Origin of the sequence: Pantoea sp. CTOTU46764 (assembly GCF_031974595.1) — a bacterium.
In the GTDB taxonomy this organism is placed as follows: domain Bacteria; phylum Pseudomonadota; class Gammaproteobacteria; order Enterobacterales; family Enterobacteriaceae; genus Pantoea; species Pantoea trifolii.
Genome location: NZ_DALYOQ010000015.1, coordinates 1 through 57,671 on the forward strand (window position 1 = coordinate 1; position 57,671 = coordinate 57,671).

General features: G+C 53.8%; 54 protein-coding genes, 1 tRNA gene and 1 pseudogene (1 of these 56 running past the window's edge). 23 read left to right on the forward strand and 33 right to left on the reverse strand.

Annotation, left to right across the window (positions count from 1 at the left end; genetic code table 11):
- The 3 genes from RTM06_RS07595 to RTM06_RS07605 all read left to right on the forward strand — a co-directional run.
- On the forward strand, positions 1-204 hold a 204-nt coding region (locus tag RTM06_RS07595), incomplete at its 5' end, for a hypothetical protein (RefSeq protein WP_312181116.1).
- Positions 156-950 (forward strand): siderophore-iron reductase FhuF, encoded by a 795-nt coding sequence (gene fhuF, locus RTM06_RS07600; protein WP_312181118.1) that lies wholly within the window; start codon positions 156-158, stop codon positions 948-950. The genes RTM06_RS07595 and fhuF, both read left to right, overlap by 49 nt.
- 95 nt (positions 951-1,045) lie before the next feature.
- Entirely contained in the window at positions 1,046-1,510 is a 465-nt protein-coding gene (locus RTM06_RS07605) for a YbaK/EbsC family protein (RefSeq protein WP_312181120.1), read from the forward strand.
- On the opposite strand, the gene RTM06_RS07610 is transcribed toward RTM06_RS07605, so the two are convergent.
- From RTM06_RS07610 to RTM06_RS07625, 4 genes are all read right to left on the reverse strand, one after another.
- Positions 1,507-2,727 (reverse strand): MFS transporter, encoded by a 1,221-nt coding sequence (locus tag RTM06_RS07610; RefSeq protein ID WP_312181122.1) that lies wholly within the window; start codon positions 2,725-2,727, stop codon positions 1,507-1,509. The genes RTM06_RS07605 and RTM06_RS07610 overlap by 4 nt on opposite strands.
- A 222-nt stretch (positions 2,728-2,949) precedes the next feature.
- Positions 2,950-3,927, reverse strand: a complete 978-nt coding sequence (locus tag RTM06_RS07615; protein ID WP_312181124.1) for a nucleoside hydrolase — start codon at positions 3,925-3,927, stop codon at positions 2,950-2,952.
- A gap of 12 nt (positions 3,928-3,939) precedes the next feature.
- On the reverse strand, positions 3,940-4,962 hold the full coding sequence (locus RTM06_RS07620; protein ID WP_312181126.1) for a LacI family DNA-binding transcriptional regulator: 1,023 nt from the start codon (positions 4,960-4,962) through the stop codon (positions 3,940-3,942).
- A gap of 75 nt (positions 4,963-5,037) precedes the next feature.
- Positions 5,038-6,420: an MFS transporter gene (locus RTM06_RS07625; protein ID WP_312181128.1), complete on the reverse strand. Its 1,383-nt coding sequence runs from the start codon at positions 6,418-6,420 to the stop codon at positions 5,038-5,040.
- A gap of 581 nt (positions 6,421-7,001) precedes the next feature.
- Here RTM06_RS07625 and RTM06_RS07630 point away from each other — a divergent pair.
- Entirely contained in the window at positions 7,002-7,556 is a 555-nt protein-coding gene (locus RTM06_RS07630; RefSeq protein WP_154193074.1) for a histidine phosphatase family protein, read from the forward strand.
- Here RTM06_RS07630 and RTM06_RS07635 read toward each other — a convergent pair.
- Complete coding sequence (locus tag RTM06_RS07635) at positions 7,549-8,499, reverse strand: WD40 repeat domain-containing protein (RefSeq protein ID WP_312181131.1); 951 nt, start codon at positions 8,497-8,499, stop codon at positions 7,549-7,551. The two genes, RTM06_RS07630 and RTM06_RS07635, sit on opposite strands and share 8 nt — an antisense overlap.
- Positions 8,500-8,913: 414 nt before the next feature.
- Here RTM06_RS07635 and RTM06_RS07640 point away from each other — a divergent pair, with 414 nt between their 5' ends.
- Positions 8,914-9,927, forward strand: a complete 1,014-nt coding sequence (locus RTM06_RS07640; RefSeq protein ID WP_312181133.1) for a capsular polysaccharide synthesis protein — start codon at positions 8,914-8,916, stop codon at positions 9,925-9,927.
- On the opposite strand, the gene RTM06_RS07645 is transcribed toward RTM06_RS07640, so the two are convergent.
- Complete coding sequence (locus RTM06_RS07645; protein ID WP_312181135.1) at positions 9,901-10,824, reverse strand: LysR family transcriptional regulator; 924 nt, start codon at positions 10,822-10,824, stop codon at positions 9,901-9,903. The two genes, RTM06_RS07640 and RTM06_RS07645, sit on opposite strands and share 27 nt — an antisense overlap.
- A 120-nt stretch (positions 10,825-10,944) precedes the next feature.
- Between RTM06_RS07645 and RTM06_RS07650 the strand changes: the two genes are divergently transcribed.
- Together RTM06_RS07650 and opgB are read left to right on the forward strand one after the other, a co-directional pair.
- Positions 10,945-11,334 (forward strand): tautomerase family protein, encoded by a 390-nt coding sequence (locus tag RTM06_RS07650; RefSeq protein WP_312181137.1) that lies wholly within the window; start codon positions 10,945-10,947, stop codon positions 11,332-11,334.
- A gap of 214 nt (positions 11,335-11,548) precedes the next feature.
- Positions 11,549-13,840, forward strand: coding sequence for a phosphatidylglycerol--membrane-oligosaccharide glycerophosphotransferase (opgB, locus tag RTM06_RS07655; RefSeq protein WP_312181139.1), 2,292 nt, complete (start codon positions 11,549-11,551; stop codon positions 13,838-13,840).
- Between the two features lie 46 nt (positions 13,841-13,886).
- Here opgB and RTM06_RS07660 read toward each other — a convergent pair whose 3' ends face one another.
- The gene (locus tag RTM06_RS07660; RefSeq protein WP_312181141.1) at positions 13,887-14,594 is read right to left on the reverse strand and encodes a GNAT family protein; all 708 of its coding nucleotides are present in this window, start codon (positions 14,592-14,594) and stop codon (positions 13,887-13,889) included.
- Between the two features lie 107 nt (positions 14,595-14,701).
- Here RTM06_RS07660 and RTM06_RS07665 point away from each other — a divergent pair.
- Positions 14,702-16,150 (forward strand): annotated as a pseudogene (locus tag RTM06_RS07665) (PLP-dependent aminotransferase family protein).
- On the opposite strand, the gene RTM06_RS07675 reads toward RTM06_RS07665, so the two are convergent.
- The 4 genes from RTM06_RS07675 to RTM06_RS07690 form a co-directional block, all read right to left on the reverse strand.
- The gene (locus RTM06_RS07675; RefSeq protein ID WP_154193090.1) at positions 16,147-16,659 is read right to left on the reverse strand and encodes an RcnB family protein; all 513 of its coding nucleotides are present in this window, start codon (positions 16,657-16,659) and stop codon (positions 16,147-16,149) included. The pseudogene RTM06_RS07665 and the gene RTM06_RS07675 sit on opposite strands and share 4 nt — an antisense overlap.
- A 156-nt stretch (positions 16,660-16,815) precedes the next feature.
- Positions 16,816-17,961, reverse strand: coding sequence for a serine hydrolase domain-containing protein (locus RTM06_RS07680; RefSeq protein ID WP_312181147.1), 1,146 nt, complete (start codon positions 17,959-17,961; stop codon positions 16,816-16,818).
- Between the two features lie 183 nt (positions 17,962-18,144).
- Entirely contained in the window at positions 18,145-18,927 is a 783-nt protein-coding gene (locus RTM06_RS07685; RefSeq protein ID WP_312181149.1) for a MetQ/NlpA family ABC transporter substrate-binding protein, read from the reverse strand.
- 17 nt (positions 18,928-18,944) lie between these two features.
- On the reverse strand, positions 18,945-19,964 hold the full coding sequence (locus RTM06_RS07690) for an isopenicillin N synthase family oxygenase (RefSeq protein ID WP_312181232.1): 1,020 nt from the start codon (positions 19,962-19,964) through the stop codon (positions 18,945-18,947).
- A gap of 210 nt (positions 19,965-20,174) precedes the next feature.
- Here RTM06_RS07690 and RTM06_RS07695 point away from each other — a divergent pair, with 210 nt between their 5' ends.
- Positions 20,175-20,852 (forward strand): YecA family protein, encoded by a 678-nt coding sequence (locus tag RTM06_RS07695; RefSeq protein WP_265301026.1) that lies wholly within the window; start codon positions 20,175-20,177, stop codon positions 20,850-20,852.
- 64 nt (positions 20,853-20,916) lie between these two features.
- Here RTM06_RS07695 and RTM06_RS07700 read toward each other — a convergent pair whose 3' ends face one another.
- Both RTM06_RS07700 and RTM06_RS07705 read right to left on the reverse strand, forming a co-directional pair.
- Entirely contained in the window at positions 20,917-21,972 is a 1,056-nt protein-coding gene (locus tag RTM06_RS07700; protein ID WP_312181151.1) for a DUF1176 domain-containing protein, read from the reverse strand.
- Positions 21,973-22,055: 83 nt separating this feature from the next.
- Positions 22,056-22,946, reverse strand: a complete 891-nt coding sequence (locus RTM06_RS07705; protein ID WP_312181153.1) for a LysR family transcriptional regulator — start codon at positions 22,944-22,946, stop codon at positions 22,056-22,058.
- Positions 22,947-23,037: 91 nt separating this feature from the next.
- Here RTM06_RS07705 and RTM06_RS07710 point away from each other — a divergent pair, with 91 nt between their 5' ends.
- A complete protein-coding gene (locus RTM06_RS07710; RefSeq protein ID WP_312181155.1) occupies positions 23,038-23,817 on the forward strand; it encodes an NAD(P)H-dependent oxidoreductase in 780 nt (259 codons plus the stop codon).
- A gap of 30 nt (positions 23,818-23,847) precedes the next feature.
- Here RTM06_RS07710 and RTM06_RS07715 read toward each other — a convergent pair whose 3' ends face one another.
- The gene (locus RTM06_RS07715) at positions 23,848-24,177 is read right to left on the reverse strand and encodes a DUF1493 family protein (protein ID WP_008107769.1); all 330 of its coding nucleotides are present in this window, start codon (positions 24,175-24,177) and stop codon (positions 23,848-23,850) included.
- 126 nt (positions 24,178-24,303) lie between these two features.
- On the reverse strand, positions 24,304-24,690 hold the full coding sequence (locus RTM06_RS07720) for a DUF1090 domain-containing protein (protein WP_312181158.1): 387 nt from the start codon (positions 24,688-24,690) through the stop codon (positions 24,304-24,306).
- 317 nt (positions 24,691-25,007) lie between these two features.
- Between RTM06_RS07720 and RTM06_RS07725 the strand changes: the two genes are divergently transcribed.
- The 3 genes from RTM06_RS07725 to RTM06_RS07735 all read left to right on the forward strand — a co-directional run bounded on the left by RTM06_RS07725 (position 25,008) and on the right by RTM06_RS07735 (position 27,474).
- Positions 25,008-26,231 (forward strand): site-specific integrase, encoded by a 1,224-nt coding sequence (locus RTM06_RS07725; protein WP_312181160.1) that lies wholly within the window; start codon positions 25,008-25,010, stop codon positions 26,229-26,231.
- Between the two features lie 109 nt (positions 26,232-26,340).
- Positions 26,341-26,718: a hypothetical protein gene (locus RTM06_RS07730; protein WP_312181162.1), complete on the forward strand. Its 378-nt coding sequence runs from the start codon at positions 26,341-26,343 to the stop codon at positions 26,716-26,718.
- A 507-nt stretch (positions 26,719-27,225) separates the two neighbouring features.
- A complete protein-coding gene (locus RTM06_RS07735; protein ID WP_312181164.1) occupies positions 27,226-27,474 on the forward strand; it encodes a transcription factor in 249 nt (82 codons plus the stop codon).
- Between the two features lie 42 nt (positions 27,475-27,516).
- On the opposite strand, the gene RTM06_RS07740 is transcribed toward RTM06_RS07735, so the two are convergent.
- From RTM06_RS07740 to RTM06_RS07795, 12 genes are all read right to left on the reverse strand, one after another.
- Positions 27,517-27,726, reverse strand: coding sequence for a hypothetical protein (locus RTM06_RS07740; protein ID WP_312181166.1), 210 nt, complete (start codon positions 27,724-27,726; stop codon positions 27,517-27,519).
- Between the two features lie 117 nt (positions 27,727-27,843).
- Positions 27,844-28,872, reverse strand: coding sequence for a major capsid protein (locus tag RTM06_RS07745; protein ID WP_312181168.1), 1,029 nt, complete (start codon positions 28,870-28,872; stop codon positions 27,844-27,846).
- A 19-nt stretch (positions 28,873-28,891) separates the two neighbouring features.
- Positions 28,892-29,236 carry a hypothetical protein gene (locus tag RTM06_RS07750; RefSeq protein ID WP_312181170.1) on the reverse strand — a complete coding sequence of 115 codons (345 nt, stop codon included), beginning with the start codon at positions 29,234-29,236 and terminating at the stop codon, positions 28,892-28,894.
- 710 nt (positions 29,237-29,946) lie between these two features.
- Positions 29,947-30,450: a hypothetical protein gene (locus RTM06_RS07755; RefSeq protein WP_312181172.1), complete on the reverse strand. Its 504-nt coding sequence runs from the start codon at positions 30,448-30,450 to the stop codon at positions 29,947-29,949.
- A 144-nt stretch (positions 30,451-30,594) separates the two neighbouring features.
- Positions 30,595-31,083, reverse strand: a complete 489-nt coding sequence (locus RTM06_RS07760; RefSeq protein WP_312181174.1) for a hypothetical protein — start codon at positions 31,081-31,083, stop codon at positions 30,595-30,597.
- Between the two features lie 47 nt (positions 31,084-31,130).
- Positions 31,131-31,835: a hypothetical protein gene (locus RTM06_RS07765; RefSeq protein WP_312181176.1), complete on the reverse strand. Its 705-nt coding sequence runs from the start codon at positions 31,833-31,835 to the stop codon at positions 31,131-31,133.
- Between the two features lie 188 nt (positions 31,836-32,023).
- Entirely contained in the window at positions 32,024-32,488 is a 465-nt protein-coding gene (locus tag RTM06_RS07770) for a hypothetical protein (RefSeq protein ID WP_312181177.1), read from the reverse strand.
- Positions 32,489-34,497: 2,009 nt separating this feature from the next.
- Positions 34,498-35,175 (reverse strand): DNA N-6-adenine-methyltransferase, encoded by a 678-nt coding sequence (locus RTM06_RS07775; protein WP_312181234.1) that lies wholly within the window; start codon positions 35,173-35,175, stop codon positions 34,498-34,500.
- A gap of 87 nt (positions 35,176-35,262) precedes the next feature.
- A complete protein-coding gene (locus RTM06_RS07780; protein WP_312181179.1) occupies positions 35,263-35,697 on the reverse strand; it encodes a hypothetical protein in 435 nt (144 codons plus the stop codon).
- Positions 35,697-36,107, reverse strand: a complete 411-nt coding sequence (locus RTM06_RS07785) for a DUF4145 domain-containing protein (RefSeq protein WP_312181182.1) — start codon at positions 36,105-36,107, stop codon at positions 35,697-35,699. Before RTM06_RS07785 ends, RTM06_RS07780 begins: the two co-directional genes overlap by 1 nt.
- 631 nt (positions 36,108-36,738) lie before the next feature.
- Entirely contained in the window at positions 36,739-36,912 is a 174-nt protein-coding gene (locus RTM06_RS07790) for a hypothetical protein (protein WP_312181184.1), read from the reverse strand.
- A gap of 545 nt (positions 36,913-37,457) precedes the next feature.
- Positions 37,458-37,542, reverse strand: a tRNA-Leu gene (locus RTM06_RS07795).
- A gap of 273 nt (positions 37,543-37,815) precedes the next feature.
- Here RTM06_RS07795 and RTM06_RS07800 point away from each other — a divergent pair.
- Positions 37,816-38,325: a DUF2501 domain-containing protein gene (locus tag RTM06_RS07800; RefSeq protein ID WP_265300939.1), complete on the forward strand. Its 510-nt coding sequence runs from the start codon at positions 37,816-37,818 to the stop codon at positions 38,323-38,325.
- A 45-nt stretch (positions 38,326-38,370) separates the two neighbouring features.
- Here the strand turns inward: RTM06_RS07800 and RTM06_RS07805 are convergent, their stop codons facing one another.
- Positions 38,371-39,747, reverse strand: coding sequence for a PLP-dependent aminotransferase family protein (locus RTM06_RS07805; RefSeq protein WP_312181186.1), 1,377 nt, complete (start codon positions 39,745-39,747; stop codon positions 38,371-38,373).
- A 110-nt stretch (positions 39,748-39,857) separates the two neighbouring features.
- On the opposite strand from RTM06_RS07805, the gene RTM06_RS07810 reads away from it, so the two are divergent.
- From RTM06_RS07810 to RTM06_RS07820, 3 genes are all read left to right on the forward strand, one after another.
- Entirely contained in the window at positions 39,858-40,337 is a 480-nt protein-coding gene (locus RTM06_RS07810) for a carboxymuconolactone decarboxylase family protein (RefSeq protein ID WP_265300937.1), read from the forward strand.
- Between the two features lie 95 nt (positions 40,338-40,432).
- A complete protein-coding gene (locus RTM06_RS07815; RefSeq protein WP_256698312.1) occupies positions 40,433-41,068 on the forward strand; it encodes a hypothetical protein in 636 nt (211 codons plus the stop codon).
- A 116-nt stretch (positions 41,069-41,184) separates the two neighbouring features.
- A complete protein-coding gene (locus RTM06_RS07820) occupies positions 41,185-41,862 on the forward strand; it encodes a MarC family NAAT transporter (RefSeq protein WP_312181189.1) in 678 nt (225 codons plus the stop codon).
- Between the two features lie 46 nt (positions 41,863-41,908).
- Here RTM06_RS07820 and RTM06_RS07825 read toward each other — a convergent pair whose 3' ends face one another.
- The 3 genes from RTM06_RS07825 to RTM06_RS07835 are packed head-to-tail and all read right to left on the reverse strand — an operon-like array spanning position 41,909 to position 45,702.
- Complete coding sequence (locus RTM06_RS07825; protein WP_008104225.1) at positions 41,909-43,159, reverse strand: c-type cytochrome; 1,251 nt, start codon at positions 43,157-43,159, stop codon at positions 41,909-41,911.
- Between the two features lie 4 nt (positions 43,160-43,163).
- Positions 43,164-44,933, reverse strand: coding sequence for a GMC family oxidoreductase (locus RTM06_RS07830; protein ID WP_008104227.1), 1,770 nt, complete (start codon positions 44,931-44,933; stop codon positions 43,164-43,166).
- Between the two features lie 37 nt (positions 44,934-44,970).
- Complete coding sequence (locus RTM06_RS07835) at positions 44,971-45,702, reverse strand: gluconate 2-dehydrogenase subunit 3 family protein (protein ID WP_256698309.1); 732 nt, start codon at positions 45,700-45,702, stop codon at positions 44,971-44,973.
- 532 nt (positions 45,703-46,234) lie between these two features.
- Between RTM06_RS07835 and RTM06_RS07840 the strand changes: the two genes are divergently transcribed.
- From RTM06_RS07840 to RTM06_RS07850, 3 genes are all read left to right on the forward strand, one after another.
- Positions 46,235-47,803, forward strand: coding sequence for an ABC transporter substrate-binding protein (locus tag RTM06_RS07840; RefSeq protein WP_312181194.1), 1,569 nt, complete (start codon positions 46,235-46,237; stop codon positions 47,801-47,803).
- A 173-nt stretch (positions 47,804-47,976) separates the two neighbouring features.
- A complete protein-coding gene (locus tag RTM06_RS07845) occupies positions 47,977-49,479 on the forward strand; it encodes a helicase HerA-like C-terminal domain-containing protein (RefSeq protein ID WP_179451911.1) in 1,503 nt (500 codons plus the stop codon).
- Positions 49,480-49,559: 80 nt separating this feature from the next.
- On the forward strand, positions 49,560-50,837 hold the full coding sequence (locus RTM06_RS07850) for a DUF445 domain-containing protein (protein WP_312181197.1): 1,278 nt from the start codon (positions 49,560-49,562) through the stop codon (positions 50,835-50,837).
- Between the two features lie 75 nt (positions 50,838-50,912).
- On the opposite strand, the gene lptG is transcribed toward RTM06_RS07850, so the two are convergent.
- Together lptG and lptF are read right to left on the reverse strand one after the other, a co-directional pair.
- A complete protein-coding gene (lptG, locus tag RTM06_RS07855) occupies positions 50,913-51,989 on the reverse strand; it encodes an LPS export ABC transporter permease LptG (protein WP_008104239.1) in 1,077 nt (358 codons plus the stop codon).
- Entirely contained in the window at positions 51,989-53,089 is a 1,101-nt protein-coding gene (gene lptF, locus RTM06_RS07860; protein WP_256698305.1) for an LPS export ABC transporter permease LptF, read from the reverse strand. Before lptF ends, lptG begins: the two co-directional genes overlap by 1 nt.
- 269 nt (positions 53,090-53,358) lie before the next feature.
- Between lptF and pepA the strand changes: the two genes are divergently transcribed.
- The 3 genes from pepA to RTM06_RS07875 form a co-directional block, all read left to right on the forward strand.
- On the forward strand, positions 53,359-54,870 hold the full coding sequence (gene pepA, locus RTM06_RS07865) for a leucyl aminopeptidase (protein WP_256698304.1): 1,512 nt from the start codon (positions 53,359-53,361) through the stop codon (positions 54,868-54,870).
- A 175-nt stretch (positions 54,871-55,045) separates the two neighbouring features.
- Positions 55,046-55,507, forward strand: coding sequence for a DNA polymerase III subunit chi (locus RTM06_RS07870; protein ID WP_008104246.1), 462 nt, complete (start codon positions 55,046-55,048; stop codon positions 55,505-55,507).
- A 2-nt stretch (positions 55,508-55,509) separates the two neighbouring features.
- Positions 55,510-57,671: the 5' portion of a valine--tRNA ligase gene (locus RTM06_RS07875; protein WP_154154416.1), read on the forward strand. Its footprint extends 694 nt past the window's final position; 2,162 of the gene's 2,856 nt are visible here — the first part of the coding sequence; it begins with the start codon at positions 55,510-55,512; its stop codon lies beyond the right edge, outside the window.

Sequence of the window (57,671 nt, forward strand, 5' to 3'; positions counted from 1 at the left end):
GCCCGTTCGACGCCGAAATATGTCTTGCCAGATAACTGGCAAGACGGTATCTACGCAGAGCTCGTCAAGCTTTGCGGCATGTGCAGAAATGTTGTTCAAAACGACGGGAACGATTATCATTTGTCTCTCGATTCCCGTTATCACTCAGGACCGGCATGGCTATCATCACGCGTCAGGATCACCGCTTTAGCGAGCATCCGCTGATCTTTATGCAGAGCGATCGCAGCTTAGCGAGCGCACTGGAAGATCTGATGCGCGATCAACGCAGCTACATGCTGGATAACCTCAAGCTCGGCCAGCCGGCACCCGCCGGGACCTTAACGCTGGCCGAGTGGTCAAGTCCGCTTCACTATCGCCGCCTGACGCAGCGCTACAGCGACTATCTCTATCGCGATCACCCCGATGTGCAGCAGGAAGCTAAGCCGCTGCAGTCGCTGTGGGCGCAATGGTATTTTGGTCTGCTGCTGCCACCGCTGATGATGGCGTTATTGCAGGAACCACGCGCGCTGAACTGCTCGCCGCATCTGATTCACGTTGAGTTCCACGAAAACGGCCATCCTTGCGCGTTCTGGCTGGATGTGCAGGAAGATGAGGATGCGCGCTACTTCAATGGCCAGCAGCGTATCGATCGCCTGATTCAGCAATGCCTGATTCCGGCAGTGAATGGCATGACACAGCACGGTGATATCAATGCAAAGCTCATTTGGAACAACATGGGCTTTTCGTTTTACTGGTTCCTTGGCGAGTTGAAAAACCAGTTGCCGGAAGAGACGATTTTGCAGTTAGAGCAGGCACTATTTTTCACTCAGTCACTGCTCGATGGCAGTGATAACCCGCTGTATCGCACCATGATCCCGCGCAATGGCGAAATGGAGCGACGCAGCTGCTGCCAGCGCTATCGCATCCCCGATGTAGAACGTTGTGGTAACTGCACGTTAAAAGCGGTGTAGCACCCGCGCATTCTGTTACAGATTCTCCTTTTCTCCCGTTTACACTTTTCCAGGCTTATGGCATTTTTTTGGCTCTGTTTTTACCGGAGATAACAATGAGCCTGGAGTCGGTACGGCACTTCTTTGCCGAACATGCACCGGATATCGACATCATCGAGATGCCGGAAAGCACCGCCACCGTTGAGCTGGCCGCACGCGTTCATGGCGTTCAGCCTGGGCAAATCGCCAAAACCCTGTCGCTGAAAGTGAAAGATGCCATCGTGCTGATCGTCACGCGCGGCGATGCGCGCCTCGATAATCGCAAGCTAAAAGCCGCACTCGGCGCCAAGGCGCGCATGTTAAGCGTGGATGAAGTGGTGAACTGGACCGGGCATCCGGTCGGCGGCGTTTGCCCGTTTGGGCTGGAAAATCCGCTGACCATTTATTGTGATGTGTCGCTGCGCAGCTTTGACGAAGTGCTGCCGGCAGCCGGATCGATTTATAGCGCGGTGCGCATTTCGCCGCAGCGCATGGCAGAACTCACTGCGGCGAAATGGGTTGACGTCTGCGAGGCGCTTTAATGCGACTCGCGCGCGGGGGCACCGGAGATTTCGATGCCGCGCGTCTCCCGACCAAATGCCACCAACACGCAAATCAGCACCGCCACCGTTCCGGCGACAATCGCCATCCCCAAACCGTAATTGCCGCCGTGTGCTTCGGCGATACGTGACTGCACCGTCGCATTCACTGAGGCGATCAAATTCCCCAGCTGATAAACAAAGCCCGGCAGCACCGCGCGCGCATTAGCGGGCACCAGTTCGGTGAGATAAGTCGGCACCACGCCCCAAGCGCCCTGCACCATAAACTGCATCAGAAACGCGCCGATACCGATCATCCATGAACCGCTGGAGAAGGCCCACAGCGGCAGCACCGGCAGCGCGAGGAACGACGCCAGAATAATTGCGCGCTTGCGACCAATCCGCTCGGACAATGCACCAAAGGTGATGCCGCCTAGCATCGCCGCGATGTTGTAGCTGATAGCAATGATGCTGACGGTGTGCGGATCGAACTGATGCTGCACTTTCAGGAAGGTGGGATAGAGATCCTGCGTACCGTGGCTGAAGAAGTTAAAGCAGGCCATCAGCAGCACCATATAAATACAGATTTTCCAGTGCTGACGGATAATCGGCAGCAGCGCATTGCTCTCTTTGCGCTCGCGCGCCGCCAGCCACACCGGCGATTCCGGCACTTTAAAGTAGATAAACGGCAGCAGCAGAATCGGCAACGCGCCAATCAGGAACATACCGCGCCAGCCGACCGTTTCGAAGAACAAACCAAAAATCACCGACGCCAGCAGATAGCCGCACGGATAACCGGCCTGGAAGATGCCGGACATCAAGCCGCGCGAGCGATCCGGAATGGTTTCCAGCGCCAGCGACGACGCCACGCCCCAAATGCCGCCCATCGCCACGCCGTAAATCACGCGGAAACCAAGGAACGCCGTGAGGGTGGGCGACCATGCCGACAGCAGCTCAAACGCTGAGAACATCACGATATTGAGCATCAGAATCGGTCGGCGGCCATATTTCTCCGCCAGCCGACCAAACAGCAGCGCGCCGATCGGGCGTACGGCGAGCGTGAGCATGATGGCGAGGGAAACATCGGAGACGCTGGTATGGAAATACTGGGCAAGATCGCTGAGGACAAACACTAAGATGAAGAAGTCGAACGCATCCAGCGTCCAGCTCGCGAAACTGGCAAAAGCCACGTTGCGCTGGGTCGCAGTCCAGTTGAACATGTCGGTATCCTGTCTGATTAGCTTCCGGATCGATGGCCGGATTTATAGTAGAAGTTACCGCGCGAATAATTTCACGGGTTACTATTATGTTAACTGTTTGTATATAGCATGTCAGAAAGGCGGGCTGTGGCGGGAATTGTCAGCGAGTGATTCGCGGTGTAAAAAAGCGTTTCATGTTGAAGAGGAAGGTCGCCATAAATGACGACCCTACAATGACGGACGCTACAACTGATTAAACGCCTTTTCGATCATCTCCAACAGCAGCGCGTTATTGACGGTTTGAATTACATGCACCAACGCGCCAGTTTGCGGTGGCACGCCGATATCCAGACGCAGCGGCGTGCGATAACGCCAGCTTTTGCCGCGCGTGGCGCCGGGACGCAGCTCAATATCCACATAGTAATCCACGCCGTCGGCGACACGCTGATTCAGCAACCAGGCGACCACCAGCGCATCATGAATCCAGCAGCCTGGCAAATGACGGGTGCGAACCGAATAATCGATCCACGGGCGTAACGTCTCGCGCACAAACTGTGGCAATGGATGATCGTTAGCGGTAAGTCGCGTGAGATCCTGCTGCGTCATCAAGGTTTGCGTGGTGGCGTCCATTGGTACCAGCGTGATGGTGGCGCCGCTGTGCAGTACCTGATGCGCCGCTTCCGGATCGAGGCCAAAATTGGTGTCTTTGATGTAATCATCCAGCGCAAACACGCCGCCCATAATCACAATCTCTGCCACCGATTCTGCCATTTGCGGATAACGCTGCAGCGCCAGCGCCACGTTGGTCAGCGGACCGATCGCCACCAGCGTAAACTCGCCGGGGTTGTCACAAATCAGTTGGCCCATTACGCCAGCCGCATCATGCCCATCCGCCGGAATACGCTGCGGCTGACGCACGCCGCGCCACAGTTCCCCGAGCTTTTCATCGGCAACGTGGTCAAGACGCGCACGCCACGGCGCAGGATCTTCGCGCAGTGCCTGCAAAGCGCCCTGCACCACCGGAATGTTGCGTCCCAATCGCTGTAGCAGATCTTTGGCGACCTGCGCACCCACCGCGCTCGGCGTGTTGCCGGTGACGGTGGTAATCAGTTCCAGCGACAGCGACCTGGAAGCCAATGCTAACGCCAGCGCAAGGCCGTCGTCGGTGTTAGCGCCCGCTATACCGTTTCCCGGATCACAATCGATAATCAATCTTTTCATAGTGTTATAGTTTTATTGTTGTTGAGTAAGCTGGCAGCCACAGGACTCACCGATTTCTAAATGGTGAGGGAATTCCGCCAGCTTCGCATCGCCATCCCAATTTTTGAGCATGGCAATCGCACTGCGCGCCATATCACGCAGCGGCTGACGAACGGTGGTGAGCGTCGGCACATGAAACGCCGACTGATCGGTACCGTTAAAACACACCAGCGCGACATCCTGCGGCACGCGCAGTCCATGCTCTGACAGCGCACGAATGCAGCCAATCGCCTGGCCTTCATTACTGGTAAACAGTGCACGCGGCACACGACCGCTGGCCACCATGCGCTGCGCGGCGTCGTAACCGCCCTGCCGCGTGTAGCTGGCCGGAAAAATCATCGCCTCATCCGCCAGCACTCCTTTCTGCGCCAGCGCATCGCGCCAGCCCTGAATACGATCCTGCGCGTTAAGCATGTCCAGCGGACCGCTGATCATGCCCACCTGCTGATAACCGTGGTTGAGTAGATGCGCGGTGACCTGACACGCCGCTTCGCGTTCATTAACGCGCAGCATGTTGATGCCCGGACGTGGCTCAATGCGATCCAGCATCACCAGCGGCGTACCACTGGCCTGAATCACATCAATATAGGGATGGCGATCGACGCTGTTGTAAAACAGGCCATCAACCTGACGATTTAACAGGCCCTGAATAATCTCCAGCTCGCGTTTGCGATCGTCACCGGCATCACCCAGCAGCATGACGTGGCCGTGATTCATCGACTCCTGCAACAGCATGTGCGCCATCGAAGCAACAAAGGGATTACCGATGTTCGGCACCACTAAACCAAAGGTTTTGGTGCTGCCCGAAGCCAGCGCGCGCGCCACCGCATTGGGGCGATAGCCGGTCTGTTTGATCGCTTCCAGCACGCGCTGACGCGTGGCTTCTGCCACCGGTCGCGGGCCGTTATTGATCACGTAACTGACCACCGCCACCGAGGTACCGGCGATTTTTGCCACGTCGGTGCGCGTGACGTTTCCGGTTGGAGATTTCGCCATTCCTTTGCCCCTGCGTAAATGCCATTGGCCGGAATCGCCGGCCAATGGGGGTTTTGATTTACGCGATCCTGCTGGTCAGATGGCATCTTCCGGCAGATTAAGATCGCGTCCGCGCGTTTCCGGCGCCACGAAAGTGGTGAGAAAACCGATGCTGGCCATCGCCGTGAAGTAAATCGCAATCGGCCACCAGTGTCCGGTAAACGACAGCAGCGCCGCCGCCACTAATGGCGCGGTACCTCCTGAAAGGATAGATCCCAGCTCTTTCGCTACCGCCATCTTGGTGTAACGACGCTTCACGCCAAACATCTCGACGCCCCACGCCGCCTGCACGCCGAAAATACCCAGCGATGCCAGCGCCATACCGACCACAATGACCGCCATCACAATCGCTGGATCGCGGCTGTCCATCAGGCTAAAGGCTGGCCAGGCGTAGAACATCAGCAATAAGCAGAAGCAGCGATAGGTAATGCGGCGACCAAAGCGATCCGACAGCCAGCCAGCAAACGGAATGATCAGGAAACCAAGTAAAGAGGCGATGAACACCGCTGTGGTGGGCACCGATTTGTCGAGCATCAGCACTTTGGCGACGTAACCGACAATGAAGCCCTGCGCCAGATAAGAAGGGCCGTTTTCGCCGATACGTAAACCGACCATGGTCCAGAAGGCGCGGGTGCGGCGCCAGAAGCTGCGCGTATCCACGTCTTCTTTCGCCTGCGCCAGCGTGTCGTTACGTTCGGCCTGCAATTCCGCCTGCTGACGTTCAAACACCGGCGTTTCACGTAGGTTGCGACGAATCCACAACGCCACCACCGCAATCAGCGCGCTGCTGAGGAACGGAATACGCCAGCCCCACGACAGCAAGCTCTCTTTGTCCATCTGGATCACTGCCAGCCAGACCAGCGACGCAATCAGCGTGCCGCTGTTTGAGCCCAGCGCAATCACCGACGACACCAATCCACGACGTTCAACCGGGGCATATTCGCCCAGCATCACCGTACCGCCGGACAACTCAGCGCCCGCCCCCAAACCTTGGGTAAACCGCAGCAGCACCAAACATGCGGGAGCCCAGACGCCAATGCTGGCATAGGAAGGAATCAAACCAATGAGTGTTGTGGAGGCGCCCATCAGAATGATGGTTGAGATCATCACCGTTTTGCGGCCCTTGCGATCGCCGATCCAGCCGAACAGCAAGGCACCAATCGGGCGGGCAATAAAGCCCACCGACCAGGTGGCAAAACTCGAGAGTAAGGCGATAGCCGGCGTAGCTTCCGGGAAGAAGACGTCACCAAAAATAATGCCGGCGGCGAGGCCATAGAGCGCAAAATCCGCATATTCCATCGCGGTGCCAAGCCAGCAGGAGAACGTGGCGCGCCAGAAATCTTTACGGCCGGAGGATGTTTCAAGCCGCGCATCGGCAGCTGAGGAAGATGTCAGTGAGCTTTGTTGCGAAACCGTCATAACCCAATCCCTGAATGAGGTAAAAACAGCAAACGCCCTTCCGTGGGTCAGTTCCCTTGCAACAAGCGGAACTCCCCGGTGGCGACGTTCAGTAGGCAAACCTGGATGAAAAATCAGTAATGAATTCCCTGGTGTTGGAATTCGCTTCTTCGCCTGTTCCCGCCGATGTAATTTTCATCGATCGCATTAGTGAGGCAAATGTAACTGGGTCATCTCAAGGCCAACTTCGTCTCTGGCACCGTGAGTTATCACTATGGAGACAGTCTATCTACGCGCGTAGATAAATCAAGTGATAATAGAGAAATTTATTAGATAAACTTCACTATAACTCATGAAAACAAGGCAAAAATGGCGTCAAATCATGACATTACATCTAATGCATGGCGCAAGAATTGTCTTATTGAAGCTTGATTGACGATTATTGCTTACCATTTAACGGCGCAGGCTAACGCTTCATCGCGCTGTTTTTCGCACAGTTCAGTTAAGGTTTAATGACAAGCAGGCAATACTCTTAAATCCCGTCATGGATGCGCGAGTTGCTCAACCTCTGCATTACACTGGAGCAATATCACAGGAGCGCTATGACCATTATTCTTATGCGACACGGTAAACCCGATCATCCTGTCAATGGGCGCTTCTCGGCGCGGGCATTGGCTGACTGGTGTGAAGGTTACGATCAGGCTGATATTTGCGACTCCCCGCCGCCGCGCAGCCAAACCATTGCGCGCCTCGCGAGTGTGATCGCCACCAGCCCGCTGCCGCGCGCCCGTTCGTCGTTAACGCGTCTGGGTTTACAGCCGCACGCGGTGGATGAAGTTTTTAGCGAAGTCGCAATACCGACGTTGCCGTTTGAGCGCCTGCATCTGCCGCTCAACGTCTGGCTGGCGCTATTACGCCTGTTATGGCTGTGCGGCTATAGTGGCCATGTGGAATCGGTGCAGCATGCGCGTCAACGCGCCCGTCTGGCGGCAGATAAACTGGTGACGCTGTCGCAGCAAGGCACGGTGTTATTGGTTGGTCACGGCATCATGAACAAGCTGATTGCGCGTGAGTTACGCAAGCGCGGCTGGCAGGCCGAAAAACATGCCAGCAGCCGCCACTGGAGCAGTGCGATTTATCATCGTCCATTCATTTAAGTTGGAAGTAGCTCAGCACCTCACAACCGGTACCGGCTTGCGGCGTGGCAATCACCTTCATCTGCTGCAGATCAATCAGGCTGAGCGAACCGTCGCCCTCATTCGCAATCAGCAAGCTGCGATTATCCTCACTGAAGCAGCCATCCATCGGCTTATTGCCAACCTGAATATCGCCGAGCGGATTGAGCAGATCGTCAAACAGCGTCACCACCGGTTCTTGATCGCCAATCGCCACCAGCCGCTCGCCGTTGCCACTGAAGCGCACCACCTGACAGGGTTGCTGATGGCCCGGCAAGGCCAGGCGCTGGCGGATGCGATGACTTTGCCGATCCACCACATACAGCAGCGGGGCATCGGCAGCGCTCGCCACCAGATAAGGATGTTTAGGCGAGGCGGCGATACCGGAAATCGGGCCGGGCATCAGGATGTTGTCGATAATCCGCCCTTCCGCCTCACACAGATCCACCACGGTAATGCTGGCGTCCTCTTCATTTTCGGTAAACAGCTTGCGGCCGCTGGGCGACAAGGTAAGTCGGTGCGCATTGTGCGAAGGCAGCTGAATGGTTTTCTCCACGCAATCGCTAACCGGATCAATCACCGCCACCACCGCGCTGTTTTCACAGCAGAGATAAACTTTGCCGTCACGTCCTAACTGGCCGCTGTGCGGTGCCTTTAACGGCGACAGATCGATAAAACCGCTGATCTGCCGCAGGCGCAAATCGATGATCGCCACTTTGTGGCCAGGATGCGGATTGTCGCCGTGAATGCCGTCGCCGTAGATCGGCACGTACGCTTTTTCCAGCTGTGGCAGCATCAGAAGCTCGTGTGGACGCGGCGGAAAGGCATTTAACGCTTGCTCAACGGCAAAGGTTTCGGGATTGAGAAACAGCACGCGATTGCCCTGCTTATCGACAGCCAATAATCCACGGTTGTGTCGCTGCATAGTGTCTCCTTTAGTTGATCACCTGCTTTAAGCGTAGCTAACCCTCACTCAGGGTGGGATTTTCCCGGCAGACCAGCGAAAAATGCAGCCAGGTTAACAAGTGATCTCACGCGCACTTTTTAATCTCACCCGCGACTTACGCCACGCCCTGCTTATTTTATTAGGAATAGTCTTAATGCGATAAAATAGAATCACCAACAATTCACGCGATTATTTATCGTTAATTTAAAGCTTAACGGATCCTTGATTTTCCGGTTTATCTGAAAGGATCAAAAAGTGATAGCCGCATCGCACAGAATGTTTTATTAAGCATAGGAGAGTACTTTTTTACACACAGCCTAAAGGACAATCAAGAGCGCTCAGCGCCGCGATCAGGGACGCCTTGCCACCATAATCACAATAATCAGGTGCATCATGAAGAAAAAACGCCTTCAGCCAGCGTTAACCCTCTGGCATAACTGGAAAAGACTCGCTTTTACCAGCCAGACTTTCCTGCAGAAAAAACAGCATACTGCGCTCTGTGCGCCGGAATACGATCCCAGCGAAGAGGACAATATCGTGTTACTTTCTGGCGAAAAAGATCTGCCAGAGATTCCAAAGAAAGTCTGGATGTATTGGGATAATGAATATTTACCGAAATCACTGGCATTAAATATTAAAAAGATTCGTCAGGATAATCCCGACCATGAAATCCATTTATTAAATCGTTTAACGGTAAAAGAAGTTTTACCGGATTTTATCTTCACCTCGACCCAATTAACCGCCCAACAAAGAAGCGAAGTGATTCGCCTGGAATTACTGCTGCGCTATGGCGGTATTGCCATTGATTGCAGCACCTTATTATTTGAAGATCTCTCCTGGGTGCATCGCGCGCATCAGGAACGCCGTATGGATGTGATTGGTTATTACCACGAAAACGCCACCGTCAACTATCTCGCGCCAGTGATTGAGAGCTGGTTCCTGGCGGCGACTGCCAATAATCCGTTTATCCGCGAATGGCAAAAACATTACGCGCCGATCAAACATCTCGGCGAACAGAATTACTTCAGTGAATTGACCAAGCGCGATGATTATTCCCTGCTGACGCAGAAGATTGCGCAGCCGGAGCAGCAATTAGGTTCACTGGCGCAGCAGATCGCCATGCGCGAACATCGCCGGGTAAATCTCTACCTGCGTAAATGCGAAGCCAACGCCTATTACTATCAGCGTTTAAGCGGCTGGAAGAGCGAGGCGTTTGCCCATGCAGTGCTGTTTCACCAGCGTCCACTCACGCCACCGCCAGTGATTAAACTCAGCGGCAATGAGCAGCTGCATCTCGACTTCAACCTGCGGCTCGGCCATTACAACCGCAGCAGTTTGTTGGGCCAGATGATGCAAACGCCTGCGCCGATTGCGCTGGCTTCACCCATCAACAAAGCGCGCGCGTAACCAATGGATAAAGGTGGTCACCGCCCGTGGCACCTGTGCGGCATACGGGCGCACCACCCACAACCGGGCGGCGAAGGCATCCACCGCTTGCCACTGCGGCAGCACCTGCTGCAGCGTGCCGCTGGCTAATGCCGCGCTGGCGCTGAAGTCCGGCAGCATCGCAATGCCCAAACCTTGCAATGCCGCATCCCGGATCGACTCGCTGTTGTTGGTGGCAAAATTACCCTGAATCTTTACCTGCACGGTTTCGCTGCCGCCGTCCGCTAATTGAAAGCGCCACTGCGGCGACTCGAGTCCGCGCGGGTAATAAAGACAATTGTGCTGCTGCAACGCCTGCGGTGAATCCGGCAAACCGTTCTGCGCCAGATACGCCGGCGACGCCACCAGCAGCGCGCGGGTTTCACACAGCGGCAGCGCAACATGCGTTTCCGGCAGGCTATCGCTATGGCGAATCGCCAGATCAAAGCCTTCACTGCCGAGCGACACCAGACGATCGGTGACGTCCAGCTGCAAGCGCACCTGCGGATAGTCGCGCAAGAAATCGCCGATGATCGGCACCAGCTGCTGACGCGCAAACGCCACTGGCGCAGTCACGCGTACCATGCCACGCACCGGCCCCGCTTCATCACGTACGCTGAAAAAGCTCTGCGCGATATGCGCAAAGGGTTCGCGCAGCTCATCCACCAGCTTTTCACCGGCGGAGGTCAGCCGCACGCTGCGCGTGGTGCGCTGTACTAACGCCACACCCGCCATCTTTTCCAGCTCTTTAATCTTCTGACTCATCGCCGCTTTGCTGACGTCTAATCGTTCCGCCGCGCGCGTAAAACTGCCGAGCTCAGCCAGCACGGTTAACCAGTGCAAATGGACCCAAAGGCTATCTGTTTTTATTTCTTTCATATCGATTGTTCAAAATAATAAATAATCATTTCAACCAGCGCGCTTTTTCTTTCCGGCAGCAAGCGGCAGCATAGAGCCACATCCTACTCTTTTCATGTGAGCAAAAACGAGGGTTTATTTATGCCGTTACTGACATTCGACGTTATTCAGGGCCGTTCAGAAGCAGAAATCCGCACTTTGCTGGATGCCGCACATCGCGCGGTGGTAACCGCATTTAAAGTCCCGGACCGCGATCGTTATCAGATTGTTCATGAAAACAAAGGTTATCAGATGGTCTTTCAGGATACCGGCTTAGGCTTTGCGCGAACCGACAATCTGGTGATGGTGCGCGTGTATACCAGCCCGAGAAGTGAAGAACAGAAGTGCCTGTTTATGGCAGAGTTAGCGCGCGAACTGCTGGAAAGTTGCGGCGTTCAGGGCACAGATTTGATGATTAGTTTTATCACCAACAGTAAAGGCGACTGGAGCTTTGCCGACGGCGAAGCGCAATACCTCACTGGAAAACTCTAATCTCCCTTCTCTGCCCTCACTGGCAGCAGCGCGTCCGTTGCTGCCAAGCGAAACCACAGTTAGCCTTAACCCGCCTTAAACGAATCGGAATGCATCGCACAAATCTGGTTGGATGTGTTGCAGCCTTGTGACACCCAATATAGATTGACGCAAAATCCCCGCAGAGGGTCGTTGGCGCACGGATTGCGTATTCATTCAACATGAGGATCTAACGTTGTCCGAATTGGTTTCGGTTGTACTCTTTTTGGCCGCGATTGCGGTCTACTCCTCTAAAGCCGGGCGAAATAAATTTTGGTTTAGTCTGATCCTGCTGCTGCTCACGCTGTTTATCGTGCTTAACGTCACGCTGGTCGCCAGCAACTATTTTACCGGCGATGGCATTAATGACGCAGTGCTGTATACGCTGACCAACAGCCTGACCGGCGCGGGCGTGAGCAAATATGTGGTGCCGGCCATCGGACTGATCATCGCGCTGTTCTCGCTATTTTGCCTGCTTTCGTGGTTACTGCGCCGCCGTAAGCGGCCGCATCACCTCGGCTGGAGTTTACTGGCGATTGCCTGTGCCGCGGGTTCGGTACAAACCACGCCTGCGTTCCGCCAGGTAAAAGAGCTGATCGCCTCACATTCGCGCCTCGCCGATTCGGATTTCGAAACCTATTACAAAACGCCCAATAAGGTGATCGCTGAGCCCAAGCTCAATCTGGTCTACATTTATGGCGAAAGTCTTGAACGGACCTATTTCGATCAACAGGCATTTCCTGGTCTGGCCCCGGAACTCAGCCGGGAAAAAGAGAACAGCATCGATTTCAGCCAAACCGAACAGCTGCCCGGCACCGATTACACCATCGCCGGCATGGTGGCTTCACAGTGCGGCATCCCGCTGTTTGCGCCTTTTGATGGCAATGCCTCGGCTTCGCTCTCCAGCTTCTATCCGCAGAACATTTGTCTGGGCGACATCCTGAAGAACTCAGGCTACGAAAACTGGTTTATTCAGGGCGCCGATTTACGCTTCGCCGGTAAAGACACTTTCCTGCTGTCGCATGGTTTTGATGCGGCCAACATGTATGGCTCGCAGGAGCTGAAAAGTCGCGTTGCCGATCCCAGCTATCGTAATAACTGGGGCTACTACGATGACACCGTAATGGACGAGGTGTTTGAGAAATACGAGGAGCTGTCACGCGCGCAAAAACGCTTCGCATTGTTCACCCTTACCGTCGACACCCATCATCCGGATGGTTTTATCTCGCGCAGCTGCCAGCGCAAAAGCTACAGCTATGATGGTAAACCCAACCAATCCTTCAGCGCGGTCGCCTGTTCGCAGGAGCATGTGGCGCGTCTGATTGAGCGCATCAAAGCGTCGCCGTGGTTTAAAAACACCATCATCGTGGTGACCTCCGATCATCTGGCGATGAACAACACCGCGCATCAATATCTGATCAAGCAGCCGCGCCATGACCTGTTTATGGTGATTCGTGGCGATCAGCCACAGGCGGAAGTGCTCAATGGCAAACGCAGCACGCTGGATAACGGCGCCACGGTGCTGGATATTCTCGGCGGCGATAACGCGATTGGACTGGGTCGCAGCGGGCTCTCTTCGAAATCGCTGTCAACCGAGTTCGACGACATGGCAAAGCGCGTTACATCGTGGAAAGCGGACATTATTCAGCTGTGGAATTTCCCCAGTAAGATGGACAGCTTCACCGTCGATCAACAGAAAAACACCCTCAGCTTCTCTGGCGCGACCTTCAAGTTACCAATTCTGTTCCGCGTCTCCGATAAACATGTCGAACCGCTGCCGGAAGGGGAATACTCCGAACCGCTGCGTTATCAGCTGGCGAGTTTTGCTGCCGCCGACAAGTTCGTTTGGGTCGATCGCTGCTATAAGATGGCGCGCCTGTGGCAGCCAGAGTTAGCGCTGTCGAACGATTTGTGCGTGTCGATGGGACAAATGGGCGCCAAACCCAGCGTAACCCGCATCGATAAACCGCAGTGGAAAGGTAAAGTCAGCTTCCCGAAAGCAGAAGTCAGTGCGGCAACCTTCCAGCTCAACGAGCAGCAAATACGCATCGAAGACAATGCGATTCGCTACAACGCCGACAGCTTCCTGTTAACAGTGCCCGGCGCGCCGAATAGCGTGAAGAGTTTTAAAGGGATATCACGTCCGGAAGCGTGGGGACGCTGGTCGAATGCCAATCTGGCACCGGAAGTGAATATTGAGTATACCGATCCGCTGCCCGAACGCTTTGATGTGGTAATCACCGCGCGGGCTTTTGGTCCGAATGCGCATCGACCGATTCCCGTGCGCGTTGGCGATGAAGAGCAGCAACTGAATTTGGGAGATGAGTTCTCCACCACCACGCTGCATTTCACCAATCCAACCGGCAGCCGTAATTTGATCATTGCGCCGCCGGAGCCGCAGGAGTCGAATGTCGGCAATATCATCGGCCAGGATCCGCGCAAACTGGGGATCGGCATGGTGGATATAAAAATAATTCCGCAAACCTAACGTAGGGTCGCCATTTATGGCGACCCGGTGCGCATGGGTGCGCAGCCTACGAACGCAGCGCCTCCAGTTTTTCGCGTTGCGCCCCTTCCGCCGTAAAGTTCTCTGCCGCCAGCCAGCGTTCGAAACCTTGTTTTACCTGCGGCCAGTCGCTGTCGATAATCGAGAACCAGCAGGTATCACGGCTGCGGCCTTTATAGACAATCGCCTGCCGGAAGGTGCCTTCAAACTGAAACCCTAGACGCAGCGCCGCGTTGCGTGATGGCTGATTGCAGCTGTCGCACTTCCACTCGTAGCGACGATAGCCCAGCTGCTCTAAGGCGTAGCGCATCAGCAGATAGTGCGCTTCAGTGGCCATGCGCGTTTGCCTGAGCAGCGGCGAGAAGGCAACGTGGCCGATCTCCACCGATCCGTTTGTCGCATCAATGCGCATCAACGCCAGGCTGCCAACCGCACGATTGCTAACCGGATCGATCACCGCGAAATGCATGGGATCGCGCCCATTTTCCAGCTTGCGCGCATAGGCAACATAGGCTGCTTCATCGGCAAAAGGTTCGGCGAACATATAGGTCCAGTCACGCCCATCTGCAGCCAGCGCATAGGCAGCATACAGTTCGTGGCCATGGCGCTCGGCACTCAGTGGTTCCAGGCGGCAATAGTCACCGGTGAAGGTTTCATAGCTCGGCCAGGCGCGGGGTTGCCAATCTGGCAGCGGAAATCCTACCGGTTGTCCGTAAGCGTTGGTGTGTTGCGACATTCCTCAATTCCTTTATCAGTCAGGACCAGAAATGCAGAGTGCCACTTTGCTGGCGTGTTAAAAAGCGCCACAATGATCGAAATTGATGGATCCACGGAACGGCGTACATGAGTGATATTGAGCTACATCGATTATTGCTGGCCCCGCTGGAAACCAACGGCGAGCTAACGCTGCAACAGCAGCTGTTTCAACGTATCAGGCAGGCGATTCTGACCGGCAAACTCGCCGCCGGAACGCGTTTGCCCGCGACGCGCCAGCTGGCGCTGGACCTCGCGGTTTCACGCAATACGGTGATCGCCGTCTGGGCGCAGCTGCAGGCGGAAGGCTTTTTGCTGAGCGATCGCCAGGGCAGTCGCATCAGCAATATGGCGCAGCTACCGCAGGAAAATCAGCCGCACACCAGCAGCGAAATCACCTTGTCGCCGCGCATCGCTCAGCTGCGATCCAGCCATCGCAGCTTCAGTCAGGAGATGGCGCTGCGCCCCGGCGTGCCTTCGCTGGCACATTTCCCGCTAGCTCAGTGGCGACGGGCGCTGAACCGCGTGATGCTGCATCAGCCGCAGCAACTGCTGGGTTACGGCGATCCGCTCGGTGAACGCACACTGCGTGAAGCGCTGGCGCAGCATCTGGCATTGTCGCGCGGCGTGCGCTGTACGCCCGAACAAATCGTGATTACCGAAGGCGCGCAGCAGGCATTGACGCTGTGCGTGGCGCTGCTCAGCAGCCCAGGCGACATTGGTTGGGTGGAGGAGCCAGGGTATCGCGGCGCGAAAGCGGCGATGCGGTTGGGAGATATGCGTATTGAACCAGTAGCGATTGATGCGCAAGGGCTGGCGCCGCAGCCACAGGACTGGCAACAGCGTGCGCCGCGCCTGATTTACACCACGCCAACGCACCAATATCCCACCGGCGTGATCATGAGCGCACCGCGTCGTCTGGCACTGATGGCGGCCGCCCGGCAACAGCAAACGTGGATTATCGAAGATGATTACGACAGCGATTTTCGCTACAGCGGCGAGCCGATCGCCGCTATGCAGGGCATGACGCAACCAACGCCGGTGATCTACGTTGGCTCGTTCAGCAAAACGTTGTTTCCCGCGTTGCGCCTTGGATTTATGGTGTTGCCGCCGCAGCTGGTCACGCCGCTGCGCCCTGCGCTACATGAACTGCTGCGCGGCGGCAATCGTCCCGAGCAGCAGGCGCTGGCGCTGTTTTTACGCAGCGGTGATTTTAGCCGTCATCTGAGCAAAATGCGCCGTCTGTACCGCCAACGGCAGGCAACTTTGCGACAGGCTTTGCAACATACGTTTGGCGAACAGGTTCCGTTGCTGGGCGGCGAATGCGGCATGCATCTGGTGTTATCACTGGAAGCGGATTAAAACGATATGCGGTTGGTGGATCGGCTGATCCAGAGCGGCTACGCGCCGGGCGCGCTGTCGGGATTTTATTCGGGTGAGCAGAAGCAACAAGGGCTGGTGCTGGGTTACGGTAACACCAGCACCAGCCAGATTACGGCAGGCGTCGCGCAGTTAGCGCGTCTGCTGCGCGGGAATTAACCGCGGAAGAAGATTTCGCCTGATTTGCCCATCACGATCTTACCGCTGTCATCGGTGATCAGGATGTAGTTGGCATTGATGTACGCCCAGTGCGTGCCTGGCTGCGGCGCTGGCAGATGACGTGGCTTCCACTCAACAATGGTGTACTGCTTTTTACGATACTCATCTGGCACCACATCGCCCACTTTATACTCTTTGTAGTCGATGATGATGGTAGTCAGATCGTAGTTGTTTGGTGCAGCCGCATCACCGCTTTGCGGTGGGCGAATTGGCGCGACATCGCCGCTGGATTCAGCCGGTTCATTGCTGGCTGGCGCATCGGCTGCCGGCGCCTGCGTTTGCGGGTCTGCGGCTGGCGCCTGGGTTTGGGCATCGGGTGCGGTTTGCTGCACTTGTGGCGGCATCGGTACGGCGTCTGTTTGCTCGCCTTCCGCCAGCGCGGCCGGAGCAAGGCTTAAAGCGCCCAGAAAAATTCCTGCAGAAAGGAGATTGACGTGTGTCCTGCGCATGGGTGATTTCCACTCTGGTTAATTATTAACTGTCCATTTAACTGACACGTTAAGCACGCAGAAGGTTCCCCCGGCGCGCTTAGCGCGTCAAATTTCGCTGCTCAGCATACCTCAGCTCAGGCATTTTTTGGCGCAGTAAAATTGCAAGCAACCATGTTAGTTTTTGTCGTGCACTTTCTGCGCCAGATCCATCAATAACGCGATGCCTAGATAGTTACTCCAGTTAAACGCGTTCTGCAGCACCACAATCGCATTGCCGTTCTGCTTATCAAAGCCAATAAAACTCGAGTAGCCGCCGATATAACCCACCTGATAGGTGATCTGCTGATCGCCGTAGGTATCGGTTACCCAGGCGATATTTTGTGCCTGATTGCCGTGCTGCTCGTAGCCGTGATTAACCTGCGCAAAGGCCGCGTTGAGCGCAGCGCCCGCGCCGTCATGCAGATGCGCATCCAGATAGCGAATCAAATCGCGCGCGTTGCTGTAGAGGCTGGCGGCCGCCACCATATTGTTGTTAAACGCCCAATCCGGCGTAATTTGCCCGCGAGGAATCAGCTTAGGCTGATCGCCCGCATGGCCGAGTGCACGCCACGGATAACCGCGCAGACGCTGCGGCTTGAAGCTGCTGCTGATCATGCCCAGCGGCTGAAACAGATTGCGCTGCGCCAGCGTTTCGATGTCCTGATGGAAGCGATGTTTGAGGATGTAGCCCAACAGCGCATAGCCGAGATTAGAATAGCGCGCGCTGGGATGCGCGGGCGCGTCAAAGTCGGCCAGATAATCCAGCACTGCGTCGCTGTCGAGGTTGCCGTAAAAGTTCTCGCCGCTACGCAGATAGCCCATAAATTTCATGAACATCGGCAAATCCATATCCTGGCGCGGCAAGCCCGAGGTGTGCGTCACCAGTTGCAACAGCGTGATGCGTTTGGCATCGTCGCTCAGCGGCACGTTGGGCGGCAACAGCGTCGCGAGCGTGTCGTTCCAGTGCAGTTCGCCGCGATCCACCAGCTCAATAATCACCTCCGCGGTGATGCCTTTACTCAGCGAGCCGAGCGCAAATAAGGTATCTGGCGTGATGGGATAACGGTGCACCGCATCGGTGACGCCAAAACTGTAAAATTTAGGCTGGCTGCGTTGATGGATGATGGCGATGCTGATGCCGGAAACCTGCTTCTGCTGCATGTAATGGCGCACGATGTCATCGACATTTTCATTAAAGGTCGCGTGCGAAAGATAGACTTTATCGCTGACGGGCGCGGAGGTTTGCGACAAGGTGCCGCAGGCGCTGAGCAATACGCTCATGCCCAACAGAATGATGCATGTTATTAAACGATGGCACAGCACCCGTTTATTCCTGGCGAAGATAATCATGGCAATGGATTGAGCGAATTTTTATGTTTTATAGTGGGTGCGACGGGTGTTGGTGGCGAAATATAACACAGAAGAAAGTCAGCGCCACCTGCCAAAAACAGGTGGCAGCGGGGATTATTGATTAACGGGAATAACCGATCCTTTGTAGTGCTGGTTAATAAATTCAGCAGTTTGCTTTGACTCCAGATCTTTCGCTAATTCCAAAATACGCGGATCGTGCGCCAGTTTCGGCGTGGTGACCAGCACGTTGGCATATGGATTATCCTTCGCCTGTTCCAGCGCCAGCGCATCCTTCGACGGCACTAAACCAGCCTGCAACGCGTAGTTGCCATTGATGATCGCCAACTGCGCATCATCCAGCGCGCGCGGCAGCTGCGGCGCTTCCACTTCGATAATTTTCAGATGGTGCGGGTTGTCAGTAATGTCTGCGGAAGTCACCAGCGTATTGGCGCTATTGCTCTTCAATTTGATCAACCCATTGGCCTGCAACAGATAAAGTGCGCGGCTCAGATTGGTGACATTATTCGGCACGGCCACTTGCGCGCCATCAGGCAGATCTTTCAGTGATTGCACTTTGTGCGAGTAGATGCCAAGCGGCTCAATATGCACGGTAGCGACCACAGAAAATTTCTCGCCCAGCGCTTTTTCCTGATCGCGCAGGTAAGGCACATGCTGGAAGTAGTTGGCATCGACGTCACCGCGTGCCAGCAGTTCGTTGGCGTTGAGGTTGCCGTTGAGTTCAATCACCTTGAGATCGAGCTTCTTGTCGGTCTGTTTAATGTGGTTGAGGATTTCGCTGTGCGGCACGGCATCTGCCGCTACGCGCAGCGCGGCCGCCGACGCGTAACTGCTGAACACCGAAACCATCGCTAACGCCGCTATCACCTTTTTATTCATCTGCTTCCCTTAGTTTCTTATGATTTAACGCGATTGAGAGTGTCAGCGTAATAACGCTGCGCCACGTCGCGATGCGATCGCAAACGTCCTTTGAGATAGTTCCAACCCACTTCACGCAGCAGCGGATTGCTGGGATCGCTGGTGGGCCCGCGCGCTTCTGCCGCCAGCTGCGGCGGTAGCTGATACAGCGGCACTTCGGCATCGAGCTGTGCGCCGAGGAAAAAAGCGATGGAAATGCGCTGCTGGTTTATCGGCGGCGATACCACGCGATGCACAGTGGCGCGCAGATAACCGTTGGTAGCGATTTCCAGCAGTTCGCCGATGTTCACCACAAAAGCGCCCGCTTTCGGCAGCGCATCAACCCACTGATCCGGCGTGACTTCAACCTGCAACCCAGGCTGATCGTCCTGCAACAGAAAGGTCAAAAAGCCGGAATCTTTATGCGCGCCAACACCTTGCTGGCTGGCAGCGGCATCCTGCCCCGGATAGCGAATCAGCTTCACATGTTCGTTGGGATGCGTGCCGTACAGCGCATCAAAAGCGTCCGGCGGCAGCGCCAGGGATTTGGCGAAGGCGCGCAGTAAACGCAACGCCACGTCAGTCATCGCCTGCTGCCACGCGTGGATCACCGGACGCAGCTGCGGCAGCGCCTGCGGCCACAAATTGGGCCCTTGCAGCTGCTTCCATGCCGGATCGTCTGGCTGCAGCGTCAGCGCGGCACGCTCTGCACCGATATCAAATTGCTCACGCTGATCGCGCTGCTCACGGGTGTATTCCACGCCCGCACGGTTGTAGCCGCGAAAATGCGGCGAATGGATCATCGAAACGCGCTGCTTCTCTTCATCCGGCAACGCAAAGAACGCGCGCGTGATGCTTTGTACGTTCTGCAATAGCTGCGGATTGATGCCATGATTCACCAGATAGAAGAAACCGACGTCACGCGCGGTTTCGCGCAGTTCGGCAAGGTATTGCGCCTGCTCCGCATCCGGCAGTTCCAGCAGGGCTAAATCCAGTACCGGCAATGTGCTGGCCATAATTTGCATCCTTTATGCAGGAAAACTCTGCCTTTACGCTGCCATCTGTCGACAACAGCAGCCAATACTGTTGCGTGATAAGTTATGGCGAATCCTTTTTAGGAGAGGTTCAGCAATCGATATGCAAAAAGCGATAAATCGCGCCCGCTTCCCGCTATAATCGCCGCCAATTAACTTTGGGCATTGCCCATCAATAAAAGCAGGAGATGCCGTATGAACCAGGGTCCGTTAACTGAAAAAGAGCTGAACTGGCTGGAAGATATGCTAGAGAAATACGGCAACGAGCACTCGGTGGTGGATACCGCTGAGCTGGACGGCATGCTGACAGCGCTGCTCTCCGGCCCGAACGACATCGAACCGAGCGAATGGCTGGTGGCGATGTGGGGCGGCAAAAAGCACATTCCAAAATGGTCGAATGAGCGCGAGATGGATCGCTTTATGACGCTGACGTTCCAGCATCTCAACGACATCGCCGAACGCCTGGCCGAATTCCCGGAGCAGTTCGATCCGCTGTTTGGCACGCAAGAGATGGAAGGCCAGGAATTCACCGTGGTGGAAGATTGGTGCTACGGCTATTTGCGCGGCGTGGCGCTGGATGCAGATTGGTCGCTGCTGCCCGAATCACTGCAGCCGATGATGGAGGTGATTGCCTTGCACGGCAGCGAAGATCACCTGGCGAAGCGCGAAGCCTTCACACCGGACGAGTTTGAAGCCAGCATCGAGGCGATTCGCCCTGCGGCGCTGGAGCTGCATGAATACTGGCAGGAACAGCGCATGGCGCAGCCCGATCCAGAGCCTCAACTGCCGCACTTTGCCGGCGAGAAAACCGGCCGCAACGATCCTTGCCCATGCGGCAGCGGTAAAAAATATAAGCAGTGCTGCGGCAAGTAGGAGCACCATTTGTAGGGTCGCCATTCATGGCGACCTGCCAACGAGATGCGCATAACTGCGCCCCTTACGGCAGCGATGCCGCTTTCACCTCGGTCACCCAGGTTGGCAACTGCCATGCGCCACCCGCGCGAATCGCACGGCACATGCCGGTGGTCGCATCGCTACTCTGCTCGAACGCTTTGCCATCCCACACCCACGCCGCTGTGCTCCAGCAGTCGCCGATGCCGCGCCCTTTCTGTGCTTCAGAGATCACACCTTCGCTGTAATCAGAGCCGGAATCCGTCACCAGCTGCGGTGTGCCCTGCAACGCTTTGTCGATCAGCCAATAGCCATAACCTTCGTTATACGCCCCGCGCCAGCACAATGCGGCGATCAGCACATGCGCATCATCAACCGGCGTTAAGGTCAGCGGCTCCGCGCCCTCTTCCGGCTGATCGTCGGACGGTGCCAGATTGTCGCAGCTGTCGTCATCGGTGAGCGAGGCAATCAGCTTCGGCTTCAACAGTGCCAGCTCATCGGCCGTCAACGGACGCGCATCGGCCTTCACCACTTTAACCTGCTGAATCACCGGCATCGCCACCGCTGCCGGTACGCTGTTTTCCGGTTTATTGCCCTTACGCACCAGCGCGCCAGGCGTGCTAAGACGACCTTGCGCATCATCCATTTTCAGCAGCACCGCAAACGCGCCATTACTGGAGAGATCAAAAGGCTCTTCACCACCGCGAAACTCCACTTTGCCGTTGCCTTTGATACCGTTGATCAGCGCCTGAGTTTGTTCATCGGTCAGCGTCCATTCGTCGTTATCGGCTTTCGCCACGTCGCCCAGCGCACGGTCATCAATCCACAACGCTAAGTTGTTCACCACTTTAGAATCATCATCGCCGGTATCGGCCAGCACCACGCGACCGTGCGTCACCGCATTGGGGCCACCGGCACGCACCAGCAGCACCGAGCCGCCCGCGCCCTCTTCGGCGCTGTAACCGGCGGCACGACAGGTCAGCGTATTGTCGCAGGCCAGTTCCCAGTCTTTGTGGCTAAAGGAGACGCCGTCTTGATCTGCCAACAGCGGCGCACTCAGGCTGGCAAGTAGCGATATCGCCAGCAGCAATCGGGTAATCATGCCATCTCTCCATAATGGTAAAGGTGGCTAGTGTGATGATTTTTGTGACGCGGGAGAAGTGAATTTTTTGCGGCGATGCTGATTTAAAGCGCCACCACAATCTGCTGTCGCAGCCACTGCTGAGCCGGGTCGCGGTGCAGGCGTTCATGCCACAGCAGCAAAATATCAAAGCCCGGCACCTCCAGCGGCAAATCGACAACCGCAAGGTGTGAAGTATGACGCACCAACCGCTCAGGCAGCACCGCGACCAAATCGCTGTTCGCCAGCGTCTCCTGCATAAACAAGAAGTGCGGCACCGACAACACCACGCGGCGTGAACGTCCCAGCTTCGCCAGCGCCTTATCGGTAGCTGCGCTGAAGCCGCCGCCATCCGGCGACACCATGACAAATTCCAGCTGGCAGAATTGATCCAGCGTCGGCGGACGTTGCAATTGTGGGTGATCGCGCCGTCCCGCCAGCACGTAGCGCTCGCTGAACAGTTTGCGTTGATGCAACGTCGGCGGCGCGTTATCGCCGGTATGAAACACCACATCCAGCTCACCTTTTTCCAACTGCTGCGCTATCAGCGGCGGATTGAGCGCCAGAATCGCCATACGACTCTGCGGTGCAGCAGCGCGAATCAGGCTGAGCGCGGGCAGCACCAACGCCGACGACGTGTAATCGGTGGCAGCGATGCGCCAGGTGACTTCGGCATTGGCCGGATTAAAGGTATCGGGCGGCGCGACTGCTTGCTTTACCGCCTCAAGCGCCAGCCGCAGCGGCTCACGCAACGCTTCTGCGCGCGCCGTTGGCAGCATGCCGCGCGGCCCAGGCAACAATAGCGGATCGTCAAAATGCCTTCGCAATCGCGCCAACTGAGCGCTAATGGAAGGCTGCGAAAGATGCAGACGCTGCGCCGCGCGCGTGACATTGAGTTCGGTTAGCAGCACGTTGAGCGTCTGCAGCAGATTCAAATCCAGCGAGTTGATATTCACTCTGTCTATACCTGAGATATCAGCAATTTATTTCTACTATATCCAGCATCGATTTAATCTGCAGTGGTTTTCATCTCACAGGATTAAGCCCATGAATGTACTGATTGTGTATGCCCATCCGGAACCGCGTTCGTTGAGCGGTTCACTCAAAGACTTTGCCGTGCAGCATTTAGAGAAGGCCGGACATCAGGTGCAGGTTTCTGATCTCTATGCGATGCAGTGGAAAGCGCAGCTCGATGCTGATGACACACGCGCCCCGTTAGTGGGCGACCATTACGATGCGACAGTGGATTTACGCTTCGCCTACGATCATCAGCTTCAGGCTGCGGATATCGCCGCCGAGCAGGAAAAATTGCGCTGGGCCGATACGGTGATTTTCCAGTTTCCGCTGTGGTGGTTTTCGATGCCCGCCATCATGAAAGGCTGGTTTGACCGCGTTTACGCCAACGGTTTTGCCTACGGCGTAGGCGAGCACAACGAACAGCATTGGGGCGATCGCTACGGCGAAGGCAATCTCAGCGGCAAACGCGCGATGCTGGTGGTGACGACAGGCGGATGGGAATCGCATTACAGTCCGCGCGGCATTAACGGCCCGATGAACGATCTGCTGTTCCCGATTCAGCACGGCATGCTGTTTTATCCCGGCTTTAGCGTGCTGCCGCCGCTGGTTTTCTATCGGGTACAAAAGTCGGCAGCAGAACGATTTTCTGGCTGGTGCGATGCGCTGGCCACAAGGCTGGATATGTTGGCAGAAACTGCGCCAATTGCCTACCGTCAGCAAAACGGCGGCGACTATGAAATTCCTGCGCTGACGCTAAAAGCGGAGTGTGTAGCCGAAGAGAGCGGCTTTGGCGTGCATGTAAAGCGGTGAAAGGTAGCAGGCTCGGCGCTGAGCCTGCGGTTACTCGTACAGCCAGCGCCCCGCTTTCGCCGATTCAATCAACATTCCCAGCGTGAAATCGGGCACCACCGGCACTTCACGCTTATTAAATGGATTGAGAATCTGCGCCAGCGAGGGCTCATCGGGATAGTAGGTTTCGATGACAAATCCGCCGCGATCAACGCTGAACTCGCCGAAGAACTCATCCATCAGCGCAGCCGCTTCTTCACGTTCGAAGTTGAGATCGCTATCGATATCAATTTGCGGCGTCAGCGTTTTTTGCTTGAACAGGTAAACGCCGTCGTAACGTCGCACCAGCTCGTAGATACGCTGCTCAATTTCAACTGTCATCGCTTCTGCACTCCACTGATTTCACCGGAGCGCCATTCTGCCATGCAATCCCGACAGTTGGATGAAAAAAATCTCTGCGGGGGAATTTTGAGACAAAGCGCGAATTTTCTGGGCGGGACGCCCGATTTATTGCGTCAAAGCGTCCTGTGCTTGTTTCAGCTCTTCACGCGCGCCGGCCAGTTTACGCTGCTGCTTCGCAATTTTGTCGCTGCGGCCTTTGGCCTGCGCTTCTTGTAAATCTTGCTCACGCTCCTGCACTTTCAACTGCTTCTCGGCCACTTTTTCCTGGCGCGCTTTAAGTAATCCGCTGTCGGTGCAGTTTGCATTGGTTTCGCGTAACGCCTTTTCCAGACCGGCGATGCGCGCAGCATTGCCATGCTCACGCGCCATCGCCAGCTCTTGCTGGATATCCTGCTTTTTAGCGGCGCAGCCGGTGGCGGGGTTGGCAGCCTGAACAGACGTCACGGTCAAAGCAGAGAAAAGAATCGAAAGGGAAATCAGGGTGTTTTTCATGGTGAACTCTTGGTTTACGTTGACGGGCGCTATTATACGAAGAGTTCTTAACAGGATCTTAAGGCAGAAGTGATTATGCGAGACTGAGGAAATAAGCCGAATTTCAGACACAAAAAAAGCCGCTCGTAAGCGACTTAATTTTGCATCAATCGATGGTGCCGAAGGCCGGACTCGAACCGGCACGTATCTCTACGGTTGATTTTGAATCAACTGCGTCTAACAACTTATTGATAAACCACAATAAGCTGTCTTCCACCAGACGGTGTTCAGCACCAATTTCGCCATGAAATTGCCCCGACAATTTAGCCGGGGTTTCTATGATTTACAAGAGAGATCGTTACTTGATCTTAGATCCATGCGGAGTGTATCTCGTAAGGATCACCATCCCTGAATACATGAGGGGCTACTTTTGCGGAAAACGTAACTTCCTCAAGAGCACAGGCTCACGCGACATTCGCCAGGCAAGGCTCTTTCGTGATGCGATTGCGCTTGAGTTCGCCAGATTACGTGAACAGTTAAAGCCACAACCCAGTGGTTCAAAGGTTGAGCTAATTATTAACGATCTACGCCGCATAGGAAGTTATGCGAAAGATAATCCACTCCAGATGAGCGCACCTTTGCAGTCTTGCCCTTCTCTACTGCAAATGCGGGATCTGTATTTGCTCCAGTTTGGCGATAAACGCAAATTAACCACCCTCTCCAAGACCAATAAAGCCGTAGAGCAAATCTTGGCTCACTTGAAGAAGCGCGATATTCATTTACGGGAGATCAACCGGACAGTAGTTACTGGCTGGTTGGATAAGTTGAAGAAGGAAAGAGCACTCCAGACGATTCAAAATTACATCAGCTCATTGGCTCAGATATGGGATTTGGCAAGGAACCGTTATCACGATGCACCACAGGATAACCCTTGGCGTGGTCACGGGCTGGAAGCGAAAAGCAGTAAGGTGAGTTACGAGGTTTTTACTCATGTAGAACTGGCGAAGGTATTTTCAGCTTTTGAAGATGACGCTGAGATGCAGGCAGTGACCTTGATCGGAATGTATAGCGGCATGAGGCTAAATGAAATTTGTTCATTGCAGGTTGGGAATATCCGCTCAATCGAAGACGTTCTTTGCTTCGAGGTACTGGAAGGCAAGACCAAATCGGCGGCGCGTGTCATACCGGTTCACTTATGCATTATACATTTGGTTGAGTCACTTATTCAGAAACCACACAACGGTTTTCTTTTCTACCATGCATCAATTACAGATCGTGCTGACGGCAAGCGTTCAACATGGCACACACAGCGCTTCACAAGGGCAAAGCGTAAAGCCTTGGGAGAGGTTGGAACTGATAGAAAGGTATTCCACAGCCTTCGCCATGAATTTGCCCAACAGCTTGACCGTAACCAAGTTCCAGAGGACAGGATTGCATTATTGATGGGACATGACCGAGGCAGAACAGAGGCATTTAAGACGTACTCAAAAAATTCCGCATCACCACAAGAACTATTTAGTTATATAAACAAAATCAGATACAAGGAGAATGATATATCGTGATTGAATAACACCCATTTTTGGTAGTTGAATTTAATTAATGGATTAGGTTAATGTGAAAAGCCACCATTAAAAAACTTAAAAATCAATACCTTTAAATTAGGAATTACACATGGCTATGAAAAAGTGTCGTGAGTGCGACGGGAAAGTCTCATCATCGGCTAAGACTTGTCCCCATTGTGGGGTAAGTAAACCATACACGTCTCCATCTGGCTGCTTAATATTTATTTTAGCTGTAGCATTCGCAACATACATGACTTATTTCAATGATGAAAAGAAAACACCTGAAAATAGTTATGAAAAAGTAGAAGACACTCAAGAAGTAAGAAGTGAAGCACAAGCAGTCATACAATCAAGAGGATTTACTTGCACAAAAGTAAATAGCACGCACGCAGCGGCCTTTGGGGGTTCAGTCACAGTATTCTGTGACGATATTTATGAATATAAAATTAAAGATAATGGTGGAAAATATCAAGTCACCGCAGAGTGATTTATTATTCACCTCGTATAGTGACTGCATTTATTATTTACCACCATGCAGTAAGGTGAATCATTTTTTGCAATAACTGAACCTAAACTTTTGGAGATTGTATTTCCATGCATATCACCGTTACGACACAAAAAGTACACACGCACAAGAAGAATATTAGACGTGACGATCTTCAAGGGCTTACGTGTTTTATGCAAATGGCTAAAGGTGTGCGTGTTACTGCATCCTTGGATCATCAGTCAATTGTCAGCAGTGTGCTGGGTGAACCTGACAGTCGTGAACACCATCAGTTAGATTCATATTGGCGATGGGACGATGTCGATGCAGTGAAGTTAGTCGATGTGTTGCACGCTGTCGCTACAGTTAAGGCGTAGAGCATCAAAGCCAAAAGCCGAACGGTTTACCGTTCGGCTTTTGCCCATCTTCGCTATGGGTAACGCAACAGTTGCCTTTCTAAATTATCTAATTTATATTTTCTATCTAATTTAGATAAAGAGGTGGCACGCAATGGCTACAACAGCACAAGCAAAGATTTACGAGCGCATTAACCTTGCTCTACGTGATGCACCACGCAACCGCTATACCGCTGAATTGCATCTCCAGATGATCAAGTACGCTGATGAACTGAAAAACATCACGGCTAAAGAGTTCTGCGACGAATTGGGCATAGCTGCCAGCTACGTGGCAGAGTTCAGCAAAATGCGTAATCTGACTGAGCGCCTTAAAGCGGCTGGGCTTAATGTCAGTATGCTTTGAGAAGAGCAGGCACAAAAAAACCGGGCGGTTTCCCGTCCGGCTTTAAGTGTTCAGCTTCTTCATACGCTTTGCTGTCGCGGCTTCTCTGATCGCTGTCTCCAGCCCTTTAGCCTGAATGTGGTCAAACAGCGTTGTTCGTTTCATATCAAGCCAACGTGCAAGTGCCGAAAGGTTGATGATTGAGTCATCGTCACCTTTGAGCGGCAGGGTCAGAACTGGCACAGAGCCAACTCCAAGCAGTTGTAATCTCATTTATTAATCTCCTTTCCTTTGCCTCGCCACCTCAATGGCGGAGCTTACGCACAGCATCAGCAGCGGGGGCAAGTCATGCCCCCAATTACTGCAAGCGGTGTCCATATCGCGCCTGTCTTATGCGGCCTGGTTCGTCAGCTTAGTAACGAAGTCTGGACGGTAAATCACTGGCAGGATGCTCAATTCCGCGAACAGTTCTACGTTGCGGAGCTTGTCCTGATGGCTGTAAATGCGGAAATCTACGGGTTCAGCGAATGCCAGATCCAGATTGCGGCTGGTTGCGGTAGCAACGTAACCGAAAGGCAGCGCGATTTCTGAGGAAAGCGGCTTACTGAATTTGGGCACTAAAAACGCCTGGTCAGCGCTGATGCCGTAGAGTGGATCGGTCACTTCAACCACGCGGACATTGTCCAGCAGGAAGGTAGAGAAGCCCGGCAAAATTTCCTTGTTGAACAGCACGTCACGATCCAACACTCCGTATTGAATGCTCTGGCGAATATCCGGGTGATATTTAATTCCACGCGCTACCGCTGAACCAGCGAACAGGATGAAGCCATCCAGTTGACCAGCCAAGCCGCCCATGCGGAGCTTAGTAGCGCTCACGGCGTCATCAATGGAGCGAAGCGGGTCTAATGCCACACCTGTTTCAATTGTTCCGGTCGCCTGCTCGTAGCCAAATTCCTCTGTCCAGTCGATCAGCGGCTGCTGAGTAAACTCTGCTTCAACAGTGTTACGGAACAAGGCATCAGCGAACATCTTTTCACGAGTACGCATGTACTTGTCATGCATCGCCAGGCTTGAAGCGGTAACCGCGTCCAGAATGGACATTTGCAGATCACTGCTGGGTGTCCTGAATGGTTGGATATCTGCCGCCGTAATGCGATCTGCGTAAGCGTGAAGGGGTGCCTCCACCAAATGGTTGGAACTGGTACGCTTCGCCAGGCTTGACCACTCGCTGGAATACCTGGATACCGACTTAGAAATTTTTTGAGCGACTTCGTCCAGCACGTCTAAGGAAACCCTTGGACTCATTGACGTTTGACGGTCTGCGAACACATTCAGTGTGGTCAGCAAGGTGTTCTTCGCTGGCAGGTTGGCAAAGGTTGCTGTGTGGTCGGTGTACGAAAAGTCTACGGATAAACTCATTTCTTATGCTCCTTGATTATTATTCTGCGTCCGGTGCGGTCACGCGGATGTTGCCATTGGCGGTTAGTGCAGCAATCGCGGCAGCGCCTACGGTTGCACCATTCACAGCGATGATTGTTGCGGGTTTCACGTAGATCCCACGGTCAGCGACGATGACAGGCACGTCAGAGCCAGCACGAGCGGCAGATAAAGCCAGCAGGCAATCCGATCCAGATGCGTAGGCAGCGCCAGCGCTTGTTACTGCCTGGCCCGGAACCACGTCCACGCTTAGTGTGGCGAATGTGACCGTGCGGCGGTCAAAGTTCGGATCGGCGGCGTATGCCACAACATCGTTGTAGCTTGTTGGGGATGATCCCATTTTCATATTTTGATTCTCCATCAGAGTTGTTTTCGCGGCTGATATGCCGCTGTTATTCGCCTGTTTTTAGCTGTCCGAACAATTTGCCGGATGTAGGCAGCACTAAAGCCCGAGGCGGCGTTATCCGCTTTCAGGCTGAGTAGAAGTGAGGGGGCAAAACGTGGCGCTGAGTGCATCAGTACATGACGCCGTTATGCAGAACGCCGTAAGGCGTTAGATTTGATCCATCAGTAAAAGCACACCGAAACTGGAAGCGAGTGAGAGGCCCGAATCCAGAACGGTGACGGCAAGCAAATGACGTGTTTTCTGATGGAGTGCAGAAAGAGGGAGCAGCAGCGAGAAAATCCGGGAGAAAAGCCCATAAACGCGCTGTGCTCGATGCCGCTTTATGTCCGGCAGACAAGCCCGAGGAGATCGAGCAAACCCCACGTCATGGTTGGCGAACCATGGCAGAGTAATTTTTGAATTAGCAGGCAGGAGAAGCACAAACCTTTCTTGAACGCCTTTATAAAGACATTGAAGAAAAGCGCCTGATCATCACAGGCGGCTTTATTCACTCATAAGGAGAGTCCACAGCAGGCAGGCAACAATTGGCAGTAGGTACGCAGTTTGCTTGACTCTATAAAAGATAGTTTATCACGCAACTGTTTCTTTCGCAACAATAACCTCGATAATTTTATCGAATAGTTATTATCACTGCTAATTTGCTTTGCCGTTTAGATGCTTGTTTCGAATCCCAGGCGCTTTAGTGTCGCCAGCAGTTCCGGCGGTGCGTCGATTAAAGCGGCCTTGTTCACCTGCAAGCTGATTCCGGGCTTGCCAGCTTTCATCAGTAAGCTGTCCGGGCGTAGATTGGCGCTATAGCCTTGGCTTTCATGGCAGAGGGCGATCCCCTTGTCCTTAATGCGTTTGCCACGAGGTGCTTTTAGTGCCGATGCGTTTGCCGCTGTGAGCGCTGCGGCTGCGGCTGCGTTTTTCGTTGCTGTACTTTGAGCCAAGTAGTCAGCAACCGCTGCTGTTAAAGCGTCCTGAGCGACTGTGGAAGCCTTTTGCAGTTCTTCCGGGGTGCTCGATGCACTGATCTTGCTGGCGTTGCCTGTGCTGCTATCGTTGCTGTGCGCTTTCTGCATTGATTGCAGAATTTCGGCGCGGATGTCTTCCAGTGTCTTCATTTTCATAATTCTTCTTCCAGAGGTGTAAACGTGGGTACGGCGCTGCATGTAGGGCTGCTCAACCGCTTCCAGGCGATATGCCACGCATAGCGAAGCGCAAGCCAGATAAGCGGCCAGGGGATGTTAATCAAGGTTTGGATCGATGTTTCATTCATAGGTCACGGAGGCGCGACATTTAAAGCCGGAAGGTGATCAGTGGGTTCTGATGTCGCCGTGCTTTGTTTTTCTGGCATGGTGCGCAATGGTTTTGCGGTATGCCTTCATCAGGGGGTGAGAAGCGTCCGGGAGCCTCTTGCTGATTTCATCGCTGGTAAAATTAGCCTGTTCCAGAAATGTGATCACTGTGAACAGTGGAGCGTCCAACACATCAGCGATGGTGACCAGGTCAGCACCCGATTGGAAATACTGAAAAGCTAATCGCTGCGAGGTGAATGCATTACGTTCGCTGATTTGTCTGTGGCGTGGATTCCAGCTTTCATGGAGTGTTTTGACAAACTCTGTATCAAGCCTGAGATAACAGGCAACACGTCCGGGAGGCCATCCCAACACGAGCAACTTTTTTGCCTTTTTAACGATGCTGTCATCGTACTTGCGGCGTTTGAGCTTGCTTGATTGTAAAGCTGAACGGTGTGGTTGGCTTGCGTTCTGGGTGGCGCTCAGCGCCGCGTGTTTATCACTCAATGTGTCCTCGTCAAGTTGAAGTATCTCTTTGTAGGATCGTGGTGCTGTCAGCCAGCCCCGGCTTTTTCGCATATCTCATCGTATCCCAGTCGCTCGCCCTCGACCTGCTCACCGTCAGCAATTTCTCCGGGCTGTGTGAATCCTTCTGGGAAATCCTCTGGATCAGTTTTCTTGGGTGGAAACGGCAGATCTTCGTCATGCTGTTCCAGACTCACTGCATGATCATCATCGCCGCTGCTGTCGTCGTTAGATGCCACGCAATCGTGTTGTCCAATAAGAGGCGTGATACTGCCAGAGGCCAAGTTATCACCCGGATAAGCCGATTGTGCGTCTGTTGCTGGCTGCTTTGTAGCCTCTTCAAAGGATTTGCCATTCTCCTGTATCTCCTCAGTTTTGGCGGTTACTTTCTCTTTGGTTTTCATTGCGATCAACTCAGGAATAGAAATTGTTATGTAGATATTCCCTCGGCCACGCTCCTTTGGCTTAACCTCTAACACTCCCATTTCAACCAACCGCTTTGCGTTACGAGTAACAGTTTTTGTGCTCACATCGTGATCATCGGCGATCTTTTGGAGTGAAAAATCACACCATTTTTTTCGTTTTGTAAGCGAAAAAGTATAAAAGTACGCCCACCAAATCTTATCGTCACCGTCCATTTTTACCACAGCTCCCGATGGAGTCCGGATATTGTGAACTTTGCGCAACTCCGTGTGGATTTGATCAAATGTCCCGTCAGTTTCTTTCTTGCCCATTGTTCAATCCCTGTGGGTGCGTTATTAGTAGTAGTTCGCCGTTCGTGGCGTCCCCATGTCTGATGTTCTGCGCCATGTTCTGGCACATGAGCCGGATCATTCTGGGAACTGGCATCCCCAGGCGATCAGACTCTTCGCGCAAAATCGCGTAAGTCTCATCATCGAGCGATAGTTTCATGGTTTCCCTGTTAACCCGCCGTTGCCATGTCCGGGACTTTATTACCCGTCAGCTTTTTGAGTTCCGCAGCAGCTTCAACCATTTTCAGGATTAACACCTGATCGTTTACCAGCCCGATTCCCTGCTTCGTATAGTGCAATCGCCAGGCGGTCAATACTGGCTGGATGATATCGATCACGTCGCGGCCTTTTGCTAATTCAGCGCTGTAAGGTTTCAGAGTCGTGCGGACAGTGCGTGACGCACGGGCATTACGTTTCAGGCGGAGCTTATGCTCCTTGAGCAGTTCGAGCGCTTTAGACGTGTTCCGCTTGTTGGTTCCGACACGGTTGATGAATCCATATAGGGCGGTTTGCGTTGTCTTACCGTGAATGATCGCGTTGAAAATTTCCTCGGCATTTTCCACGCCGAAGTTGATTTTTGCTGTCTTCAATTTTTTCTCCATAGGGTTGATTTTATGGCGGTTGATTCTATTCACACCGCCTCATTGTTATTAATTTTATCATCATAAGTTTAAAATCACAAGTGGTTGTTTTTATATTTTTAATTATGTCAACATTTATTTTGTAAATTAAACGACACCCCGGAAAACAGTTATCAGGCGTAACTGCTCTATAACGCCCTGTATCGCGTTTTACCGCGTTATGGTGTTGATGTAGCATCGACATCACCAACAGCGTTTAAATCGCCCTGAGGGCTTCCTGTAGAGGATTTGAAGGATTAAAGCTGATGGGTAGATATCCTGAGTGCCTCTTTGCGCCGCGCCTCGTTAGCCTCGAACATCGATCTCGGCCTGTGCATCGCACAGATCCACATTCTGACGCGCTGTCGCTTGTCTGCCCACAGGGTGGCTTGCCTCTCCCGGTCAGGGAGAGAAAAGCAAGGCAACGCGTGGGCGATGCAGATTGCGAAGCGTTGAGCGGAGCGACTGAACAGAATCAATCGAACAACTGGCTATTGCCAGACACAATACTTAATAAGACCTTGTCAGGCTTTTAGGTAGTGTTTTAGGTTTGTATAATTTTAGAAAGATATAGTAGTGAGACATAATATTGTCTCCATTATGGGGACAGTATCTTGTCCGAATGAATAGGGACATTACTTTGTCTCCATAGATAGGGACATTATCTTGCCCTCACAGGCACCAGGGCATTGCTGAATCCACTCTCAAAATAAATGTCAGTAATTGTCCATCAAATCGCAGATAAATTGCTGGAAACCGTTCTTAATCAGCTTACGTAACGGCTCTTTTAACGTTAATTGCTGCGATCTCGCTGCTGTTGCCGATGTGTGGAATCGCTGACGAATTGGCTGCTTGCAGTGAACAAAAGTAATAAATTCATCACAATCTGGCTGCAAGCCGCGTCAACAAAGGCGGCGTTAATATCATCGCTACGCAATGAAAATATTAAATCAATGGTTTTCTAACACGTTGCTTGACCGGGAACGTTTTCCGCGCCCCGGATGGATTACGCCACGCACGTAAAAAAAATTTTCTGGCTGCTCCCCCTCACCAGACGGCCTGCCAGCTACACAGAGGCTCGCTGATTTCGCTGGTTGCATCGCCTTTGATTGTTGGTGATCGCCTCGCTACGGCGCGTAGATGAAGCCTGACGGCCTATGATGATGGTGTCTGGAGTATTCCGCGTTGTTGGCTGCACTCTGCGTTAATGGAAGCGCCCGGAAACGGCGAACCGCGAAGAAAGCGACGACATACAGCACAACCGATCACCGAAATGACCAGCAGCCGAACCGCGAACCGTCGATCACTGTGCTGATGACTTCATGCAGCCGTTGCCGAAAGGTGGAATGATGGAAATGTGCCGCCTGACGCCTAAAGCCAGCCAACGGGCTGAAACCGGATATTCGGTGCAATGCGCCGGAAGTCGTGCAAAATTACTGAACAGGTTTTCTTGCCTGCAAAGTGGCGCTATCAGTGGCGATCATGTGTGGAAACAAGCGTCATCGTGTCGCCGCGCCCTGAAAGGCTCGCACAGACAAAACCACACAAACCGTGTGGTTCACGTAAGATCTATTATGTTAAACACGCGCCAATTTCGTTCATTAACTGAGCAGTTCGATCAAGTTATCTGGCTGAGTGTGGCGTGCTGCCAGGGCGATGTGTTGGTGCTCTGTCGATGCTCTAAGCGTTCAATACGTGCTGATGTGATGCCGTGCCGCTGTGCGCTTGGCGTGGGCATTATTCATCGCTGCCGCGTCCAACTTCATGGCGCCCCGGAAACGGGAAGGAGCTTGAAATTTAAGTTACTGATATTTATGCAAAATTATTGGATTCCCTCAAGGGGTGTGGCAGTCCGTCAGGCAGATCTCTAAGAGAGACAGCGATATTTGCCAGCCCTTCAACATTCGATGCACCCGCGTTGCGATTTCGCGCCGGGGGGCGAAGGATTAACGCGATATGAGTGGCGGAAACGCGGTGCATTTGGTGTGCAGATCGCGTCATAACTATAGGGGATTAAGGCGCAATTAAGCCAACCTTTGTGCAATCCTCTGAACTGTTCGTAATGGCATTTTTAGCCGTTCAGCGATCTCTTTCGGCGTCGCCCGTTTACGTTCATAGAGGTCGATCACCTGATCCAATACTTCCGCATCATAAATTGTTGGCCTGCCCGGAACGCTACCCCGGTTGATGACGTGCAACAACAATCCAGTGTCAGCACAATTGACGGTCTGCCTGATCTCTCCTTTGCGTGGAACGTTGCGGAAGATGACCACACAGCAGGCCATTGGAGCACGATTATTTAACCTCTTCTGCTTTGTACCTGGTGCAGCCTTGAACCGCACATTACGAGACAGAAAACGGATTTCGTGAGCATTCGGATTCATCAGGATGAGTCTAAGCCACCACTTAGCCTGTGTTCTCACCGGGATCAGGAAGCAAGTCACCACCGCTTTGTGACCATGTTCAATGAATGATGGGATCTGGCTGTATGGCGGGTTGCACCATATGGACGACTCAGCGCACCAATCTTGCTGTAGCGCGTCCTCTTCCTCAGTCCAGTATTTGGAGCATAACGCGTTATCAGCGCTTGCCGCTGCATCTAAAGTGAAGCTGAATTCTTTGTTCAAGCCACGGAAAAGTGACCACGGCGATTGCCAGTTATCATTACCTCCGCGACCCTTGCCAATAGATAAATGTTGCATCAAGCTGTGGAATCTCACAGTATTGTTGGCAGCCACTGAACAGATTAAGAATCACTAATTCTGATATCTATACAATTAACTTTCTGATCAAGATGTTTTATTATGCTCAAAATGGCAATGGTAACAGCTCCAGTAAGTACGTGCTTTAATACCCCATTCAGGTTCTTCCGGAGAATACTCTAAACGCATGTGTACTGATTTTTCATTCCCTTCATAACATTTAGGACAAAATGCCACGTCATCTTCATCTTTCCAGTAAAGACCATCTCGGAAAACAAACTGCTCTCTTTCTTTTAATTTCCTCTCAAGATCTTTATTTTTGAATTCCGCATCAAATAATAATGCTTGAGTGCTGATGACTTCAAGTTTGACACTCGCAAGCTCCCCCATTAGATTTGCTAATTCCAGTTTAAGCGTTGCTTTATCAAGCTCAGCACCATCATCAGAAAGTTTCTTTGCAATCCCTACTGCTTTGTCGATTATACCTACGGCAGCGGCAGTACTGGCTAAAATACCAGACATTATTTGGCATCCCTTTTATCAATAGCTTCACGCGCCCTTTCTGGAAGGAAGTTATACATTTCAGCGACTTTTTTTGGCCTACTAATCTGGTCTTCGACTATGAAATTAATCAAGCCAAATAAGGAAATAGCTGTTTCAGGACTATCGTCAAGATTAATTTCCCCCGGGTGAACGGCATTATTTCCGACAACGCGACATATATCTAAAGCCTGCTGAATTTGGACAGGGAGGCCTCTTTTAACTAAAGTCCCAATATCATCATTAACATTCCCTTTGAGTCCGATATTTATTAGCAATTTCTGGACACAGAGGCGAAGTAATGCAGTCGATCCCTTTGGAGACAAATTAATAATATTTCGAGCTTCAAGATAGTCAATTTTACAGTTCTCAGGCATATCAGGATTTGGCATTTCAACGTTTCCTGACGATGGAACAATCATTTTGTCCTCGTACCAATATGCGTACTCGTTGCAATGGCTACATTGAGAGGCACTTAAGGGAGTTACTATGCTTCTCGCATATTCGGATATAACTAAATCACTGAAATCTTGCTTTGCAAATACATTGCACAAAGGACAATGAAAATTAGTTTTTTTAAAAATTGGGGGATAAAATTCCATGGAGATTCACTCGTATGAAGCAGTTATACCATCCAAGTATCCCTGCGCAAATGCTGCATGGGGACTCTTGTGGCGAACCGTACCCGCCTGACTCTCATGTAGAGAATCCAAATCAATTTCAAGCGTTTCATCTCGACGTGTCCCAGCTGTATAGCCCCTTTCATATGCACAGCCACAACATCTATGACGTCCAGCCCCTCCCTGATCATCTGGAAGCTCTTCAAAAAAACCCCAGTAACGGTGTTGATCCTGACAATGCGACATACAACCTCCATTAAAATAAGCACAAAAAACACCCTGAATGTAATGTGCCCAAAGGGATGTTTTCAAGATTTTTCTTAAAGAAAATTTACTATTCCATGTTTTACATGAATTTTATTTGAAATTAACACTACCTATCAGGTATGGATTAGGTGGAAAGTTATAATGATTTGAAATGCTGTAGAGAGTCGCGATCCAAAGTGCCATCATCCCACTCTTGCTGTCGCATTTTGCGATGGTGCTTGCGGCTCACTTTTATCTCAGGCGCTCTATTATGTTTATCGTCAGGCAATACCCGCCCTTCAACTACCTGCAATATCTGTTTTTTACGCATACATCACCATCAAGCAAGTTTCGAACTATTTTAGTTCGCTACCTTACTGAGGACAATAGCAGCCATTAAGCCCCGTTGGTGGTAAGACAACAAGCGGAGCGTAGCGAAATCATCAGGGTTATGTCAGTCAGTGAAATTTATCAGGATAACCGTGTACCCTTGCGGGAGCGTGGCTGAAACGCTGGCAGAGCTTGCATTTGGTGTGCAAGTACCGAGACCACCATAAACCTGTTTATCCTCTGCACTGTCATCACGACAGGGAGCATTAAGAGGGCATCGGGCTGAAATGCGATTCACTGAAAGTTTTTCGGGAGAGTTTTAAGACGCTGGCAGCGTCATTAGCTTCAAGTTGGATGCTGAACGGTGCGACTGTTCACGCTTGTACGTGTTTGAGCCTGGAACTACACGCCGCTGTAGGTTAACATCCCGATTCGCCACTACTAACCACAGCGGCAATTTCAGGTGAAGCGAAGACAGCAATTTTCCCATACAGAAAAGACAGAAGTTTTTGTCTAATCTATTGATTTTACAGGAAAATGAATAGATGGTGCCGAAGGCCGGACTCGAACCGGCACGTATCTCTACGGTTGATTTTGAATCAACTGCGTCTACCGATTTCGCCACTTCGGCACTGAAGAGGATGCGGAAAACGTTGGGGATTATACCGTTACGAGCAGAGTGCGCAACTGGAATCGTTAGGGATGTGCGCTAAGCGTTGAAAAAAACAGCGTTTCGCAGATAACTGCTTGTTATACCGTCAATCCCACTAACCGAATTACAAAAACAAAAACCCAGAACGTTCCCAATTTTCCCCAATCCGCCCGCTTAACTGGAACTTTCAGCAGTCAAACCTCTCTTAACCAAAACTGACGCAGTCAGAACATAAAAGACAACGAGGTTGAGATGAAATTACAAGGCATGATTTGGGGATGGGGCATCGCGGCAGCCATGGTTGCGGGAAGCGCATCGGCGGCAAGCTGGCAGGATCAGCTGAGCAGCGCGGCATCGCAGCTGTCGCAGCAGAACAACAGCACCAGCAACACCAGCACCACGCAGAACGGCGGCATGTCGCTCTCATCGCTCACCGGCCTGCTGAACGGCGGCGATAAAGCGGTGAGTTCCAACAGCATGACCAACGCTGCAGGCGTGATGTCGTATTGCGTGCAGCACAACGTGGTGGATAACAACGTGAAGTCGGTGAAAGATCAGGTATTGAGCAAACTCGGCCTGAACAGCACCACCGCGCAAGAGCAGAAAACCGATTATCAGCAGGGTTTGCAAGGCTTGCTCAACACCGGCAACGGTCAGCAGCTGAACTTGCAGAGTCTGAGCAACTCGCCGATGGGTGAGAAGCTGAAAACCAAAGCCTGCGACGTGGTTCTGAAGCAAGGCAAAAAATATATCGGCATGTAAGGACGCGCCGGTATCAAGGCGCGAGCTGTCCCTCGCGCCTTTTCTTTAACCCAATAACGCTCGCGTCTCCTGCACCGTTCTCTGCAACAACTCCCGCGCCTGCTCCACCGATCGAATATTGGTATAGCCAATCACCAGGCCATAACGTTTCTGCGTCTGCATATACCAGCCGGAAAGCGGCAAGACGCGCAGCTGATGCCGCTGCCAAATCGCCGCCAACGCCGCGTCCTGCGTGCCGCGTGGCAGGAATGCGACAATGTGCATGCCGCCATCGGTCAGTTCAAAATCAAACACATCCGGGAAACACGCCTGCAAGGCATCCAGCATCATGCGGCGTCGCTGCTGATAAAGCGTGCGCATCTTTTTAATGTGGCGATAGAAATGCCCTTCGCTCAGGAACTGCGCCAGAATCTTTTGCGGCAGCAGCGACATGCCGGTTTCGAGGATTTCGCCCAGCTCGCTAAAGCGCGTAATGGTCTCTTTCGGCATCACCAGATAACCCACGCGCATCGCCGGCATCATGGTTTTGCTGAAGGTGCCGGTGTAAATCACTCGATCGTGCACATCGAGACTTTTCAGCGCCGGAATCACTTTGCGCGTGTAGTGGAACTCGCCGTCGTAATCATCTTCAATGATCCAGCTATCGTTATTCTGCGCCCACTCCAGCAGCTGATGCTTGCGTGGCAGCGATAAGGTTACCGCCAGTGGGCTGTGATGCGTGGGCGTGACGATGGCGAAACGCGCATCGGCGTGATAGCGCAGCAGATAATCCACATCCATACCTTGCCGATCGACTGGCACGTAATGCAGATTCGGCGCGATGCGCTTCAGCAGTTTTTGTCCGAAGAAGTAGCCGGGATCTTCAAACATCACTTTGTCGCTCGGCTGCGCCAGCACCGCCAGAATCAGTCGCAGGTTGGCGCGATAACCACTGGTGATAAAGATCTGTTCCGGCTGGCAGTTGAGCCCACGCGATATATTCAGATAGCTGGCGATGGCTTCACGCAGCGGCTGATAACCCATAATTGGCGGCAAAATCATCTCATCCGCACGCAGGGTTCGCGCTGCTTTGCCGGAAATCAGCAGCCACTTTTTATGTGGAAACGCATCCAGTGCCGGGATGCCAAGCCGCAGCTCGCCTTTGCTCTCACGCTGGATTAACGCGCTCACTGGCGTCGCAGGCACTGCCGTTTTTCCGGTTGTTTCCGGCAGAATCAGTTCGGGATTAACACGCGTGCCCTTCGCGCCCTGACTGACAAAATAGCCTTCGCCGATCAGGATTTCATAAGCAGCTTCCACCGTTTTTCGCGCCACTTGCAACTCACTCGCCAGCGTACGGATCGCCGGGACGCGGTCGCCCGGCTTCAGCTGCCCTGCAAGAATCTGCTGGCGATATCGCGCATAAATCTCTTTATATCCCACGCCATGTCCTATCTGTTTTCACGTTTTTTGACCCTTTTCACTCAGACATGGAAGTTTAAGATGCCCGCATTACCTTCGCATTGAAAAACGACTGACCTGAGGATAAAAACATGACTGCACGCGTTAACCACTTCAAAACCGTTCCGACACTGGTCAAAACCATGTCCGATCTCTCTATGAACGTCAGTAATGTTTCATTAGAAACCTCACTGAAGCATCTGGTCGATCTGCGCGCCTCGCAGCTCAACCAATGCGCGTTCTGCGTCGATATGCATGTGAAAGAGGCCAAACTGCACGGCGAGCGCGAGTTGCGTCTGCATCACGTGGCGATCTGGCGCGAATCACCGCTGTTCACCGCCAAAGAAAAAGCGGCGCTGGCGCTGACCGAAGCGCTGACGCGTCTGGGCGATCACGGCATCGACGAAGCGCTGTACAACGAGGTACGCGCACACTTCTCTGAAGTGGAGACCAGCGAACTGACGTTCTGCATCGCGGTGATCAACACCTGGAACCGCCTGATGGTGCTGTCGCAGATGACGCCGGGCGCACTGGACAGCGCTTATGGGTTGGATCGTGCTGATTTACGTTAATTTTTACCGCCAGTAGCCCATGCTGCTGGCACCACCATGTTCATCTGCGCTGCCTGAGGCTATAGTGAGATTTTGCACCACACAGGACAGCGCACATGAAAGGCATCAACATTGCGATTTACTTCGATCCCGACCAGATTCACATCTGTGTTCACCAGCAGGATGATAGCTATCTCAGCCAAACCTTTATTTACGACGACAGCGTAATTGAAGAGATTTATCAGTGGCTGGAGCAGTTCACACCTAATCGCACCCACATTTGCCTGATTGAGCACGATACCGCTGATATCCTCGCCGATGAGTTGGTGGATAACGGTTATCACGTCCATCAGGTCACTCAGCACGATCTCTTGACCTGGTTCGCCAACGAACCGCCTGCCGAACCCGATGGTTCACCGGTGCGCGCGCTGCTGCGTTATCTGGAGAGCGAGCAGCCATCCGAATACCAGTCACGCACGCCACAGATTGAAGCCTTGATGGATCTGCTGGATGAGCTGGACGATCTCGAAGGTGTGGATGAAGTCGAAGATGAAGACAATCTGCCGGATGACGTGCTGCGCCTGATGAAGCAGAAGAAGATCAGCGCGCAAGACGCCGCCCAGCGTTTGCTGCCCGATGTGAATGAGCGCATTCGTGAGCATTTGATCAATTATCCCGAGCTGATGACACCAGAACTGCTGCAGGATTTCTTCCCCGAGTTGATCGAGGCACTGGATACGCCGAAGCATTGATGTTCGGGTAGGTGCGGCGTCTGACACGGTCGCCATAAATGGCGACCCTACGTTTGGGGGTTGCCGTTTTTTGTAGGGTCGCCATTTATGGCGACCAGGAATTCTGAGGACATTTCATGCTGGAGTTGTTTAAAGCCATCGGGCTGGGATTGGTGGTGATTTTGCCGCTCGCCAATCCGCTGACCACCGTGGCGCTGTTTCTCGGCCTGGCCGGAGAGATGAATTTCCAGGAGCGTAATCGCCAGGCGATGCAGGCCTCGATCTACGTGTTCCTGATTATGATGGTGGCGTGGTACGCCGGCAGCGCAGTGCTGCACACCTTTGGTATCTCAATTCCCGGCCTGCGCATGGCGGGCGGGCTGATTGTGGCGTTTATCGGTTTTCGCATGCTGTTTCCGGCGAAACCGGTTGGGCATTCGGTCGAAGCTGAGCATAAGCAGGATGAGCTGGACGCGACCGACAGCAACCGTGAAACCGTCAACATCGCGTTTGTGCCGCTGGCGATGCCGAGCACCGCCGGGCCGGGCACCATTGCGATGATCATCAGTTCCGCGTCGACGGTCAAATCGGGCGTGGATTTCCCGGCGTGGGTGGTTGCCGTTGCGCCGGTGCTGACGTTTTTCGCCGTGTCGGTGATTCTGTGGATTTCGCTGCGCAGTTCTGGCGCCATCATGAAGCTGGTAGGTAAAGGCGGGATCGAGGCGATTTCGCGTTTGATGGGCTTTTTGCTGGTGTGTATGGGCGTGCAGTTCGTAATTAATGGCGTGTTAGAAGTGATTCACAATTATCATTGATATCGTGGGATAAAAAAAGGTCGCCATGAATGGCGACCTTACGGTTTTATTTCAATGTTTTACGTACTTCTGCTACCTGATCTTTCGTCACCGCTGGCGCATTGTTGCTCCAGCCCTGACGAATAAAGGTCGCCAGTTTGGCCACTTGATCATCATCCAGACGCTTAGCAAAACCGGGCATCGCCAGCGTTGATGGCGCCTTCTCAGTCGATGGCTGCTGCGCACCGGCCAGAATGGTGTGGATCAAACCGCTTGGATCCTTGGCATTGACGATCGTCGCCTGATCCAGCTCCGGGAAGATCCCCGGCGCGCCTTTGCCGGTGACAAAGTGGCAAGCGCCGCAGTTGTCGATATACAGACGTTCGCCTTCCGACAAACCTTTCGCGGCAGTCAGTTTCGCTTCCGTCGCCTGCTGTTTCTTCACGTCGTATGCCTGCAACGCCGGGTTGCCGCCAATGAACTTCAGATAGGAGGCAATCGCTTTCAGGTCAGCATCGGTCATGTGCGAGCTCGAATGCTCAATTACCGACTTCATCTCTCCGCCCACCGCTGCTTTGTCGTTACGACCGGTTTGCAGATAATCAACGATCTCCTGCTCGCTCCAGCGCGGCAAACCACGCAGTGACGGCACATCCCAGTTATTCAGGCTGCCACCAGCAAGGAACTGATCGTCGCCGCTATCCAGCGCTTTCTCGTTCATACCGAGGCCGCGTGGCGTATGGCAGCTGCCGCAGTGACCGAGGCTTTCCACGATGTACGCACCGCGATTAACCTCTTCTGACGCGCCACCAATCGGCTGGAATGGCTTGTCAGAGGTGAACGCCCAGTTCCAGAAGCGCATGCCCCAACGCTGGCTGAACGGGAAGCTGAGATCGGTTTCCGGCGGCTGCTCGCTGCTCGGCTTCACGCCTTTCATGAAGTAGACGTACAGCGCGTGCATATCGGCATCGGAGATTTTGGCGTAATCCGGATACGGCATCGCCGGATAGAGGCGCGACCCGTTCGGCAACACGCCTTTGCGCACCGCGTCCGAGAACTGCTGCTCGCTGTAGTTGCCAATGCCGTGCTCTTTGTCCGGCGTGATGTTGGTGGAGTAAATGGTGCCGAGATTCGACTCAATCGCCAAACCACCGGCGTAATCCCCTTTACCAGAAACCGTATGGCACGCCATACAGTCACCGAGACGCGACAGGTATTCACCCTGCTTGATCAATTGAGCTTCATCTTCCGCGTGTGCCTGCACTGCAAAGCTGCCCAGCAGCACGGCGTTGGCGATTAACAATGATTTTAATTTCATGCGCTTATGCCTGTACCAGTGGACCGGGATTTTTCAGATAATGTTCTTTGATCGCTTGTGCCGCCATCAAGGTGATCGCGCCGATGGTATCGGTCGGGTTCGCCTGGAAGTTTTGCGGGAAGGCGTTGCCGCCCGGCACAAACACGTTATGAACATCCCAGCTCTGCAGGTACTTGTTCAATGCAGAGGTTTTCGGGTTATCGCCCATCACCGCGCCGCCCACGTTGTGGGTCGAAACGTATTTGGTGAGGTCAAAATCCGCGCCCATCGGCAGGAAGCTCATGCTCATGCTGTCTGGGTTCAGCTCTTTAGCGATGTTGCCGACGATGCCTTTCAGATGCTGTTGCAGCTTCAGTTCGTTCTCTTTCCAGTTGAACGTCATACGCAGCAACGGCTGACCGCGATGGTCGGTGTAGTTTGGATCCAGATCCAGATAGATATCGCGGTACGACTGGCACGTGGTGGTGATGCTGATCTTCATGGAATGGTTGTACCACTCCTCCAGACCTTCCTTGTAACCCATACCCCAGCTCGGTGTGCCTTTCGGCAACGCAGCGGCCATTGGCGTACCGGTGGCCTGCGAACTGTGGATCTTGGCGCCGCCCAGAAAGCCGAGGCCCGGACCGTCGAAGTTGCCTGGCGAGATGTCATTGAACATCTGGCCGGTGGCGCCTGCGGTGGCGTAAGAGTTGAAGTTTTTGTCTTTGAAGAACAGGGTTGCGCCGCCGTTCGACAGGAACGCGTAGTTACGCCCTACCACACCTTCTTCGGTGATTGGGTTATACGGCTTGCCGATACCGGACAGCAGCATCAGGCGCACGTTGTAGAGCTGGAAGCTGGAGAGCACCACGATCTTCGCTGGCTGGAACACTTCGTTGCCGTCCACATCGTAGTAAATCACGCCTTTGGCAGTTTTCTGGTCGTCGTGCAGCACCACTTTCACCACTTCGGCGTGTACTTCATAAGAGAAGTTCGGCATGCGCTTCAGCGCATCCATCACCGCAGTTTGGGGTGAGGCTTTTGAGTAATTAAGGCACGGATATTTGGAGCAGTAGCCGCAGTAGTTGCACGGCGCGATCTGGTTGCCGTACGGGTTTTTCCACGCGCGCGATACGCAGGCAGAAGGGTTCGGGAACGGATGATAGCCGAGCTTGGTGGCCGCCTCTTTGAACATCACGTTGTTCAGCGTGTCTTCCAGTGCAGGCAACGGATAAGGTTCAGAGCGTGGGCCTTCAAACGGATCGCCGCCCGGCAGAATCTGGCCGCGCAGGTTGCCGGTATTACCCGATTGACCGCAGATCAGCTCAAACTTGTAGTAATACGGCTCGATCTCTTCCCAGGTGAACGGGAAGTCCATCACGCGCATATCTTCCTGCAGGATACCCGGCTTGTAGGCCTCATCGACGTAGGTTTTCAGCTTGATATCGGTTGGGGTGGGACGAATCAGCACCGCCGTCCAGTGCATGCCCGCGCCGCCGACGCCGGTACCCGGCGCAAACGCGCCCCATTTACGGGTGGGCAACGCCGTCTGGCTGCTGTTGTAACGCACGGTAACCGCCACTTCTTTCGGGGTGGCGAACACTTTGTTACGCACGTTGTAGGCGTATTCATCAGCCGGTTTCGGGTAAGCGAAATCCGGGTAATCACGCTCGCCGCCGCGCTCTAATGCGCGTACTTCGAGTCCCGCCATCGCCAGTTCGATGCTCATCAACGAGCCGGCCCAACCGAGGCCGCAAACGACGACGTCGACTTCTTTCTTTGTAATCTGTGCCATGTTAATCCTGTCTCACATACCAAAAACGGGGGTGTGCTTACGCGCTTTCACCCAAGAGGCTGACCGGTCCCAGCGGGTACGGCACGTTGTGCTGCTTCACCCATTCGGTAAAGCTGGCGCGTGCGCCCGGGAAGCCGATGGCAATCCAGGCTTTCATGCCTTTGTTGCCGCCGTACATCGGGTCAGCGAGGTAGCCGTGTTTGGTATCTGAGAGCAGCTGGCTGAAGAACTGCGAGGCTTTCAGGTTCTCTTCGCCCAGCGCGGCGAAGTCGATACCGTCGTTTTTGTTCACTTTGGTGAGGACCGCATCTTTCTCTTCCAGTGACAGCGCATGGAACGGTTTCTGGAAGTTGCTTTGCGTCCATTGATTCACCAGCTTGATACCGGTTTGGTACATCTGCTGTGGCGTGAACGGGATTTGATAACCCATGGTGGCAGGCGCATGCACGTTGAAAGGACCTTGCATGTAGATCTCTGCCCCAAACTCCGGGCTGTGTAACTGCTGATCGATAAAGATCGGTACGTTGGTTTCCAGTGCACCTGGCGCTTTACCTTTGCCGCCGGCGGGAATCAGACGATCGGCTGCGGCCAGAATAAATTGCCACTCATCGGCACTGAAAAAGATCGGTTTATAGTCGGCGAGCTCAGGTGCTGCCATTTCCGCAGCTTGCGCCGCAGTCAATCCCTTAAATACCAGGTCACTTAATGGCAAAGCCAGAAGCGACCCAAGTAAAAACTTACGTCTGGTGGTCGGTTTATTTAGAAGCATGGCGCGACGACTCTCACTTGCTAAGAAAGATAATTATTTTTGTTAATGGCTTTATAAATCGGTAAATAACCTGGCAATCTTAGGGATATAGGTATTTCTGAATGTAAAAATTCAATTGGGGATGTGTTTTGATGAAATTCAATCATCATGTTGAATTTAGGTTAAGGCTTGGTAAAAGGCTTTCGAGGCGAAAAACACGGTTTTAACCGTACATTTGATGGGATATTGGCACTAATCAGTGGGCATTTGACCAGGTATTATCGCGCGAAGAAATAATCGCACAAATGAATCAATGAAAAAAAATCATACTTCCATACCAGAGAATTATTCTCATTTATAACATCCTATTTACTTTATTGACCAGCAGATGAACGATCTATTTCGCGAAAATGACAAGTCGCGCATAAAATAAACGCAATAATACCTCAAGGTAATCAATTGTTATTTTCCGGCACAGCTCAGAACAAACCGGCATTTTGCCAACGCGACGGCAGAGATAGAGTGAATTTATCTATCACTCAGGACAATAATAATGCGCTCACTGATTTTACTCGTCGCTTTATGGGGCAGCAGCTTTGCACTGCACGCCGCCACACCGAAAGATACCCTTGTCGTCGCCGTCCCGCTCGACGGCATTATTAGCTTCGACCCCGCTGAAAGCTTCGAAACCGTCAGTAACAGCGTGCAGCGCAACATCTACCAAACGTTAGTGGAGGCGGATCGTAATAATCCACAGAAACTGGCTCCGCTGCTGGCCACCCACTGGCAACAAGGCAGCACGCCGCACAGCTTAGTGTTCAACATCCAACCCGACGCACACTTCTCCAGCGGCAATCCGGTGACGGCGCAGGATGTGATCTTCTCACTGACGCGCGCGGTGCAGCTGAACAAAGCGCCCTCTTTCATCCTCGCCGAATTTGGCTGGACCCATGAAAACATCGCCAGCCAGTTTAAGGTGCTGAATGACCATCAGCTTGAGATTCAGTGGCCAGCGCAGATTGGTCAAAACCTGGCGCTGCGTCTGCTGACCGCGCCGGTGGCCTCGGTAGTAGATAGCAAAACCGTGCAGCAACACGTCGCCAATAACGATCTCGGCAACGGCTGGCTGCATACCCATTCCGCCGGCAGCGGCGTCTTTATCCTTCAGCAATATGTACCGCAGCAGGCGCTGGTGCTGAGCGCCAACCCACAAGCGAATCCGCAGCCGAAGCTGAAACGCATTCTGCTGAAAGGCGTGGCGGATGCCGGTGCGCGTCGTTTGCTGATTCAGCAAGGCGATGTCGATGTGGCGTACCAGCTCGGCCCGGACCAGATTGATGCGCTGAAGAGTGACAAGAACCTTCGCATTGAAGCCTTCCCATCTAGCCTGGTTTACTACCTCGGTTTCAATACCCAAGACAAAGCGCAACCGGCATTAGGCAATCCGGCGCTGTGGCAAGCCGCGCGCTGGCTGGTGGATTACCATTCCATCTCGAAGGATTTGCTGAAAGGTCAGTACCGCATTCATCAGAGCTTCCTGCCGCAGGGCTTTGACGGCGCGCTGGACGATCAGCCGTTCCACTACGATGTGGCGAAAGCCAAGGCGATTTTAGCCAAAGGCGGCATAAAGCCAGGGACGAAGTTTGCGCTGACGGTGATCAATCAGCCGCCCTACATTGACGTGGCGCAGGCGCTGCAGGCCAGCTTTGCCAAAGCGGATGTGCAGATTGAGCTGCAGCCGGTGGCGGAATCGGAGCTGTGGAGCAAAATGCGCGGTCGCGATTTCCAGTCGATCTTCATTTACTGGGGCGCGGATTATGTCGATCCAAACACCAACGCCAGCGCCTTTGCGTATAACGTGCCGGGCGGTTCCAAAACCCTGGCGTGGCGCGTCGGCTGGGATATTCCGGATCTGAGCGTGAAAACCCGCGCTGCAGCCGGTGAAAGCGATGCCGCTAAGCGCCGCGCGCTCTATACCGAGTTGCAGAAAACCGTGCAACAGAACTCACCGTTCGTGGTGACGCTGCAAGGCGCACAGCAGGTGGCGGTGCGGAATAACGTGAATCATGTGCAGCAAGGGATTGGCGTGAGTTTGCTGTTTTTTGATACGGTGCAGAAGTAGTTTTAGATCGTGCTCGTATTCCCCCTCCTCGGTCCTCCCCCATGAATGGGGGAAGGCCGGGATGGGGGACAGCAGGCACATAATTACGCCTTTTTCGGCACAATCCTCCTCTCTCCTCTCACGCCGCTTGCTATCCTTTCAGGCATAACCTATTGCCTGAGAGCGAAAAAATCATGACCACTCCGTTACTGATTGCCCAAACGCCTGACGTTCAACTGCATCTTCTCTCCAACATGGCCAACCGCCACGGTTTAATTACCGGCGCTACCGGCACCGGCAAAACCGTCACGCTGCAAAAGCTGGCGGAATCCTTCTCCGATATCGGCGTGCCGGTGTTTATGGCCGATGTGAAAGGCGATCTCACTGGCATTTCCGCTGCGGGTGAAGGTTCGGAGAAGCTGCTGGCGCGTCTGGCAAAGATTGGCGTTACCGACTGGCAGGCGCAGAAAAATCCGGTGATGGTGTGGGATATTTTTGGTCAGCAAGGCCATCCGGTGCGCGCCACGGTATCCGATCTCGGCCCGCTGCTGCTGGCGCGTCTGCTCAACCTCAATGAGGTGCAATCGGGCGTACTGCAAATCATCTTCCGCATCGCCGACGATCAGGGCTTGTTGCTGCTGGATTTCAAAGATCTGCGCGCCATGACGCAGTACATCGGCGACAACGCTAAGGCCTTCCAGACGCAATACGGCAATATCAACAGCGCGTCCGTTGGGGCGATTCAGCGCGGATTGCTGGCGCTGGAGCAGCAAGGTGCCGAGCACTTCTTTGGCGAGCCGATGCTGGATATCCGCGACTGGATGCGCTGCGACAGCAACGGCAAAGGCTTTATCAACATCCTCTCGGCGGAAAAGCTCTATCAAATGCCGAAACTTTACGCCACCAGCCTGCTGTGGCTGCTGGCCGAGCTGTATGAGCACTTGCCCGAAGCTGGCGATCTCGATAAGCCGAAAATGGTGTTCTTCTTCGACGAAGCGCATCTGTTGTTTACCGATGCGCCGCCGGTGCTGCTGGAGAAAGTGGAACAGGTGATTCGCCTGATCCGCTCCAAAGGCGTTGGCGTCTATTTCGTTACGCAAAATCCCGCCGATATTCCCGACAACGTGCTGGGCCAGCTCGGCAACCGCGTGCAGCACGCGCTGCGCGCCTTTACGCCGAAAGATCAGAAAGCGGTAAAAAGCGCTGCCGAAACCATGCGCGCCAATCCGGCGTTTGATACCGTCGAGGCGATTCAGGCGCTCGGCACTGGCGAAGCACTGATCTCCTTCCTCGATGAAAAAGGCAGTCCATCGATGGTGCAGCGAGCGATGGTGATTGCGCCCGGCTCGCGCATGGGGCCGGTAAGCCAGGATGAACGTAACGGCCTGATTAACAACTCGCCGCTGTACGGTAAATACGACACGGAAGTGGATCGTGAATCGGCATTCGAAATGCTGCAAAAAGGCGTGCAGGCCACCACGCAGCAAGCCAATGCACCGGAAGCCAAAGGCAACAATGTTGCCGTCGATGATGGCATCCTCGGCGGCCTGAAGGACATCTTGTTCGGCAGCACCGGCCCGCGCGGCGGCAAGCGTGACGGCGTGGTGCAGAGCGTGGCAAAAAGTGCCGCGCGCCAGGTCACCAATCAGATCATTCGTGGTGTACTTGGCAGCCTTCTTGGCGGACGTCGTCGCTAATACCCGTCATACTTCAAGCCGCAGGTGCGTTGGCTGCATGTCTTCCTGCAACTCGAATTATTTAGGGTATTTAAGGAGCTATGGATAAATTTCAACAACTCAAGCGCAGCAAACGTCTGGCGCTGTCGCTGCTGCTGATAGCGGCAGCGACTTTTGTGGTAACGCTGTTTTTGCCCCCCAACTTTTGGGTACTCGGGCTGAAGGCGATTGCCGAAGCGGCGATGGTCGGTGCATTAGCCGACTGGTTCGCGGTGGTGGCGCTGTTCCGCCGCGTGCCGGTGCCGTTTATCTCGCGTCATACGGCGATTATTCCGCGCAACAAAGATCGCATTGGCGAGAATCTGGGTCGCTTCGTGCAGGAGAAATTCCTTGATACCGATTCGCTGCTGGCGCTGATTCGCCGCCACGATCCCTCGCAGATGCTGGCGCAGTGGCTGAACACGCCGGGCAACGCCGATCGCATTGGCCGCCATCTATTGCAGGTGATGCGGGGTTTTCTCGATCTCACCGATGATCAACGCATTCAGCGTTTTCTGCGCCGTGCAGTGCATCGCGCGCTGGATAAGGTCGATCTCACCCAATCCAGCGCGCTGCTGCTGGATAGCCTGACGAAAAATAATCGCCATCAGGAGCTGCTGGATGCGGCGGTACAACAGCTGCTGCGCCTGCTGCACAAGCCCGGTACACGCGAGTTTATCGCCGCGCAGATTGTGCGCTGGCTGAAGCGCGAGCATCCGATCAAAGCCAAAATGCTGCCGACCGAATGGCTGGGCGAGCACAGCGCCGATTTGGTGGCGAATGCGGTGGATTCGATACTCGATCAGGTGGCGCTCGACCAGGGACATGAGTTACGTCTCGGCTTTGACCGCGCGGTGCAGCGCCTGATTGAACGGTTGAAAAGCGATCCTGAGATGGCGGAACGCGCCGAAACCATCAAGAGCTGGCTGAAGGAAGATGAGTCGTTCAATCGCTACATTGGCGAGCTGTGGCAGGATTTACGTGGCTGGCTGAAAGACGATCTGAACAGCGAAGATTCGCGGGTGCAGGAGCGCGTCCGGCTGGCGGCACTGTGGCTGGGTGAAACCCTTTCGGCCGATGAAGCGCTGCGCGCTTCTATGAATCAGCATCTCGAAGACGCTGCACGTAGCGTGGCGCCGGAGTTTGCTGCCTTCCTGACGCGCCATATTAGCGATACGGTGAAAAGCTGGGACGCGCGCGATATGTCGCAGCAAATTGAGCTGAATATTGGCCGCGACCTGCAGTTTATCCGCATTAATGGCACGCTGGTTGGCGGGACGATTGGGCTGATTTTGTATTTGTTGTCGCAGGTGCCGGGGTGGATCGAGCAGTTGCATTAAAAAGGTCGCCATAAATGGCGACCCTACGGAGTGTATGTGTGTTGTAGGGTCGCCATTTATGGCGACCGCTCAACATTACCGGCGTTTCATCAGCAGGAACAAGCTGATGGCGAAGAACGCGCCGCTTGGCAAAATCGCACCCAGAATCGGCGGCAAACCGTAGACCAGACTCAGCGGACCAAAGATCTGGTCCAGCACGTAGAACAGGAAGCCAAAACTGATCCCCGTCACCACGCGCACGCCCATTGATACGCTACGCAGCGGACCAAAGATAAACGACAGCGCCATCAACATCATCACCGCCACTGACAGCGGCTGGAAGATTTTGCTCCACATATTCAGCTGGTAGCGCCCTGAAACCTGGCCGCTCTGCTTGAGGTATTTGCTGTAGTTATACAGGCCGGTGATCGACAGCGCGTCCGGATCCAGCGCCACCACGCCGAGCTTATCGGGCGTCAGGTTGGTTTTCCATTCGCCGCTCAGGGTTTGCGAGCCGGTAATCTGTTTCGCGTCTTGCAGATCCGATTCATCGACCTGCGACAGCGCCCACAGCTTTTTATCCGCATTCCAGGTGGCACTCGCCGCATAGCGAACACTCAGTAAACGACGCTGATCGCTGAACTTGTAGATGCTGACGCCATCAATTTCGTTATCACCTTTGATGCGCTCGATGTAGATGAAGTCGTTGCCATCCTTCGCCCACAGACCGTTTTGCGTCGAGACCAGCGAGCCGCCGTAAAGCTGCTGTGCACGGTAGTTACGCGCCATCTGTTCGCCCTGCGGCGCAACAAATTCGCCCACCGCCATGGTTAACAGCACCAGCGGAATCGCCGTTTTCATCACCGCCAGCGCCACCTGCATGCGGGTGAAGCCCGATGCCTGCATCACCACCAGTTCGCTACGCTGCGCCAGCGTGCCCAAACCGAGCAATGCGCCCAGCAGCGCCGCCATCGGGAAGAAGATTTCAATATCCTTCGGTACGCTGAGCAGCGTGTAGTAACCGGCGTCCAGCGCGGTATAGGCGCCCTGCCCGGTTTTACGCAGCTGATCGACGAACTTGATAATGCCCGACAGCGACACCAGCATGAACAGCGTCAGCATGATGGTGTTGAAGATGGTTTTGCCAATATAGCGGTCAAGAACCTTAAACATCAGACCGATCCTCCACGGCTAAAGCGCGCACGGATGCGACGCATCGGCACGGTATCCCACAGGTTCAGCAGCACCGCCAGCGCCAGATAGGAGAAGTTCACCACCCACATCCAGATGGCCGGATCGAAGCGGCCTTTCGCGGCGTTGGAGCGCAGAGAACTCTGCAGCAAGAAGAAGATCAGGTACAGCAGCATGGCCGGCAGCATCGACAGCACACGGCCCTGACGCGGGTTAACCACACTGAGCGGCACCACCATCAGCGCCATAATCAGCACCGCGAACACCAGCGTTAAGCGCCAATGTAACTCCGCCTGGAACTGCGGGGTTTTGGTCTGGAACAGCGTGCTGATATCCGCCTGATCGGCATCGTTCGGATCGAGCGTGGCCTCTTTGTAGCCTATAACCGCCTGATAGTTGACGAAGTCGGTAATGCGGAAGTCACGCAGCAAGGCGGTGCCTTCAAAACGCGTGCCTTTGTCCAGCGTTACCACTTGCGAGCCATCTCTTTTCTGCTCCATGTGGCCGCTATCAGCCAGCACCACCGATGGACGCGCATTGCCTTTCGGACGCAACTGCGCCAGGAATACGTTACCGAAATGGTTGCCCTTCACATTTTCAACAAACAGTACCGCATTGCCGTCGCTGGAGGTCTGGAACTGTCCAGCCGCCAGCGCCGCCGCGCCTGGGTTGGCTTTGGCGTTTTGCGTCACTTCCTGCTGATAACGTGAGGACCATGGCCCTAACCAAATGACGTTGACCGCCGCCACAATTGATGTGAACAGCATCAGGATCATCGCGGCTTTGATCAGCACACTTTTCCCCAAGCCGCAGGCATGCATCACCGTGATTTCACTTTCGGTGTACAGCCGCCCAAGGGTCATTAAAATCGCCAGAAACAGGCTTAGGGGCAGGATAAGTTGTGCCATTTCAGGCACGCCAAGTCCTAACAATGTCAGAACTAAGTTTGTTGGAATTTCGCCATCCACCGCAGCTCCCAAAATCCGCACTAACTTCTGGCAAAAGAAGATAAGTAGCAGGATGAAGAGGATAGCCAGCTGGCTTTTGAGCGTTTCCCGAACCAGATATCTAATGATGATCACGCTTAGTACGCCTGTGATAACTTGTCTTTTTGCAGGAAAATCGCTAGTTTCAACGCTTATCAGCCATTTTTCTTCATCAATGGCCGTCATCGTAGCTAAAATAGTATGACGAACGCGTTAGCGTGGTGAAAAAACAACATACTTGTCACCACCACTCATTATGACTACCGGCGTTGAATTGTCATGGCGTCGTAACGAATTAATGAGTTACGAGCGCGCTACATTCTAACGACAGCTTAGGCCGTTGTCTTTAAGATTCAGGAGAGTGCATGGAGTTCAGTGTAAAAAGCGGTAGCCCGGAAAAACAGCGTAGCGCCTGCATTGTTGTTGGCGTTTTCGAACCGCGCCGTTTGTCACCCATTGCTGAGCAGCTGGATAAAATCAGCGATGGCTACATCAGCGCCCTGCTGCGCCGCGGTGAACTGGAAGGAAAAGTGGGCCAAACGCTGCTGCTGCACCATGTGCCAAATATCCTCTCCGAACGCATCCTGCTGATCGGCTGCGGTAAAGAGCGCGAGCTGGATGAGCGCCAGTACAAGCAGGTGATTCAAAAGACAATCAATACCTTGAATGATACCGGCTCGATGGAAGCCGTGTGCTTCCTGACTGAACTGCACGTGAAAGGCCGCAATACCTACTGGAAAGTGCGTCAGGCGGTCGAAACCTCGAAAGAAGCGCTCTATAACTTTGATCAGCTGAAAAGCAACAAAGTCGAGCCGCGCCGTCCGCTGCGTAAGCTGGTGTTCAACGTGCCGACCCGCCGTGAACTCACCAGCGGCGAACGTGCTATTCAGCACGGTTTGGCTGTGGCTGCCGGTGTGAAAGCCGCAAAAGACCTCAGCAATATGCCGCCAAATATTTGTAACGCCGCGTATCTGGCGTCGCAGGCGCGTCAGCTGGCGGATGCGTACAGCAAAAATGTAACAACCCGCGTCATCGGCGAACAGCAGATGAAAGAACTGGGGATGAACGCCTATCTGGCGGTCGGCGCCGGTTCCCACAATGAATCGCTGATGTCGGTGATTGAGTACAAAGGCAACAACGATCCGGAAGCACGTCCAATTGTGCTGGTCGGCAAAGGCTTAACCTTCGATTCCGGCGGTATCTCGATCAAACCCGCCGACGCGATGGATGAGATGAAGTACGACATGTGCGGCGCGGCGTCGGTGTACGGCGTAATGCGCATGGTGGCAGAACTGAATCTGCCGCTGAACGTGGTGGGCGTGCTGGTGGGCTGTGAAAACATGCCAGATGGCAAATCAATGCGTCCGGGTGACGTGTTAACCACTATGTCAGGCCAAACCGTTGAAGTGCTAAATACCGATGCCGAAGGCCGTCTGGTGCTGTGCGATGCGCTGACCTACGTTGAACGCTTCGAGCCAGAAGTGGTGATTGACGTCGCCACGCTGACCGGCGCCTGCGTGATTGCGCTGGGACATCATGTCAGCGGTTTGATGTCGAACCACAATCCGCTGGCGCATGAGCTGATCAGCGCATCTGAGCAGTCTGGCGACCGCGCCTGGCGTCTGCCGATGGCGGATGAGTATCAGGAGCAGCTGGAATCCAATTTTGCTGATATGGCGAACATTGGCGGCCGTCCTGGCGGTGCAATTACGGCGGCCTGCTTCCTCGCGCGCTTTGCACGTAAGTTTAACTGGGCGCACCTGGATATCGCCGGTACCGCATGGCGTTCCGGTAAAGCCAAAGGCGCAACCGGTCGTCCAGTACCGCTGCTGTCGCAGTTCCTGCTGAATCGCGCAGGGTTGAACGGCGACGATTGATTTGGTGATGGTTGTCCCCCATCCCGGCCTTCCCCCACAAGTGGGGGGAAGGAGACGCTGCTACATGCGAATTCACAACTAACATAGGGCAGCATCTTCCTCCCCCACTTGTGGGGGAGGACCGAGGTGGGGGACAGCAAGCACCAAGCACCCCCCTTCTCATCCAAAGGATCCCATGAAAAACGCCACTTTCTATGTGATGGAGTCTGAGAGCGCCAGCGACGGCCTAACCGCCATCGAAGCATTGGTATGCTCTCTTGCCGAAACACGCTGGCGTGACGGCAAACGCATCCTGATTGCCTGCGAAAACGAAGAACAAGCCAATCGGCTGGATGAAGCGCTCTGGCAGCTCCCGGCCAACGCCTTTGTGCCGCACAACCTGGCCGGTGAAGGCCCGCGCTACGGCGCACCGGTTGAGCTGGCCTGGCCACAGCGTCGCGGCAGTTCACCGCGCGATCTGCTGATCAGCCTTCTGCCACAGTTCGCAGATTTTGCTACTGGTTTCCATGAAGTGATAGACTTCGTTCCTTATGAAGAATCCCTAAAACAACTGGCGCGCGATCGCTATAAAGCCTATCGCAGCGTTGGTTTCCAATTGAATACGGCGACGCCACCCTCGCCGCAAACGACAGTGTAGAAATGGAAAAGACATATAACCCGCAAGATATCGAGCAGCCGCTCTACGAGCACTGGGAACAGCAGGGCTACTTTAAACCGAATGGCGATACCAGCCAGGAAAGCTTTTGCATCATGATCCCGCCGCCGAATGTCACCGGCAGCTTGCATATGGGTCACGCTTTCCAGCAGACCATCATGGATACCATGATTCGCTACCAGCGCATGCAGGGTAAAAATACCTTGTGGCAGGCCGGTACCGATCACGCCGGTATCGCCACGCAGATGGTGGTAGAACGTAAAATCGCCGCTGAAGAGGGCAAAACGCGCCAGGATTACGGCCGCGATGCGTTCATCGACAAAATCTGGCAGTGGAAAGCGGAATCTGGCGGCACCATTACGCGCCAGATGCGTCGTCTCGGCAACTCGGTTGACTGGGAGCGCGAGCGCTTCACCATGGATGAAGGTCTGTCCAACGCAGTGCGCGAAGTGTTTGTGCGCCTGTACAAAGAGAACCTGATTTACCGTGGCAAGCGCCTGGTGAACTGGGATCCAAAACTGCGTACCGCCATCTCCGATTTGGAAGTGGAAAACCGCGAGAGCAAAGGCTCGATGTGGCACATCCGCTATCCGCTGGCTGACGGCGTGAAAACCGCGGAAGGCAAAGATTATCTGGTGGTGGCGACCACGCGTCCGGAAACCCTGCTGGGCGATACCGGCGTCGCGGTTAACCCGGAAGATCCACGCTATAAAGATCTGATCGGCAAAGAGCTGATCCTGCCGCTGGTGAATCGTCGTATTCCGATCGTTGGCGACGAACACGCTGACATGGAAAAAGGCACCGGCTGCGTTAAGATCACCCCAGCGCATGACTTCAACGACTACGAAGTGGGTCGTCGTCATAAGCTGCCGATGATCAACATTCTGACCTTTGATGGCGACATCCGCGAGCGCGCGGAAGTGTTCGACACCAATGGCGAAGTCAGCGACGAGTGCGCCGACGACATCCCGGCACAGTTCCAGAAGATGGAGCGTTTCGCCGCGCGTAAAGCGATTGTTGCTGCCGTTGATGAGATCGGCCTGCTGGAAGAGATCAAACCGCACGACCTGACCGTGCCTTACGGCGATCGCGGCGGCGTGGTGATCGAGCCAATGCTGACCGACCAATGGTATGTGCGCACCGCACCGCTGGCGAAAGTCGCCGTTGAAGCGGTAGAAAACGGCGACATCCAGTTTGTGCCGAAGCAGTACGAAAATATGTACTTCTCATGGATGCGCGACATTCAGGATTGGTGTATTTCACGTCAGCTGTGGTGGGGACATCGCATCCCAGCATGGTACGACAACGACGGCAACGTCTACGTTGGCCGCACCGAAGATGAAGTGCGTCAGGAAAACAATCTGGCCGCCGACGTGGCGCTGCGCCAGGACGACGACGTGCTGGACACCTGGTTCTCGTCCGGTCTGTGGACCTTCTCGACGCTGGGCTGGCCAGAGAACACCGAAGCGCTGCGTACCTTCCATCCAACCAGCGTGTTGGTGAGCGGCTTCGACATCATCTTCTTCTGGATTGCGCGCATGATCATGCTGACCATGCACTTCATCAAAGATGAAAACGGCAAGCCACAAGTGCCGTTCAAAACCGTCTACATGACCGGTTTGATCCGTGATGAAGAAGGCCAGAAGATGTCCAAGTCGAAAGGCAACGTCATCGATCCGCTGGATATGATTGACGGCATTTCGCTGGAAGATCTGTTGGAGAAACGTACCGGCAACATGATGCAGCCGCAGCTGGCTGAGAAAATCCGCAAACGTACCGAGAAGCAATTCCCGGACGGCATCGTGCCTTCAGGTACCGATGCGCTGCGCTTTACCCTCGCCGCGCTGGCGTCTACCGGTCGTGATATCAACTGGGATATGAAGCGCCTCGAAGGTTACCGCAACTTCTGTAACAAGCTGTGGAACGCCAGCCGCTTCGTGCTGATGAATACCGAAGAGCAGGATTGCGGCCAAAACGGCGGCGAAATGAAGCTGTCGCTGGCGGATCGCTGGATCCTGAGCGAATTCAACCGCAGCGTGAAAGCTTATCGCGAAGCGCTGGATAGCTATCGCTTTGATATCGCGGCCAACATTCTGTACGACTTCACCTGGAACCAGTTCTGTGACTGGTATCTGGAGCTGACCAA

Coding starts and splice junctions, on each gene's coding strand:
- RTM06_RS07820 (WP_312181189.1), top strand. CDS start 41,185: ATGCTGGAGTTGTTTAAAGCCATCGGGCTGGGATTGGTGGTGATTTTG.
- RTM06_RS07735 (WP_312181164.1), top strand. CDS start 27,226: ATGGCTACAACAGCACAAGCAAAGATTTACGAGCGCATTAACCTTGCT.
- pepA (WP_256698304.1), top strand. CDS start 53,359: ATGGAGTTCAGTGTAAAAAGCGGTAGCCCGGAAAAACAGCGTAGCGCC.
- RTM06_RS07700 (WP_312181151.1), bottom strand. CDS start 21,972: ATGATTACCCGATTGCTGCTGGCGATATCGCTACTTGCCAGCCTGAGT.
- RTM06_RS07775 (WP_312181234.1), bottom strand. CDS start 35,175: ATGCAACATTTATCTATTGGCAAGGGTCGCGGAGGTAATGATAACTGG.
- RTM06_RS07745 (WP_312181168.1), bottom strand. CDS start 28,872: ATGAGTTTATCCGTAGACTTTTCGTACACCGACCACACAGCAACCTTT.
- RTM06_RS07605 (WP_312181120.1), top strand. CDS start 1,046: ATGAGCCTGGAGTCGGTACGGCACTTCTTTGCCGAACATGCACCGGAT.
- RTM06_RS07675 (WP_154193090.1), bottom strand. CDS start 16,659: ATGCGCAGGACACACGTCAATCTCCTTTCTGCAGGAATTTTTCTGGGC.
- RTM06_RS07680 (WP_312181147.1), bottom strand. CDS start 17,961: ATGAGCGTATTGCTCAGCGCCTGCGGCACCTTGTCGCAAACCTCCGCG.
- RTM06_RS07640 (WP_312181133.1), top strand. CDS start 8,914: ATGAAGAAAAAACGCCTTCAGCCAGCGTTAACCCTCTGGCATAACTGG.
- RTM06_RS07740 (WP_312181166.1), bottom strand. CDS start 27,726: ATGAGATTACAACTGCTTGGAGTTGGCTCTGTGCCAGTTCTGACCCTG.
- RTM06_RS07790 (WP_312181184.1), bottom strand. CDS start 36,912: ATGCGTAAAAAACAGATATTGCAGGTAGTTGAAGGGCGGGTATTGCCT.
- RTM06_RS07645 (WP_312181135.1), bottom strand. CDS start 10,824: ATGAAAGAAATAAAAACAGATAGCCTTTGGGTCCATTTGCACTGGTTA.
- RTM06_RS07815 (WP_256698312.1), top strand. CDS start 40,433: ATGAAAGGCATCAACATTGCGATTTACTTCGATCCCGACCAGATTCAC.
- RTM06_RS07780 (WP_312181179.1), bottom strand. CDS start 35,697: ATGTCTGGTATTTTAGCCAGTACTGCCGCTGCCGTAGGTATAATCGAC.
- RTM06_RS07650 (WP_312181137.1), top strand. CDS start 10,945: ATGCCGTTACTGACATTCGACGTTATTCAGGGCCGTTCAGAAGCAGAA.
- RTM06_RS07630 (WP_154193074.1), top strand. CDS start 7,002: ATGACCATTATTCTTATGCGACACGGTAAACCCGATCATCCTGTCAAT.
- RTM06_RS07840 (WP_312181194.1), top strand. CDS start 46,235: ATGCGCTCACTGATTTTACTCGTCGCTTTATGGGGCAGCAGCTTTGCA.
- RTM06_RS07830 (WP_008104227.1), bottom strand. CDS start 44,933: ATGGCACAGATTACAAAGAAAGAAGTCGACGTCGTCGTTTGCGGCCTC.
- RTM06_RS07725 (WP_312181160.1), top strand. CDS start 25,008: ATGATTTACAAGAGAGATCGTTACTTGATCTTAGATCCATGCGGAGTG.
- lptG (WP_008104239.1), bottom strand. CDS start 51,989: ATGTTTAAGGTTCTTGACCGCTATATTGGCAAAACCATCTTCAACACC.
- RTM06_RS07615 (WP_312181124.1), bottom strand. CDS start 3,927: ATGAAAAGATTGATTATCGATTGTGATCCGGGAAACGGTATAGCGGGC.
- RTM06_RS07695 (WP_265301026.1), top strand. CDS start 20,175: ATGAACCAGGGTCCGTTAACTGAAAAAGAGCTGAACTGGCTGGAAGAT.
- RTM06_RS07750 (WP_312181170.1), bottom strand. CDS start 29,236: ATGAAAATGGGATCATCCCCAACAAGCTACAACGATGTTGTGGCATAC.
- RTM06_RS07825 (WP_008104225.1), bottom strand. CDS start 43,159: ATGAAATTAAAATCATTGTTAATCGCCAACGCCGTGCTGCTGGGCAGC.
- RTM06_RS07610 (WP_312181122.1), bottom strand. CDS start 2,727: ATGTTCAACTGGACTGCGACCCAGCGCAACGTGGCTTTTGCCAGTTTC.
- RTM06_RS07730 (WP_312181162.1), top strand. CDS start 26,341: ATGGCTATGAAAAAGTGTCGTGAGTGCGACGGGAAAGTCTCATCATCG.
- RTM06_RS07755 (WP_312181172.1), bottom strand. CDS start 30,450: ATGCAGCGCCGTACCCACGTTTACACCTCTGGAAGAAGAATTATGAAA.
- RTM06_RS07765 (WP_312181176.1), bottom strand. CDS start 31,835: ATGGGCAAGAAAGAAACTGACGGGACATTTGATCAAATCCACACGGAG.
- RTM06_RS07710 (WP_312181155.1), top strand. CDS start 23,038: ATGAATGTACTGATTGTGTATGCCCATCCGGAACCGCGTTCGTTGAGC.
- RTM06_RS07715 (WP_008107769.1), bottom strand. CDS start 24,177: ATGACAGTTGAAATTGAGCAGCGTATCTACGAGCTGGTGCGACGTTAC.
- RTM06_RS07810 (WP_265300937.1), top strand. CDS start 39,858: ATGACTGCACGCGTTAACCACTTCAAAACCGTTCCGACACTGGTCAAA.
- RTM06_RS07625 (WP_312181128.1), bottom strand. CDS start 6,420: ATGACGGTTTCGCAACAAAGCTCACTGACATCTTCCTCAGCTGCCGAT.
- fhuF (WP_312181118.1), top strand. CDS start 156: ATGGCTATCATCACGCGTCAGGATCACCGCTTTAGCGAGCATCCGCTG.
- RTM06_RS07720 (WP_312181158.1), bottom strand. CDS start 24,690: ATGAAAAACACCCTGATTTCCCTTTCGATTCTTTTCTCTGCTTTGACC.
- RTM06_RS07620 (WP_312181126.1), bottom strand. CDS start 4,962: ATGGCGAAATCTCCAACCGGAAACGTCACGCGCACCGACGTGGCAAAA.
- RTM06_RS07870 (WP_008104246.1), top strand. CDS start 55,046: ATGAAAAACGCCACTTTCTATGTGATGGAGTCTGAGAGCGCCAGCGAC.
- RTM06_RS07850 (WP_312181197.1), top strand. CDS start 49,560: ATGGATAAATTTCAACAACTCAAGCGCAGCAAACGTCTGGCGCTGTCG.
- RTM06_RS07635 (WP_312181131.1), bottom strand. CDS start 8,499: ATGCAGCGACACAACCGTGGATTATTGGCTGTCGATAAGCAGGGCAAT.
- RTM06_RS07835 (WP_256698309.1), bottom strand. CDS start 45,702: ATGCTTCTAAATAAACCGACCACCAGACGTAAGTTTTTACTTGGGTCG.
- RTM06_RS07845 (WP_179451911.1), top strand. CDS start 47,977: ATGACCACTCCGTTACTGATTGCCCAAACGCCTGACGTTCAACTGCAT.
- RTM06_RS07660 (WP_312181141.1), bottom strand. CDS start 14,594: ATGTCGCAACACACCAACGCTTACGGACAACCGGTAGGATTTCCGCTG.
- RTM06_RS07685 (WP_312181149.1), bottom strand. CDS start 18,927: ATGAATAAAAAGGTGATAGCGGCGTTAGCGATGGTTTCGGTGTTCAGC.
- RTM06_RS07785 (WP_312181182.1), bottom strand. CDS start 36,107: ATGCCAAATCCTGATATGCCTGAGAACTGTAAAATTGACTATCTTGAA.
- RTM06_RS07800 (WP_265300939.1), top strand. CDS start 37,816: ATGAAATTACAAGGCATGATTTGGGGATGGGGCATCGCGGCAGCCATG.